The organism is Micromonospora pallida (assembly GCF_900090325.1).
GTDB lineage: Bacteria > Actinomycetota > Actinomycetes > Mycobacteriales > Micromonosporaceae > Micromonospora > Micromonospora pallida.
Genome location: NZ_FMHW01000002.1, coordinates 1,670,262 through 1,727,932, shown reverse-complemented (window position 1 = coordinate 1,727,932; position 57,671 = coordinate 1,670,262). Strand labels below are relative to the sequence as shown.

The 57,671-nt window shown below is 73.3% G+C and carries 37 protein-coding genes (2 of these 37 cut by a window edge); 20 read left to right on the top strand and 17 right to left on the bottom strand.

The window, feature by feature from the left end; all coding sequences use genetic code 11:
• On the bottom strand, positions 1-4,372 hold the 5' portion of the coding sequence (locus tag GA0074692_RS07565; RefSeq protein WP_091640815.1) for a type I polyketide synthase. Its footprint begins 2,210 nt before the window's first position; only the first 4,372 of its 6,582 coding nucleotides appear in the window; the start codon lies at positions 4,370-4,372; its stop codon lies off the left edge, out of view.
• A gap of 20 nt (positions 4,373-4,392) precedes the next feature.
• On the bottom strand, positions 4,393-12,558 hold the full coding sequence (locus GA0074692_RS07560; protein ID WP_091640811.1) for a type I polyketide synthase: 8,166 nt from the start codon (positions 12,556-12,558) through the stop codon (positions 4,393-4,395).
• A 1,198-nt stretch (positions 12,559-13,756) separates the two neighbouring features.
• On the opposite strand from GA0074692_RS07560, the gene GA0074692_RS07555 reads away from it, so the two are divergent.
• The 3 genes from GA0074692_RS07555 to GA0074692_RS07545 are packed head-to-tail and all read left to right on the top strand — an operon-like array spanning position 13,757 to position 16,633.
• On the top strand, positions 13,757-14,479 hold the full coding sequence (locus GA0074692_RS07555; RefSeq protein WP_091640809.1) for a tryptophan 2,3-dioxygenase family protein: 723 nt from the start codon (positions 13,757-13,759) through the stop codon (positions 14,477-14,479).
• Between the two features lies 1 nt (position 14,480).
• On the top strand, positions 14,481-15,608 hold the full coding sequence (locus tag GA0074692_RS07550; RefSeq protein WP_245730216.1) for an aminotransferase class V-fold PLP-dependent enzyme: 1,128 nt from the start codon (positions 14,481-14,483) through the stop codon (positions 15,606-15,608).
• Positions 15,605-16,633, top strand: coding sequence for a methyltransferase (locus tag GA0074692_RS07545; RefSeq protein WP_091640807.1), 1,029 nt, complete (start codon positions 15,605-15,607; stop codon positions 16,631-16,633). Before GA0074692_RS07550 ends, GA0074692_RS07545 begins: the two co-directional genes overlap by 4 nt.
• A 75-nt stretch (positions 16,634-16,708) precedes the next feature.
• On the opposite strand, the gene GA0074692_RS07540 is transcribed toward GA0074692_RS07545, so the two are convergent.
• Positions 16,709-17,251 (bottom strand): hypothetical protein, encoded by a 543-nt coding sequence (locus GA0074692_RS07540; RefSeq protein WP_091640804.1) that lies wholly within the window; start codon positions 17,249-17,251, stop codon positions 16,709-16,711.
• 70 nt (positions 17,252-17,321) lie between these two features.
• Here GA0074692_RS07540 and GA0074692_RS07535 point away from each other — a divergent pair, with 70 nt between their 5' ends.
• Positions 17,322-17,924, top strand: a complete 603-nt coding sequence (locus GA0074692_RS07535; RefSeq protein ID WP_091640800.1) for a TetR/AcrR family transcriptional regulator — start codon at positions 17,322-17,324, stop codon at positions 17,922-17,924.
• Between the two features lie 46 nt (positions 17,925-17,970).
• Here GA0074692_RS07535 and GA0074692_RS07530 read toward each other — a convergent pair whose 3' ends face one another.
• The gene (locus GA0074692_RS07530) at positions 17,971-19,413 is read right to left on the bottom strand and encodes a sugar porter family MFS transporter (protein ID WP_091640796.1); all 1,443 of its coding nucleotides are present in this window, start codon (positions 19,411-19,413) and stop codon (positions 17,971-17,973) included.
• 329 nt (positions 19,414-19,742) lie between these two features.
• On the opposite strand from GA0074692_RS07530, the gene GA0074692_RS33865 reads away from it, so the two are divergent.
• From GA0074692_RS33865 to GA0074692_RS07490, 9 genes are all read left to right on the top strand, one after another.
• On the top strand, positions 19,743-20,126 hold the full coding sequence (locus tag GA0074692_RS33865) for a hypothetical protein (protein ID WP_141725192.1): 384 nt from the start codon (positions 19,743-19,745) through the stop codon (positions 20,124-20,126).
• Between the two features lie 129 nt (positions 20,127-20,255).
• Positions 20,256-26,573, top strand: coding sequence for a non-ribosomal peptide synthetase (locus GA0074692_RS07525; RefSeq protein WP_091640793.1), 6,318 nt, complete (start codon positions 20,256-20,258; stop codon positions 26,571-26,573).
• 134 nt (positions 26,574-26,707) lie between these two features.
• Positions 26,708-30,220 carry a type I polyketide synthase gene (locus tag GA0074692_RS07520; RefSeq protein ID WP_091640790.1) on the top strand — a complete coding sequence of 1,171 codons (3,513 nt, stop codon included), beginning with the start codon at positions 26,708-26,710 and terminating at the stop codon, positions 30,218-30,220.
• Positions 30,103-31,110, top strand: coding sequence for a phosphopantetheine-binding protein (locus tag GA0074692_RS36680; RefSeq protein WP_342672861.1), 1,008 nt, complete (start codon positions 30,103-30,105; stop codon positions 31,108-31,110). The genes GA0074692_RS07520 and GA0074692_RS36680 overlap by 118 nt, the downstream gene beginning before the upstream one ends.
• Before the next feature lie 75 nt (positions 31,111-31,185).
• The gene (locus GA0074692_RS07510; protein WP_218106587.1) at positions 31,186-32,340 is read left to right on the top strand and encodes a MupA/Atu3671 family FMN-dependent luciferase-like monooxygenase; all 1,155 of its coding nucleotides are present in this window, start codon (positions 31,186-31,188) and stop codon (positions 32,338-32,340) included.
• Complete coding sequence (locus GA0074692_RS07505) at positions 32,333-33,802, top strand: condensation domain-containing protein (RefSeq protein ID WP_091640783.1); 1,470 nt, start codon at positions 32,333-32,335, stop codon at positions 33,800-33,802. Before GA0074692_RS07510 ends, GA0074692_RS07505 begins: the two co-directional genes overlap by 8 nt.
• Entirely contained in the window at positions 33,799-35,823 is a 2,025-nt protein-coding gene (locus tag GA0074692_RS07500; RefSeq protein ID WP_176738344.1) for a non-ribosomal peptide synthetase, read from the top strand. The genes GA0074692_RS07505 and GA0074692_RS07500 overlap by 4 nt, the downstream gene beginning before the upstream one ends.
• A gap of 112 nt (positions 35,824-35,935) precedes the next feature.
• On the top strand, positions 35,936-36,253 hold the full coding sequence (locus GA0074692_RS07495) for a hypothetical protein (RefSeq protein WP_218106586.1): 318 nt from the start codon (positions 35,936-35,938) through the stop codon (positions 36,251-36,253).
• Positions 36,247-36,537: a hypothetical protein gene (locus GA0074692_RS07490; protein ID WP_091640776.1), complete on the top strand. Its 291-nt coding sequence runs from the start codon at positions 36,247-36,249 to the stop codon at positions 36,535-36,537. Before GA0074692_RS07495 ends, GA0074692_RS07490 begins: the two co-directional genes overlap by 7 nt.
• Before the next feature lie 66 nt (positions 36,538-36,603).
• On the opposite strand, the gene GA0074692_RS07485 is transcribed toward GA0074692_RS07490, so the two are convergent.
• The 3 genes from GA0074692_RS07485 to GA0074692_RS07475 all read right to left on the bottom strand — a co-directional run bounded on the left by GA0074692_RS07485 (position 36,604) and on the right by GA0074692_RS07475 (position 39,131).
• Positions 36,604-37,467 (bottom strand): S1 family peptidase, encoded by an 864-nt coding sequence (locus GA0074692_RS07485; protein WP_091640773.1) that lies wholly within the window; start codon positions 37,465-37,467, stop codon positions 36,604-36,606.
• A 96-nt stretch (positions 37,468-37,563) separates the two neighbouring features.
• A complete protein-coding gene (locus tag GA0074692_RS07480; protein ID WP_425413379.1) occupies positions 37,564-38,385 on the bottom strand; it encodes a nucleotidyltransferase domain-containing protein in 822 nt (273 codons plus the stop codon).
• A gap of 5 nt (positions 38,386-38,390) precedes the next feature.
• Positions 38,391-39,131: a nucleotidyltransferase domain-containing protein gene (locus tag GA0074692_RS07475; protein WP_091652873.1), complete on the bottom strand. Its 741-nt coding sequence runs from the start codon at positions 39,129-39,131 to the stop codon at positions 38,391-38,393.
• Between the two features lie 225 nt (positions 39,132-39,356).
• Here GA0074692_RS07475 and GA0074692_RS07470 point away from each other — a divergent pair, with 225 nt between their 5' ends.
• Positions 39,357-40,139: an SDR family NAD(P)-dependent oxidoreductase gene (locus GA0074692_RS07470; RefSeq protein WP_091640766.1), complete on the top strand. Its 783-nt coding sequence runs from the start codon at positions 39,357-39,359 to the stop codon at positions 40,137-40,139.
• Between the two features lie 58 nt (positions 40,140-40,197).
• Here the strand turns inward: GA0074692_RS07470 and GA0074692_RS07465 are convergent, their stop codons facing one another.
• The 5 genes from GA0074692_RS07465 to GA0074692_RS07445 form a co-directional block, all read right to left on the bottom strand.
• Entirely contained in the window at positions 40,198-40,566 is a 369-nt protein-coding gene (locus GA0074692_RS07465) for a DUF4180 domain-containing protein (protein ID WP_091640763.1), read from the bottom strand.
• A complete protein-coding gene (locus GA0074692_RS07460) occupies positions 40,559-41,014 on the bottom strand; it encodes a helix-turn-helix domain-containing protein (RefSeq protein WP_245730215.1) in 456 nt (151 codons plus the stop codon). Before GA0074692_RS07460 ends, GA0074692_RS07465 begins: the two co-directional genes overlap by 8 nt.
• A gap of 97 nt (positions 41,015-41,111) precedes the next feature.
• Positions 41,112-42,368 (bottom strand): glycoside hydrolase family 16 protein, encoded by a 1,257-nt coding sequence (locus GA0074692_RS07455; RefSeq protein ID WP_091652869.1) that lies wholly within the window; start codon positions 42,366-42,368, stop codon positions 41,112-41,114.
• Between the two features lie 274 nt (positions 42,369-42,642).
• Positions 42,643-44,178 (bottom strand): bifunctional 3-(3-hydroxy-phenyl)propionate/3-hydroxycinnamic acid hydroxylase MhpA, encoded by a 1,536-nt coding sequence (gene mhpA / locus GA0074692_RS07450; RefSeq protein WP_091640757.1) that lies wholly within the window; start codon positions 44,176-44,178, stop codon positions 42,643-42,645.
• Positions 44,179-44,851: 673 nt separating this feature from the next.
• Positions 44,852-46,276: an RNA-guided endonuclease InsQ/TnpB family protein gene (locus tag GA0074692_RS07445; RefSeq protein WP_091640754.1), complete on the bottom strand. Its 1,425-nt coding sequence runs from the start codon at positions 46,274-46,276 to the stop codon at positions 44,852-44,854.
• 111 nt (positions 46,277-46,387) lie between these two features.
• On the opposite strand from GA0074692_RS07445, the gene GA0074692_RS07440 reads away from it, so the two are divergent.
• Together GA0074692_RS07440 and GA0074692_RS07435 are read left to right on the top strand one after the other, a co-directional pair.
• Positions 46,388-47,320 carry an STM4015 family protein gene (locus GA0074692_RS07440; RefSeq protein WP_091640750.1) on the top strand — a complete coding sequence of 311 codons (933 nt, stop codon included), beginning with the start codon at positions 46,388-46,390 and terminating at the stop codon, positions 47,318-47,320.
• A 6-nt stretch (positions 47,321-47,326) separates the two neighbouring features.
• Entirely contained in the window at positions 47,327-48,277 is a 951-nt protein-coding gene (locus GA0074692_RS07435; RefSeq protein ID WP_091640749.1) for an STM4015 family protein, read from the top strand.
• Between the two features lie 22 nt (positions 48,278-48,299).
• Here the strand turns inward: GA0074692_RS07435 and argH are convergent, their stop codons facing one another.
• The 5 genes from argH to GA0074692_RS07410 form a co-directional block, all read right to left on the bottom strand.
• Complete coding sequence (gene argH / locus GA0074692_RS07430) at positions 48,300-49,814, bottom strand: argininosuccinate lyase (RefSeq protein ID WP_091640748.1); 1,515 nt, start codon at positions 49,812-49,814, stop codon at positions 48,300-48,302.
• A complete protein-coding gene (locus GA0074692_RS07425; RefSeq protein ID WP_091640746.1) occupies positions 49,811-50,713 on the bottom strand; it encodes an arginase family protein in 903 nt (300 codons plus the stop codon). Before GA0074692_RS07425 ends, argH begins: the two co-directional genes overlap by 4 nt.
• 43 nt (positions 50,714-50,756) lie before the next feature.
• Positions 50,757-51,527 carry an amino acid ABC transporter ATP-binding protein gene (locus tag GA0074692_RS07420; protein WP_091640743.1) on the bottom strand — a complete coding sequence of 257 codons (771 nt, stop codon included), beginning with the start codon at positions 51,525-51,527 and terminating at the stop codon, positions 50,757-50,759.
• On the bottom strand, positions 51,524-52,441 hold the full coding sequence (locus GA0074692_RS07415) for an amino acid ABC transporter permease (protein WP_091640741.1): 918 nt from the start codon (positions 52,439-52,441) through the stop codon (positions 51,524-51,526). Before GA0074692_RS07415 ends, GA0074692_RS07420 begins: the two co-directional genes overlap by 4 nt.
• 122 nt (positions 52,442-52,563) lie before the next feature.
• Positions 52,564-54,126, bottom strand: coding sequence for a PucR family transcriptional regulator (locus GA0074692_RS07410; RefSeq protein ID WP_091640739.1), 1,563 nt, complete (start codon positions 54,124-54,126; stop codon positions 52,564-52,566).
• Between the two features lie 203 nt (positions 54,127-54,329).
• Between GA0074692_RS07410 and GA0074692_RS07405 the strand changes: the two genes are divergently transcribed.
• The 4 genes in view from GA0074692_RS07405 to GA0074692_RS07390 are tightly spaced (at most 1 nt apart) and all read left to right on the top strand, a layout consistent with a single transcriptional unit that may run on beyond the window.
• Entirely contained in the window at positions 54,330-55,226 is an 897-nt protein-coding gene (locus GA0074692_RS07405) for an ABC transporter substrate-binding protein (protein ID WP_176738343.1), read from the top strand.
• A gap of 1 nt (position 55,227) precedes the next feature.
• Positions 55,228-56,448, top strand: a complete 1,221-nt coding sequence (locus tag GA0074692_RS07400) for an amidohydrolase family protein (protein WP_091640734.1) — start codon at positions 55,228-55,230, stop codon at positions 56,446-56,448.
• Complete coding sequence (locus tag GA0074692_RS07395; RefSeq protein WP_091640732.1) at positions 56,448-57,470, top strand: zinc-binding dehydrogenase; 1,023 nt, start codon at positions 56,448-56,450, stop codon at positions 57,468-57,470. Before GA0074692_RS07400 ends, GA0074692_RS07395 begins: the two co-directional genes overlap by 1 nt.
• On the top strand, positions 57,467-57,671 hold the start of the coding sequence (locus GA0074692_RS07390) for an LLM class flavin-dependent oxidoreductase (protein WP_091640730.1). Its footprint extends 839 nt past the window's final position; the window shows 205 of its 1,044 coding nt (coding positions 1-205); it begins with the start codon at positions 57,467-57,469; its stop codon lies beyond the right edge, outside the window. Before GA0074692_RS07395 ends, GA0074692_RS07390 begins: the two co-directional genes overlap by 4 nt.

Below are 57,671 nucleotides of genomic sequence, written 5' to 3'. Positions count from 1 at the left end.
GCACCGGGCGGTCAGCTACGGCCGGCGACTCGGCGGGCACCAGCCGAGGCACGTGCACGACGCCGTCGCGGAGCGCGGCCTCGTCCTCGCCGTTGGCGGCGAGCAGCAGGTCGGCCAGTTCCGGGGCCACCGGCCGGGGGTCGGCCGGGTCGAGGTCGACGCACCCGCAGCGCAGGTCGGCCCGTTCCCGGTTGACCGCGCGGGCCAGCCCCCAGGCGGGGGCGTGGGTGACCGTGACCGGCTCGCCGGAGACGACCGCCCGGGCGCCCCGGGTGACCAGCCACAGCCGGGGCGCGGTGGAGTCGTCGACGGCCGGGGTGGACACCAGGTCGAGCACCCGGCGGACGGTCCGCTCGTGGGCGACCAGCACCTCCTCCAGGGCCGGCTCGCCGGCCGGAGCGTCGAGGCCACCGAGGTCGACCACGCCGCGCCAGGTCCGGCCGGGCTGCCGCAGCGGCCCGGTCGGGTCGGCGTCCGGGGGCAGCAGGTCGACCCGCTCACCCCGGGACCGCAGCAGGTCGGCGAGGGCGGTGCCGGTGCCGCCGTGGTCGGCCAGGAGCAGCCAGTCGCCGGGGCCGGAGGTCGGGGTGGTCGACTCGGCCGGCTCCCAGGCGATCTCGTACCGGTTTTCCGGGGCGGCGGCGCCGTGCAGGGCGTGCCGGTCGGCGCGGCGCAGCAGCAGGCCCTCGATCCGGGCAGCCAGGACCCCATCGGCGGTACGCAGTTCGATGTCGGCGACGGCCGCCTCGGCGCTGCGGCTGCGCAGCCGGGCGTGGCTCCACACCTGCCGGCCGGGCGCGGTGACCGTGGCGAAGCGGTCCAGGCCGATCGGCAGCCAGGCGTCGGCCGGGTCGTCGGGGAACGCGGCCAGGGCCACCTGGAGGGCGGCGTCGAGCAGCGCGGGATGCCAGCGGTAGTCATCGGAATCGTCAGCCAGGGCGACCCGGCCGACGGCCTGGTCGGTGCCGCGCCACAGCTCACGAACGCCGGTGAAGGCTGGGCCGTACGCGATGCCGGCCGACCGGAGGCGCTGGTAGAACGGCGCGACGTCGACCGGGGTGAGCCTGTCGGGCAGCGTCGCCGGGTCGCGGCGGTCGGCCGGGGGCGGGGTGTACTCCCCCACCCCGCCGGTCGCGTGCCGGGTCCACGGCTGGTCGTGGCCGCCGGTGGCCGGCTGGCTGAACACCTGCACCGTCCCGTTGCTGAGGTGGTAGCAGGGGTCCCCTGTTACCGCTTTTTGCGTAGCAGGGGACCCCTGCAACCACCCGGCGCCGGCGCCGGCCGCCGGGGTCAGCACGACCTGCACCGACCGGGGCGCGTCGTCCGACAGGACCAGCGGCTGGTGCAGCATCAGGTCGGTGACCTGGGCCGGGGCGGTGCCGCCGTGGGCGGCCAGGGCCAGCTCGAGGTACGCGGTCATCGGCAGCAGCGCCGCGCCGTGGATCCGGTGGTCGCCGAGGAAGCCCCCGGCGTCGAGAACGTTGTCGAAGGTCGGCACGGCGGTGTTGATGCGTCGGCCGAGCAGCGGGTGGCCGCCCGATGCCGGGGTCCGATGTGCCGGGCGGGGCGTGCCGCGCAGCCAGTGCCGCTGGCGCTGCCAGGGGTAGCCGGGCAGCGGCACGCACCGGCCGGGGATCGGGTGCGCGCGCGTCCAGTCGACGGTGTGGTTGGCGCGGTAGAGCCCGCCGAGCGCGGTCAGCAGGGTGGTCCGGCCGTCCGCGCCGGCCCGCATCGACGCCAGCACCACGCCGGGCCGACCGTGCCGCTCGGCCTGCTCGACGATCGGCCGCGCCAGGACCGGCTGCGGGCCGACCTCGAGCACAGTGCAGCCGGCACCTGCCCCGTCGAGTTGGGCCAGGGCCGCCGCGAACCGGACCGGCTGCCGGATGTTGCGGGCCCAGTACGCCGGGCCGTAGTCCCCGTCGGTGGCGGGGAGCCCGGTCACCGTGGACACGATCGGCACGACGGCCGGGCGGGGCGTGATGCCGTGCAGCGCCTGGATCAGCAGGGCCTGGAAGGGTGCCATCTGCGGGCTGTGGAAGGCGTACTCGACCCGCAGCGGCCGGCTGGACACGCCCCGTTCGGCGAGGACGGCCAGCACCTCGGCCAGCGCGTCGGCGTCACCGGCCAGCACCGTCGAGGTGGGGCTGTTGACCGCCGCGACGGTCAGCCGGTCACCGTACCGGGCCACGGCCTGCGCGGCCTCGTGTTCCGGCAGCGCCACGGTGGCCATCCGACCGAGTCCGTGCGCCGACTGCATCACCCGACCCCGGTGGTACGCCACGCGTACCGCGTCCTCGAGGCTGAGCACCCCGGCGACGTGGGCGGCGGCGACCTCGCCGACGCTGTGGCCGATCACCGTCTCGGGTTCGACGCCCCACGAGCGCCAGAGCGCGGCGAGGGCCACCTGCACCGCGAAGAGCGCGGGTTGCGCGACCTCGGTGCGGTCCAGCCGGGAGCGGTCCTCGTCGGCGACGATCTCGTCCAGCAGTGACCAGCCGGCGAGGGCGTGGAACAGTTCGTCGCAGCGGCGCAGCGTCTCGGCGAAGACCGGTTCGGCCGCCAGCAGGTCCCGGCCCATGCCGGCCCACTGCGCGCCCTGGCCGCAGAAGACGAAGACCGGTCCGGCCGGGATGTCCGGGACGGCCGCCTCGGCCGGGGCGGGGGCGTCGACGACGGCCGCCAGCCGGTCGGCCAGTTCGGTGTGGCTGCGGCCGGTGACCGCCGCCCGGAACGGGTGGTGGCTGCGCCGGACGGCCGCCGTCCAACACAGGTCACGCAGCGGCACGTCGGTGTCGGCCAGCATCGACCGGTACGCGCCGGCCAGCGCACGCAGCGCCTGCGGGCTGCGGGCGGACAGCGGCAGCAGCTCCACCCGGTCGGCCGCCCCGACTGCGGGCGCGGGGGTGTCCATGACCGCGCGGGTGTCCCCAGCGGGGGTGTCCATGACCGCGCGGGTGTCCCCAGCGGGGGTGTCGTCGGCGGGGGCCTCCGCCAGCACCAGGCAGCCGTTGGTGCCGGACCAGCCGAACGAGCTGACCGTGGCGTACCGGGGGTGCTCGCCGCGGGGCCAGGGGCGCAGCTCGGTCGGGATGACGAACCGGGTCCCGGCCAGCGAGGTGTTCGGGTTGAGGGTACGGAAGTGCAGGTGGGGCGGGACCGCCTCGTGCCGCAGCGACAGCACCACCTTGATCAGGCCGGCGATGCCGGCGGCGGCCTCCAGGTGGCCGATGTTGGTCTTGACCGAGCCGAGGGTGATCGGTCGGCTCTGCCCGGTCGCCGGGCCGAACACCTCGGTCAGCGCCTCGATCTCGATCGGGTCGCCGAGCGCGGTGCCCGTGCCGTGGGCCTCGACCGCGTCGACCTCCGCCGGCTCGACGCCCGCGTTGGTCAGTGCCTGCGCGACGATCTGCCGCTGGGACAGCCCACTCGGGGCGGTCAGGCCGTTGGTCCGGCCGTCCTGGTTGACCGCCGTACCACGGATCACCGCGAGGACCGGGTCGCCGTCGCGTCGCGCGTCGGAGAGCCGCTTGAGCACCACCGCGCCGCAGCCCTCGCCACGTACGAAGCCGTCGGCGGCGGCGTCGAAGGTCTTGCAGCGGCCGTCGGCGGCCATCATCCGCATCTTGGTGGTGGCCATCGCGAAGTGCGGGCCGAGCGCCAGGTTCACCCCGCCGGCCAGCGCGGTCCGGCACTCGCCGCTGCGCAGGCTCTGCACGGCCAGGTGCACCGCGACCAGGGAGGACGAGCACGCGGTGTCCAGGGCGACGCTCGGCCCGCGCAGGTCGAGCAGGTACGAGATCCGGCCGGCGAGGACGCTGTGCGAGGTGCCGGTGCCGGTGTAGGTGTCGATCCGTTCCGGGTCGGCGAACTGGAGCCAGGTGTAGTCGTTGCTGTGGCTGTGTACGCCGACGAAGACGCCGGTGGCGCTGCCGGCCAGCTGTTCGGTGGTCTGCCCGGCGCTCTCCAGGGCCTCCCAGGCGACCTCCAGCAGGAGCCGCTGCTGCGGGTCCATCTGGTCGGCCTCCCGGGGCGAGATGCCGAAGAAGGCCGCGTCGAACCGGTCCACCTGGTCCAGGAAGCCGCCCCACCGGCTGGCGACCCGACCGGGCGTGGTGGGGTCCGGGTCGTAGAGGGTGTCGGCGTCCCACCGGTCGGCGGGCACCTCCGAGACCGCGTCGACCCCGTCGCGCAGCAGGGCCCAGTACGCCTCGGGGCTGTTCGCGCCGCCGGGGAAGCGGCAGGCCAGGCCGACGATGGCGATCGGCTCGGTCCGGGCGCGCTCGCTGGCCTCGATTTTGGCGCGCAGGTCGCGCACCGCGGTCAACGCGCGGTGCAGCGTGGCCGCCGAGGGGTGTTCCGCTGAGGGCATTGTCGGTTCCTTGTCCGCCGTCAGGAATCGAGGTCGTTGAGTTCTTGCACGAGCAGCGCCGCCAGGTCGTCGACCGAGAGGTCGCCCAGGTCGTCGTCGACCGAGAGGTCGCCGAGGGGGTCGTCGACCGAGATGCCACCCCGCCCGCCGGCCGGTCCGGGGTCGGCGTCGTCGGGGCCGTCCGGTGCGGTGGGCGGGTCGAGCGGGATCGCCATCCGCTCGGCCAGGTAGGGCACCAGCACCGCGATCGTCGGGTAGTTCCAGATGACCGTGGACGACAGCGCGATGCCGAGGCCCGCCTCCAGGCGGTTGCGCAGCTCCAGCGACATCAGCGAGTCGAAGCCGAGGCTGCGCAGCGGAGTGCCGACGCCGATCCGGGCCGGGGCCAGGCGCAGCACCCGGGACGCCTCCTGGCGGACGTACGTCTCCATCGCCGCCCGGCGACGGCGTCCCGGCTCGGCGGCCAGGAAGTCGGCGCGGGCGCCGGCCGCCGCCGGCTGGCCGACCGCGTCGGCGCCGAGGTGGGCGAGCTGGTTGCTGCGGGCGGCGGCCGGGTAGGCGGCCACCCACTCGGCGGCGTCGAACGGCATCACGGCGACCTGGGCGGTGTCCCGCCCGAGCAGCCCGCCGAGGACGGTGACGCCCTGGTCCGGGCTGATCGCGCGCAGGCCACGCAGCGCCTCCTGGCCGCCCTGCTCCAGTCGGGCTGCCATGCCCACCGCCGACCAGGGGCCCCAGTTGACGCTCAGCGCCGGCAGGCCGGCGGCCCGACGGGTGTGGGCCAGCGCGTCGAGGAAGGCGTTGCCGGCGGCGTAGCCGCCCTGGCCGGGTGAGCCGAGCACGGAGGTCACCGAGGAGAACAGGACGAAGAAGTCCAGCGTCTCGGTGCGGGTCTGGTCGTGCAGGTGCCACGCGGCGTCGACCTTGGGACGGGCCACCCGCCGGTACCGTTCGGCGGTCTGCTGGAGCAGGATGCCGTCGTCCAGCACGCCGGCCGCGTGCACTACGCCGCGCAGCGGCGCCAGGTGCTCCCGGACGTGGCCGAGCACCCGGGCCACCTCGTCGGCGACGGTCAGGTCGGCGGCGAGGGCGACCACCTCCACCCCGGCCCGGGCCAGGTCGTCGAGGACCGGCCGGGCGGTGTCCGGCGCGCCGGTACGGCCGACCAGGACGAGCTGGCGGGCGCCGGAGTCGGCGAGCCAGCGGGCGACGCCGAGGCCGAGTCCGCCGAAGCCGCCGGTGATCAGGTAGCTGGCGTCGGGGCGGATCCGGGCGGCACCGGGGGCCGGGGTGACCGGGACGGTCTGCCGGTCGGTCACGGTCAGCACGATCTTGCCGATGTGGCCGGCCTGCTCCATCAGGTGGAACGCGTCGCGTACCTCGGCGACCGGGAACCGGTGGGTCGGCAGCGGGCGCAGCTCTCCGGCGTCGACCCGGGCGACGATCCGGCGCAGCAGCGTGCCGAGCAGCACGGTCCGCTCGGTGAACATCCGGTCCAGGTCGACCGCGAAGAAGGACAGGTTGCGGCGGAACTCGCCGAGTCCGATCGGCCGGTCCTGGTGGATGTCCCGCTTGCCGATCTCCACGAACCGCCCGTACGGGGCGAGCGCGGCGATGCCGTGCGTGATGAACTCGCCGGCCAGGGAGTTCAGCACGACGTCCACGCCCTGCCCGCCGGTGGCGGCGCGGGCCTGCTCGGCGAAGGCGGTGCTGCGCGAGTCCAGCACGTGCGGCACGCCCAGCGAGGTCAGGTAGGCGCGTTTCTCCGCGCTGCCGGCGGTGGCGAACACCTCCGCCCCGGCGGCCTGGGCGAGCTGCACGGCGGCTAGGCCGACCCCACCCGCGGCGGCGTGCACCAGCACCCGCTCGCCCGGTTCGATCCGGGCGAGGTGTTCCAGGGCATACGCGGCGGTGAGGAAGGCGATCGGGATGGTCGCGGCATCCGCGAAGTCGAGACCGGCGGGCTTCGGCGCCACCAGTCGCGCGTCGGCCCGTACGTGGCTGCCGATGCACCGGCGGCCGACGGCCACCACGGGGTCGCCGATCCGCAGGTCGGTGACGTCCGGCCCGACGGCGGCCACCACTCCGGCGCACTCGTCGCCCAGGGTGACCGCCGCGTCGTCCAGGCCGGGGTACGCGCCGAGGGTCTTCAGCACGTCCCGGAAGTTCAGGCCGCTGGCCCGTACCTCGATCAGCACCTCACCGGGGCCGGGCGGGGCCGGGGTGAACGGACGCAGGTGGAGCTGGTCGAGGGTGCCGGCCCGGTCGAGTTCGAGGCGGAACGGACGGTCGCCGGCCGGTTCCGCGACGGCGGTCGCCGCGCCGGGGGCCCCGGCGACCAGCCGGGAGACGAGCAGGTCGCCGCCGCGCAGGGCCAGGTCGGGCTCCTCTGCCGGGACGAGCAGCGCGGTGAGCAGGGCGGCGTCCTCGTCGGGCAGGTCGGTGCCGAGGTCGACGCGGGTGCAGCGCAGGTCGGGGTGCTCGTGCGCGATGGTCCGGCCGAGCCCCCACAGCGGGGCCTGCAACGGCGCGGAGACCCGGTCGCCGGGCACCGCCGGCTGGCTGTCCCGGGTGACCAGCCACAGCCGGGGCCGCTGCGCCGGCGGGAGGTCGTGCAGCGCCCGGACCAGGTTCAGCACGCTGTCGGCGACCAGCCGGTGGGCGTCCTCCAGGGCGGTCGGGTCGGGCTTCGGGTCCCCGGCGTCCAGCGCCCAGCGGTGGATCACGCCCCGGCAGGGCCGGTCCGCGCCGAAGGCGTCGGCGAGCAGGTCGCTGAACTGTTCGGGGCGGGTCGGGTCGAGTTCGTACCGGTCGGCGGCGAGCCGCCGGTAGGTCGGGCCCGGCCGGACGACGACGCAGGTGCCGCCCCGGGCCGCCAGCGCGGCGTCGAGGGTGGTGTCCCGGTCGGCGAGCAGCAGCCACCGGCCGGCCCAGTCGGCGTCCCCGGGCGGGGTGGCCAGGGGTTCCCAGCGGATCTCGTGGAGCAGGCCGGCGTCGGCGGCGTCGCGCGCCAGGCGGCGCAGGCGCAGGCCGTCGACGACCAGCAGGACGCGGCCGTCGTCGGCGCGGACCACGAGGTCGACCGTGCGCGCCTCCGGGTCGCTGGCGTCGGCGGGCCGCAGTCGGGCCCGGCAGGACAGCGTCGATCCGGGGCGTTCCCGCAGGTCGAGCCGCTCGATCCGGACCGGCACCCAGGTGTCGTCGGCCGCGCCAGGCAGGGCGGCGATCGCCACCTGGAGGCAGCTGTCCAGCAGCGCGGGGTGCACCCGGTACCCGCCGGCCGGTTCCTCGGCGAGGTGGATCCGCGCCGACGCCGCGCCGTCGGCCCGCCACATCTGCCGTACGCCCTGGAAGCGCGGGCCGTAGTCCAGGCCCCGGTTGCGCATGGCCGCGTAGTGCTCGTCCCCGGTCAGCTCGGGGCCGTCCGTTCCGGGGGTGTCGGCGAGGTCGGGGGCGACGGCGGATTCCCCGGCGCGGACGCTGCCCCGGGCGTGCACCTGCCAGTCGCCCGGCTGCCCGTTCTCGTCGGGTTGCCGGCTGGCGCACTGGAAGGCGAGCTGGCCGGACGGGTTCCCGGTGAGGGTCACCTGGACCGTGGTGGGCCGTTCCCCGGACGGGGCGAGCGGCGCGACGACGTCGAGCTGCTCGACCGTCCGGGCCGGCGTGCCGAGCAGTTCGCCGACGGCGGCCAGGGCCATCTCCACGTACGCCGTGGCGGGCACGACGACCTGGCCGCGCACCCGGTGGTCGGCGAGATACGGCAGCGCGTCGACGTCGATCTCGGTGGTCCAGAGGTGGGCACCCAGCGACGACTCGACGTGTTCGCCGAGGAGCGGGTGGCCGCCGGTGCGGCGGGCGCGGGCGGGCGCGGTGGCCGGCTCGTCGGCCCAGAACCGTTCCCGCTGCCAGGGGTAGTCGGGCAGGCGGACGACCGCGCCGGGGGTCGGGTGCAGCGCGGTCCAGTCGACCGGTACGCCCCGGCGGTACAGCTCACCGGCGGTGTCCAGCATGGCCAGCCGCTCCGGGTTGTCCCGCCGGGTGGAGGCGAGGACCACGCCGTCGCCGCCGCGCGCCCGGCAGCTCTGTTCGATGCCGGCCGCCAGCACGGGATGCGGGCTGATCTCGAGGAAGCAGGTCGACCCGTCACCCAACAACCGGTCCACCATCGGCGCGAACCGCACCGGCTCCCGCAAATTCTCCCACCAGTACCCCGCATCCAACTCCGTACCAGCAAGAACCTCCCCCCGCACCGTCGAATACAACGGCACCACCGCCCGACGCGGCGACACCGGCACCAACCGCGCTACCAACTCATCCCGCAACTCATCAACCTGCGGACTGTGCGACGCCACATCCACCTGCACCCGCCGCGCGAACACCCCCCGACCCGACAGCGACGCCACCACCGCGTCCACCGCCTCCGACGAACCCGCCACCACCGTCGTCACCGGCCCATTCAGAGCCGCCACCACCACCGCACCACCAAACGGAGCCACCACCGCCTCAACCTCACCGGCCGGCAACTCCACCACCGCCATCGCCCCACGACCCGAAATCCGCCGCAACAAACCACTGCGCTCACAGATCACCCGAGCCGCATCCGACAACGACAACGCCCCAGCGACATACGCCGCCGCGACCTCCCCCATCGAATGCCCCACCACCGCCGCAGGCTCCACACCCCACGACCGCCACAACGCCGCCAACCCCACCTCAACGGCAAACAACACAGGCTGCACCACATCGATCCCCTCAGGAACCGACTCCCCCTCCAACACCTCCACCAACGACCAGTCCACAAACTCCGAAAACGCCGCCCCACACTCCCGCAACACCCCACGGAACACCGGCTCACACCGAGCCAACTCCCGACCCATCCCCCACCACTGACCACCCTGACCCGGAAACACGAACACCACCCGGCGGGCCGGGCCGGCGGGTACCGGGTCCGACGGGCGGCCGTCGGCGAGGTGGGCCTCGAGTTGGGTGAGGAGGTCCGCGCGGGAGGTGGCGGCGACGGCGAGCCGGACGCCGTGGTGGGTCCGCCGTACGGCGGCGGTGTGGGCGAGGTCGCGCAGGTCGAGGTTGGGGTGGCGGCGGAGCAGGTCCACGGTGCGCCGGGTCAGGTCGGTCAGCGCCGCCGGCGTGTGCGCCGACAGCGGCAGCAGTACGGCGTCCCCGGTGTCCCGCCCGCCCGGCGCACCTCCGGCGCCGCCGGGCATGGCGGACGCGGGGGCCGGGTCGTTCGACGCGACCATCGGCACGTCGGACGCGGTGCCGGGCGCGGTCTGCGAGGTGGGCCGGGCCGGGTCGGCCGGCGTGTCCGATGCGGACGGCCACGCGACCGGCACCACGTCCTGCGGGTACAGGGCCGGCCAGTGGATCGGCTGTCCGAGCTGGTAGAGCCGGGCCGCCGTGTCGAGCAGCGCGGCGCGCTCGTCCTCGTCCCGGCGGGTCGAGGCGAGCGTCATGCCCCGACCGGGGTGTCGGGCCTGGCTCTGCTCGATGGCGGCGCCGAGGACCGGGTGGGGGCTGATCTCGAGGAAGCAGGTCGACCCGTCACCCAACAACCGGTCCACCATCGGCGCGAACCGCACCGGCTCCCGCAAATTCTCCCACCAGTACCCCGCATCCAACTCCGTACCAGCAAGAACCTCCCCCCGCACCGTCGAATACAACGGCACCACCGCCCGACGCGGCGACACCGGCACCAACCGCGCTACCAACTCATCCCGCAACTCATCAACCTGCGGACTGTGCGACGCCACATCCACCTGCACCCGCCGCGCGAACACCCCCCGACCCGACAGCGACGCCACCACCGCGTCCACCGCCTCCGACGAACCCGCCACCACCGTCGTCACCGGCCCATTCAGAGCCGCCACCACCACCGCACCACCAAACGGAGCCACCACCGCCTCAACCTCACCGGCCGGCAACTCCACCACCGCCATCGCCCCACGACCCGAAATCCGCCGCAACAAACCACTGCGCTCACAGATCACCCGAGCCGCATCCGACAACGACAACGCCCCAGCGACATACGCCGCCGCGACCTCCCCCATCGAATGCCCCACCACCGCCGCAGGCTCCACACCCCACGACCGCCACAACGCCGCCAACCCCACCTCAACGGCAAACAACACAGGCTGCACCACATCGATCCCCTCAGGAACCGACTCCCCCTCCAACACCTCCACCAACGACCAGTCCACAAACTCCGAAAACGCCGCCCCACACTCCCGCAACACCCCACGGAACACCGGCTCACACCGAGCCAACTCCCGACCCATCCCCCACCACTGACCACCCTGACCCGGAAACACGAACACCACCCGGGGCGGCGACGACGGCGCGGGAACGGGTTCGGACGTGGGGGCGAGCCACTGGTCGAGTCGGTCGACCAGCTCGTCCCGGGTACGGGCGGGCAGGGCGAGCCGGTACGGCTGGTCGGTGCGCTGGCGGGCGGCGGTGTAGCCGAGATCCGCCAGGGCGACCGGGCCGGTGGCGGCCTCCCGTACGGCGCGGGCGGCCACCCGCAGCGCGGCGGGATCCGGAGCGGACAGCGGGAGCAGGTGGACCGGTTGCGGGGTCGCCCCCTCCAGTACCACGTGGCAGTTCGTGCCGCCGAAGCCGAAGGCGCTGACGCCGGCGAGCGGCTTCTCCTCCGGGGACGGCCAGGACTCGACGGTGCCGGGGACGCGCAACCGGAGCCGCTCGAAGTCGATGTGCGGGTTCGGCTGGGTGAAGTGCAGGTTCGGCGGGACGGTCTGGTGCCGGATCGCGAGCGCGGTCTTGATCAGGCCGGCGATGCCGGCGGCGGCCTCCAGGTGGCCGATGTTGGTCTTGACCGACCCGATCACCAGGGGCCGGTCGGCGGGACGGTTCGCGCCGAGCACGGCGCCGATCGCGTTGGCCTCGATCGGGTCGCCGAGGAACGTTCCGGTGCCGTGCGTCTCCACGTAGTGGACCCGCTCGGGCGCCACGCCCGCCCGCTGGTAGGCGGCCTGGAGCATGGCCACCTGCGCCTGCGGGTTGGGGGCGGTGAGCCCGTTGCTGAAGCCGTCGTTGTTGACCGTCGAGCCGCGGATCACGCAGTGCACCGGGTCGCCGTCGGCGAGCGCCCGGGACAGCGGCTTGAGCACGACGATGCCGGCGCCCTCGCCCCGCACGTAGCCGTTGGCCCGCGCGTCAAAGGCCTTGGACCGGCCGTCCGGCGCCATCGCCCCGAACTTCGACATCGCCACGGTGCTGTCCGGGGCGATGGTCAGGTTGACGCCGCCGGCGAGCGCCACCGTCGACTCGCCGGAGCGCAGGCTCTGGCAGGCGAGGTGGACCGCGACCAGGGAGGACGAGCAGGCGGTGTTGACGGCCAGGCTCGGCCCCTGGAGTCCGAGCAGGTACGACACCCGGGCCGGGATCACGCTCAGGTCGTGGCCGGTCGCGGTGTGCGCGGTGACGTCCTCGGGATCACGGGCGGCGAGCCGGGCGTAGTCCTGCCACATCGCGCCGCAGAACACGCCGGTGGGGCTGTCCTTCAGGCTGCCGGGGGCGATGCCGGCGTCCTCCAGCGCCTCCCACGCCAGTTCGAGGAACAGCCGCTGCTGCGGGTCCATCTGGATGACCTCGCGCGGGGCCAGACCGAAGAACCCCGCGTCGAAGTGGTCCACCTGGTCGAGGAAACCGCCCCAACGGGTGCTCGTCCGGCCCGGCGCGTCCGGTGCGGAACTGTAGAAATGGTCGACGTCCCACCGATCGGTCGGCACCTCAGTAATGGCGTCGACACCCTCGGTCAGCAATTGCCAGTAGGCGTCAGTGTTCCGTGCTCCCGGGAAGCGGCACGCCATTCCGATGATCGCGATCGGTTCCGATTCGCGTACCGCCGGGCGGGCGTCCGGCACGGAGGGTGCCCGATCCCCCGCGCTGAGGAACCGCACCAGCGAATCGATGGTCGGGTGGTCCCAGACAAGGGTCGCCGGAAGTGGCCGCCCGAGAAACTGGGAGAGCCCGGCGATAAGTCCTGCGGCGCGCAGGGAAGTGAGACCGTACCGGTGGAATCGCTCGTGCGCGTCCAGACCAGCGGCGTCCAGACCGAGCTGGACGGCCAGGTGCTGCCGGAGCCATTCCTCCACCGTCGGCGCGGTGGGCGAATCGTGACGCGACGCTGCCTGATCGGGATGCTGCATGGACGTGTCCTCAGGGGAGAGTGCTCCGTCGACCGGGCCCGGCCGGGCCTCGTCGTCGAGGTGGCGCGGGTCGACCGGTCGGGGAGGTGCCGACGCGGTGGGTAGCAGGCTCGGAAGTCGGGTCAGCAGGTACGGGCGCCCCCGGTCGCCACCACGGCCCCGGGCACGGCCCGGGGACGCCAGCGCGCGCCCCGGTCCGACCCTGGTCGCACTGGCGACGGACGGAGAAAAGCTACCTTCGGCGATTCGGGGACGGCGGAATGTGTCGTCGGCGCGCCTATTCCGGGCCACGGTGCGCGGCCGGACGTCGACCGCTCAGAAACCTCACCCACAGCACACCCCAATATCCATTCCCGCCCCGGCCGACCTGTCCCAGCAGGTCGGGAATGGGCACGGGTCACCACCGGCCCAGGGGCCGGAACAGCCACCAACAATTCCGCCACAGCATCAGCCCGGCGGGGTCTTTCACGCAACTCCAGTGGATCGCACCGGGATGCTAGCAGCGGCGCTGCTTGCGGACGCAACCAACTTCGTTACGCCGGTTTTGGACAGTCTTTTGTCGATCAGGGGAGCCCGGCGGGCAGGCTCGGTCCACTGTGGCACAGCCAGCCGCCTCATAATTTCGGGGAAGATACATATCTCGATCGAATGGCGGAACCGACTCTAGGCGGGGCACCGCCCGCCGCAACATCCGGCACCCGCCCCACCGGCCACCGGCCGTCCGGATGACGTGGCACCAGCCACCAGGACCACTGTGGAGTACAGCCTTTACCAGCGGTTTACTCGCGCGAAACACCGCACGGGCGACCGGGCCCACCGACTGTCGGGGAGCCGACCGACCGGGCTTGACACGATGGGTCTGTCCACCTTCCGACATCCGTCCGTCCGGCTCGCTCCCGGCGACCGACCCGGCCGGAAAGTCCTCATCGGACAGTTGGCAACCAGTCCACCGAACGGCTCGATCGGGGCGGCGCTGCGGCGGGCCCCGTCGTGCGGCGCGCCGCACGACCGCCCTCGGCACACTCGCGAATTACCGGCTCATTTCCGGCACCGGCGTCGACCGGCACCTCTTCCCGACCTGCCGCCGATACCCGGGGGGCGTCCTTTTGATTGCCGGGCATCACTGGATAATGGGCCGCGCGATGACCCCGGACGCACTCCGACCGGGCGCGCGCCCACCCACGGAAGGGACGATTCTGTGAAGCGAGACCACGCGCCCGTGCTCCCCGGCGAGGGCGCCACGGACTACGCGCGTTACATGCGTACGGACGAACTACTCACGCTGCAACGGGAACCGGCGGCGATGGTCCACCGGGACGAACTGCTCTTCCAGGTGGTGCACCAGTCCGCCGAGCTGTGGTTCAAGCTGGCGGTGGCCGAGCTGACCGAGGCGGCCGAGCGGATCGACGACGGCGAGCTGTCGGAGGCCGAACTCCTGCTGGGCCGGGCCTCGCTCGCCGTCCGGCTCGTCACCGACCAGTTGGACATGTTCCGGTACCTGCCGCCGGCCACCTTCCAGGCCCTGGTGCCCGCGTTCGGCAACGGCTCCGGCGCGGAGTCCCCGGGCTGGAAGCAGGCGCAGGCTGCCAGCCGGCAGCTCGACCAGGCGTTCGCCCGGTACCTCACCGACCGGCAGATCGACCTGCGCAAGCTCTACGCGGGCAGCCCCGCCGACCCGGTCTACCGGATGGCCGAGGCGATGGTCGACTGGGACGAACGGGTGTCGCTCTGGCGAGTGCGGCACTACAAGATCGCCATCCGGATCGGCAGCCACGGCCCGACGGGCACCCAGGGCAGCCCGGCGAACTGGCTGGCCAAGCTGATCGACCACCGGTTCTTCCCGGACCTGTGGCAGGCGCGTACCGCGCTCGTCGGGGGGCCGAAGGAGCCGAGCGGGATCGCCCCGGACGCGGCGGGCTGACGTGGACGCGGCCTTCCGCGCGCAGTTCCCCGTCCTGGAAACCTGCGTCTACCTGAACAGCAACTCCACCGGGGCGGTGCCCCGGGGCGTCCAGGATGTCCTGGCCGGCTACTGGGAGACCCTGCGCACCTGGCGGGACGACGTCTGGGGCGGCTGGCACGAGGGGCTCGACCGGTACGCGGACGGGGTGGCCGCGTTCATCGGCGCGCCCGCCGGCAGCGTGGTCACCGACGCCAACCTGAGCACCCTGCTGGTCCGGGTGGCCTCCTGCTTCGACTACCGGGCGCCCCGCGACCGGGTGGTCACCACCGACCTCGAGTTCCCCACCGTGCCGTTCATCTGGAACGCGTTCCGCCGCCACGGCGCGCAGCCCGTCGTGGTCGGGACCGGCGGCCCCCGGATCGACCAGGACGCGCTGGAGGAGCAGATCGACGAGCGGACGCTGCTGGTGTGCGTGACGCACGCGAGCTTCACGTCCGGGGCCACCGTCGACCTCGCCCGGCTGGTGAAGCACGCGCACTCGGTCGGGGCCAAAGTGGTGGTGGACGCCTTCCAGAGCGTCGGGATCATGCCGCTGGACGTCACCGCACTCGGTGTCGACTTCCTGCTCGGCGGCGCGCACAAGTGGATGTGCGGGGCGGGGACGGCCTTCCTCTACGTCCGTCCCGACCTGCTGCCCGACCTCACCCCGACGGCGACCGGCTGGCAGGCGGGCGACCGGGCGCTGACCTTCCAGCCGTCGAACGGCTTCGCCGACGGCGCGCAGCGCTTCGCCGGCGGCACGCCGTACCCGCTGACCTCGCTCATCTCCCAGGTCGGCCTGGACCTGCTGGCCGGGGTCGGCATCGAGACGATCCGGTCGCACTCGCTGCGCTGCACGCAGCGGGTCATCGACCGGGCCGAGGCGGCCGGCATCCCGGTGGTCAGCCCGGTCGGCCCGGAGCGGGGCGGCGTGGTCTGCCTCGACATCCCGGACGGGGAGGCTTTCAAGTACCGCCTCGCCGCCCGGAACATGATCTGTAGCTGGCGTGGCTACCTGCGGATCGGCCCGCACGTCTTCAACACCCTCGACGAGATCGACGAGTTCATGGACGTACTCGAACAGGAATGGCAGGGATTACGAGGATGAGCACTCCGTCGTTGTCGCCGCGCGCGCTGATGAGTCTGCTGTTCAACGCCAGCAAGGCGATGGACGTGCTGGAGACCGCGCTGGCCATGGGGCTGCTCGACGCGCTGGAGCCCGGCCCGGTGGCCCTCGGTGAACTGGCGACCCGGTTCGACGTACGGCCGCTGCGGCTCTACAAGTTCCTCGACTGCCTGGAGAGCGTCGGCGTCGTCGAACGGGAGGAGAAGAGCGACGACATCACCGAGGCCAGCTACCGGGCGGCGCCCGGGTTGCGGGACGCCGTACGGGCGGTGGTCGGACCGGGCTCGCTCGAACGCGACCGGGACCAGTACCCGTGGCGGCGGCTGCACGGCCGGCTGGCCGACAGCCTGCGCGGCGAGGTCAGCATGACCGACGACGACTTCGCCTGGCCGCCGAAGACCGACGAGCAGACCGCGTCGTTCGAGCAGAGCATGTCGGTCGGGCTCGGCCCGGTGCTCGAGGTCTTCGGCCAGCACGCCGACCGGCTCTGGTCGGGGCGTCGCCGCTTCCTCGATGTCGGCGGCGGCGCCGGCACCCTCGCCGCGCGGGTGATCCGGGACGCCCCGGAGCTACGGGTCGACGTCTACAACCTGCCGGCGGTCGGGCCGCTGGTCGAGCAGACCCGGGCCGAGTGCGTCGACCCGGAGCGACTCGGCTTCGTCGGCGGCGACTTCTTCGCCGAGCCGCTGCCCACCGGGTACGACACGATCTCCTTCGTCCGGGTGCTGCACGACTGGCCCAACGACGTCGCCCGGATGCTGGTGGAGAAGGCGTACGCGGCCCTGCCGCCGGGCGGGATGCTGCTGATCTGCGAGGAGTTCCGCACGCCGGACCGGCTGGCGATGCAGTTCTTCTGGTCGTACTTCTTGATCGGGGTGGACAGCTGCGTCAGTCGGCTGCGGGAGGTGGAGTTCTACACCAGCCTGCTCACCGAGACCGGCTTCGAGAAGATCGAGGTCCTCCCCGGTGGCTGGGAACTGATCGCCGCCCACAAGCCGCAGCGCTGACACCCCACCGGCTCGGATCGTGGTGGGAAAGGGCCCTCCTGGGGGCCCTTTCCCACCACGATCGCCGTGTCGAGGTCAGCGGCGCGGCTCCCGCTTGGGGAAGACCGTGTAGTACAGCGGCCAGCAGACCAGCCAGATCACGACGACCAGGCTGAGCCGGCCGATCCAGGCCTCCAGCTCCCGGGTCCGGTCCGGGTCGTCGACCAGGACGATCCCGCCGACCAGCAGGGCGCAGGCGACGGCCCAGCCGAGCAGGGCCTTCCCCCACTCGCGCCACTCGTGCCGGGTGCGGGCCGAGCCGTAGCGGGGCGGCTTGACCGGCGGCGGGCCGCCGGCGAACCGATGGGCGAAGCGCTGGTCGGCCCAGCGCACCATGCTGTGGCCGAAGGCCACCGAGAAGCCGAGGTACGCGGCGGCGAGGCCGTGCGCGAGCGTGGCGGTGCCGCCGGAGCGCAGGTCGATCAGGGTGGCGACGAGGAGCACGACGTCGACCAGGGGCACCGCCAACAGCAGGGCGGCACCCAGCCGGGGACGCCGTAGCGGGTAGCGGGCGATCAGCCCGGCCGCCAGTACGACCCAGAAGGCGACCTCACACGCGATGATCAGTCCGACGAGCATGTACCACCTCTTTTTAGTACGCTGTGCGATAACCGTAGCAGCGGGTCGCACACACCAGCCGGAGGGGCCGTTGCCCAAGATCGTCGACCACGAGGCCCGGCGTGCAGAACTGGCCGAGGCGATGTGGCGCGTCGTCTACCGGGACGGGGCCGCCGCCGCGACCGTCCGCAGCATCGCGGCCGAGGCCGGCTGGTCACCCAGCGCGCTGCGGCACTACTTCACCACCCAGACCGAGCTGCTCTCCTTCGCCATGGAGCACGTCCTCAAGAAGGCGACCGAGCGCTTCCACGCCGGTGACTGGACCGGGCCACCCCGCGACGTCGTCCAACGGATGCTGGAGGAGTTCCTGCCGCTGGACCAGCAGCGCGTCCGGGAGATGGAGGTGTGGCTGCTGCTCGCCGCCCGCGCCCCGGCCGAGCCCGTGGCCCGGACCCGACTGGCCGAGGCCGACGACGGCGTACGGCGGGCCACCGAACTCGCCGTCACCACGCTCGCCAATGCCGGGCTGATGGCCGCCGACCGGGACGTGCCGAGCGAGACGGCCCGGCTGCACGCCCTGGTCGACGGGCTCGCCCTGCACGCCCTGCTGCACCCCGACCTGATGCCACCCGCCCGCTTGCGGGCCGTCCTCGCCGACCACCTCGACGACCTGCGCCGCCCGAGCCCGCTCTGATTCGCAGGCTGGTGGCGGACTACCGCATGCCGAACGGAGCACCTGCTCACATCGTCTCCAGCTCACGGCCCTTGGTCTCCGGCACGGCACGTGTCACGAAGACGAGGGCGAGGGCCGCGAAGGCGGCGTAGAGGCCGTACGCGATCGGGAGACTGACCTGGGCGATGCTCGGGAAACTGACGGTCACCAGCCAGTTCGCGACCCACTGGGCGGCTCCGGCGACGGCGATGGCGGTGCCGCGGATCCGGTTGTTGAACATCTCGCCGAGCATCACCCAGAGCACGGGCCCCCAACTCGTCGCGAAGGCCACCACGTAGAGGTTGGCCGCGAGGAGAGCGATCACGTCGAGGCCGGGCGGGAGGGTCAGGTTCTCGCCGGAGCCGGTGGCACGGCTGAAACACCAGGCCAGGGTGGCGAGAGTGAGCACCATGCCACCCGCACCGACGGCCAGTAGGGGCTTGCGGCCGACCCTGTCGATGAGCGAGATCGCGAGGAGCGTGGCGAGGATGTTCACCACGCTGGTGATCACGCTCGTCAGCAGCGCGTTCTCCTCCGTGAAACCGACGGCCCGCCACAGGGTGGTCGAGTAGTAGAAGATCACGTTGATGCCGACGAACTGCTGTAGCACCGCCAGGACGATGCCGACCCAGACGATCGGCAGCAGGCCCAGACGCCGCCCGCCTCGGCCCGTGCCGCGAAGATCCGACAACCGCACGGACTCGTTCCCTCCGGCGAGCGACCGTTCGATCTCGCGTAGCCGTACCCCGTCGCCGACGTACCGGTTCAGTACCTCATGTGCCTGGTCGAGGTGCCCCCGTCGCACGAGGTATCGGGGTGACTCCGGGATCCGCAGCGCGATCACCCCGTAGATCGTCGCGGGCACCGCGGCCGAGGCGAACATCCACCGCCACGCCGTCCCGCCCCACGGCACGTCGCCGCTGGCACCGCCGGCCGAGGACGCCAGGGCGTAGTCGACCAGCAGCGCGGCGAAGATGCCGGTGACGATGGCGAACTGTTGCAGGGAGCCGAGACGCCCACGCTGCTTCGCCGGTGCCACCTCGGCGATGTACGCCGGAGCGATCACGCTGGCCGCCCCGACCGCCAGTCCGCTGACGACCCGCCACGCGGTCAGGCTCGTCGGCCCCACCGCGAGCGCCGAGCCGACGCTGCTGAGCACGAAGATGATCGCGGCGATCAGCATCACCCGCACCCGACCGACCCGGTCGGCCAGCGGCCCGGCGAACCAGGCGCCGACCGCGCCGCCGAGCAGCGCCGAGGAGACCGCGGTCCCGAGCACCACCGCCCGCAGGTCAAACTCGGCCTGGATGGCGTCCACCGCGCCGTTGATCACGGCGGTGTCGTACCCGAACAGGAAGCCGCCGAGCGCCGCGGCACCGGCCACGGCCACGGCGGAACGACGCTCCTCCTGGCGGGCACCCGCGCGCGCCGCGCCGGTTCCGGCCTTCGGCGCGTCACCCTCGGCGTCCATGCCACTCATGCTGCCCGAGACACAGGTCCCGCTATGGCCCTACCAGCAGATTCTCGACCACAGCGTGCTCAACAGCCGACGCATCGACATCTGACCTATACCGGACGCGAGTACCTTGCCGGTCAGGAGCAAAGGACGGTTGGGAGGAGCCATGGTGCGGGAAATCAGGGTCGCAGGATCGCTGCTCGCGCTGGTCCTCCTGGCCGGGTGTGCCGATGCCGGTTCGCTCGGTCCAGCGGCGAGAGCACCGGCCACCGCCACCGAAGGTCCGTCCGCCTTCCCGAACCAGCAGGAACTGGACGAGATCGCGGCCAAGGTCAGGAAGTTGGGTGAAGGCGAGTTCGCCCCGGTGTACGCGGGCCTCGCCATCGACGTGCACGCCGACCGGGTCGACGTGTGGGTTACGGACTCGGCGGAGTTCCGGAAGGCGCTCGCAGCAGCCCTGGGGGTCGCGGGTACGGCTGCGTCCGGCCCGGCATGCCGCCGCCGAGCTGGGGCCGACCTTCCAGCAGATCCTGCGGGATCAGGACTACTGGCGGCAGCGTGGGCTGCCGGTCGTGCAATCGGGCGTACGGCACGACGGTTCCTGCATCGAGGTCGGCACCCCCGACCCACGACGCGCCGAGCGCGAGTTCTCCCAGCGCTACCCCGGAGCGCCGATGTGCTTCTCGGTCCAGGCCGACACCGGCAACCCCTGGCAGGAACGCCGCTGACGGCCGCCGCCACCCGCTGCCGCAGCGGCGGGAAGGATTCGGGAAGCGCCCGGTTACCGGCCACCTCGATGCTTGCTCCGATAGCCCAGCGAGTCTGATCGGTCACGGAGAGCGCGAGGTGCCCCAGGGATGTATCCCGTTGGACCCGAGGAGAGCACCGCGTTCCCCCTGTCGCCGGCGCAACGCCGGTTGTGGTTCCAGTACCGCCTGGAGGGGCCCTCGGCCACGTACACCATCCCGGTGGTCACCCGGATCCGGGACCGGGTCGACGTGGCCGCGCTGCTGGCCGCCGTACGGGACGTGGTGACCCGGCACGAGGTGCTGCGCACCGTCTACGTCGAGGTCGACGGGGAGCCGACGCAACGGGTCCTGCCCGCCGCCGACGTACGGCCGGACGTCGGGCACGCCGTCCTGGCCGCCGACACGGTCGAAGCGGCAGTTGTGGAGATCTGCACGCGGCCGTTCGACCTGGCCGCCGAACTGCCGATCCGGGTACGGCTGTTCACGCTCGCCGAGCGGGAGCACCTGTTGGTGGTGGCGCTGCACCACATCGCCGGGGACGGCACGTCGATGGGTCCGCTCGGCCGGGACCTGTCCACCGCGTACGCTGCCCGGAGCGCCGGCCGCGCGCCCGAGTGGGAACCGCTGCCGGTGCAGTACGCCGACTACACCCTCTGGCAGCAGGAGGTGCTCGGCGCCGACGACGACCCGGGCAGCGAACTGCACCGTCAGCTCGCCCACTGGCGTACCGCCCTCGCCGGCCTGCCCGAGGAACTGCCGCTGCCCACCGACCGTCCCCGACCGGCGCGGTCCTCGTACCGGGCGGGTCGGGTCGACCTGGCCGTGCCCGCCGACGTCCACGCCGCGTTGCGGACGGTGGCCCGGGAGCACGACGCGACGCTGTTCATGCTGGTGCAGGCGGCGATCGCCACCCTGCTGACCCGCCTCGGCTGCGGCACCGACGTCCCGCTGGGCACGGTCGTCGCCGGCCGTACCGACGAGGCCCTCGACGACCTGGTCGGGTTCTTCGTCAACACCCTCGTCCTGCGTACCGACACCGGCGGCGACCCCCGCTTCACCGAGCTGCTGGCCCGGGTACGGGACTTCGACCTGGCCGCCTTCGACCACCAGGACCTCCCCTTCGACCGGCTCGTCGAGGACCTCCAGCCCGCCCGGTCCCTCGCCCGGCACCCGCTCTTCCAGGTCGCCTTCGCCGTCGACGGCGGACTCGCGCTGGGCGTCACCGGCCTGAATGTGGTCGCCGAGAAACCGCCCGTCGAGACGGCGAAGTTCGACCTCTACCTGGGGTTCGTCCCGCAGCCCGGGTCCGGGGAGTTGGACCTGGGCCTGATCTACGCGGAGGACCTCTTCACCCGGGCCGGCGCGGAGGCGTTCGGGCGGCGGCTGGTCGCCCTGCTGGCGCAGGTCGCCGCCGACCCCACCCGCCGGCTGGGCGACCTGGCGGTCCTCTCCGCCGAGGAGCGGCACCGGGTCCTGGTCGGCTTCAACGGCACGGCGGCCACGGTGCCCGGCGAGACGTTGCCCGCGCTGTTCCGACGGCAGGTCCGGCAACACCCGGACGCGGTGGCGGTGGTCACCGCCACCGGTGAGGTCAGCTACCGGGAGCTGGACGCGCGGACGGACCGGCTGGCGCGGCACCTGGTCGGCCTCGGGGTCGGACCGGAGGTGCCCGTCGCGGTCAGCATGGCCCGGTCGGTGGACCTGGTCACCGTGCTGCTGGCGGTGAGCAAGGCGGGCGGCTGCTACGTGCCGGTCGATCCGGCGTACCCGGCCGCGCGGCGGGCGCACATCCTGCGGGACGCGGCCCCGCCGGTGGTCGTGGTGGACGACCCGGAGCTGGCAGTCCGCAACAGCGGCGGCCAAGGCCGCGTGACGGTCGTGGTGACCGGCGACGAGCTGTGGCGGGAGCTGGCGGCGGCCGGTGACGATCGCGAGCTGCCCGAGCCGGCCCTGGACAACAGCGCGTACGTGATCTACACGTCCGGCTCCACCGGCGTACCGAAGGGCGTCACCGTCACCCACCGGGGGATCAGCCGGCTCGCCCACCGCTACCAGCGTGACTTCGAGGTCCGGCCCGGCAGCCACGTGCTCCAGATCGCCTCGATCGGCTTCGACGGCTCGGTCTGGGAGATGCTGATGGCGCTGCTCGCCGGTGGCGCCGTCATCCCCTACGCCCCCGAGCGCCTCCTCACCCCCGGCGCGGACGCGCACCTGCTCGCCCGCACCACCCACGTCACCGTCACGCCCAGCCTGCTGGCCACCCTGCCCACCGACACGCTCCCGCCGGGCAGCACGGTCATCACCGCCAGCGAGGCGTGTCCCCAGTGGCTGGTCGACACCTGGAGCGCCGGTCACCGGCTGATCAACTCGTACGGCCCCACCGAGGTCACCGTCTGCGCCAGTGGCGGCCCGCTCCCCCACGGGCAGCCCGTCACCATCGGCACCCCGGTGGCCAACACCGCCTGCTACGTCCTCGACCCGGCCCTGCGGCCCGTCCCGGCGGGCGTGGCCGGCGAGCTGTACGTCGCGGGTGCGGGGCTGGCCCGGGGGTACCTCGGCCGACCCGACCTGACCGCGTCCCGGTTCACCGCCGACCCCTTCGGCGCGTCGGGCAGTCGGATGTACCGCACCGGTGACCTGGTCCGCTGGGACGCCACCGGGCACCTGCACTTCCTTGGGCGCACCGACGACCAGGTCAAGATCCGGGGCTTCCGGATCGAACCCGGCGAGATCGAGTCCGCCCTCACCGGACGGGACGACGTCCGGCACGCCGCCGTGATCGTCCGGGAGGACCAGCCCGGCGAGAAGCGGCTCGTCGCGTACGTCGTACCGGCGAACGGGAAGCTCGACCACAGCGTGCTCCGCGCCGACCTGGCGGCCCGGCTGCCGGACCACCTGGTGCCCGGCGCCTTCGTCACGATGACCGCCCTCCCGGTCACGCCCAACGGGAAACTCGACCGCGCGGCGCTGCCCGCGCCGGCCCGGACCGGCGGCCCGCGCGCCGTCGCCCGCACCGCCCGGCAGGAGGTGCTCTGCCAGCTCTTCGCCGCCGTGCTCGGCGTGCCCGAGGTCGGCACCGACGACAACTTCTTCGACCTCGGCGGGCACTCCCTGCTCGCCACCCGTCTGGTCAACCGCGTCCGCGCCGCCCTGGGCGTCGAGATCGGCGTCCGGTTGCTCTTCGAGAACCCCAGCGTGGCCGCCCTCGAACCCCACCTGGGCAGCGGATCCGGCCGCCCGGCGCTGACCGCCGGCACCCGCCCGGAGCCACTGCCCGCGTCCTTCGCCCAGCGGCGGCTCTGGGCGCTGCAACAGATCGAGGGGCCGTCGGCGACGTACAACGTGCCGGTCACCACCCGGCTGCGGGGTCGGGTCGACGTGGCCGCGCTGCGGGCCGCCGTGGACGACCTGGTCGCCCGGCACGAGGTCCTGCGCACCGTCTACCCCGAGGTGGACGGCGAGCCGACACAGCGGGTGCTGCCCGCCGCGCCGGGCCTGGTGGAGGTCGTCCACCAGCGCGTCCCCGCCGGGCAGGTCGAGGAGGCCGTCACCGCCGCCTCCGCCCGGGCGTTCGACCTGTCCCGTGAGGCCCCGCTGGCCGTCCGGCTGGTCACCGACACCGACCGCGACGACGATCACCTCCTCGTGGTCAACCTGCACCACATCGCCGGGGACGGCGTCTCGATGGGCCCGCTGGGCCGGGACCTCGCCGCCGCCTACGCCGCCCGGAGCGCCGGCCGCGCGCCCGAGTGGGAGCCGCTGCCGGTGCAGTACGCCGACTACACGCTCTGGCAGCGGGACGTGCTCGGCGCCGACGACGACCCGGACGGCGAACTCCGCCGGCAGCTCGACCACTGGGAGAAGTCCCTCGCGGGGCTGCCCGAGGAGTTGCCGCTCCCGACCGACCGTCCCCGGCCGCCACGGTCCAGTTACCGAGCCGGCCGGGTGGACGTGGTGGTGGACGCCGCCTGTCACCGGGACCTGCGCCAGTTGGCGCGGCGGCAGGACGCCACCCTGTTCATGGTGGTGCAGGCCGCGATCGCCACCCTCCTCACCCGACTCGGCTGCGGCACCGATGTCCCACTGGGCACCGTCGTCGCCGGCCGCACCGACGACGCCCTCGACGACCTGGTCGGGTGTTTCGTCAACACCCTCGTCCTGCGGACCGACACCAGCGGTGACCCCGCCTTCGGCGACCTGCTGAACCGCGTCCGCGACACCGATCTGGCCGCCTACGACCACCAGGACGTCCCCTTCGAGCGGCTGGTCCGGCACCTGCGACCGACCCGGTCACCGGCCCGGCACCCGCTGTTCCAGATCGCGCTGTCCCGGGCCGACCGGACTCCCACCGCCACCCCGCTGCCGGGTCTGGACTGCGCGCCGGAACCGACCCGGCTGAGCATCGTCAAGTTCGACCTGGAGTTCACCGTCTCGGACGAGCCGGTCGACGGGGACCTCGGCATCAGCCTCGGCTACGCCACCGACCTGTTCGACCAGCGGAGCGTGGAACTGCTCGGGCAACGCCTGGTCGCGATCCTCCGGCAGGCCGCCGAACAGCCCGCCACGCCGATCGGCCGGCTCGACATCCTGGTCGACGGGGAGCGTCCGCCGGTCGCCGTCCCGGCGGCGTCGACGGCGTGCAGCGTGGTGGCGGCCTTCGACGAGCAGGCCGACCGCACCCCCGACGCGGTCGCCCTCACCGACGGCCACACCACCCTCACCTACACCGACCTGCGGCACCGCGCCGAGGCACTCGCGGCCACCCTCCGGGCGGCCGGCGTGACCACCGAAACGCCCGTACCGATGCTCATGCAACGCTCGGTCGACCTCGTGGTGGGGATTCTCGCCGTCCTCAAGGCCGGCGGCGCCTACCTGCCCATCCACAGCGCCTACCCGGTGGCCCGGATGCGGACCGTCGTGGCCGCGTCCGGGTCGCCGGTGCTGCTCGTCGACGACGCCCACGCCGGACACGAGCTGGCCATCGGGGAGGCGGCGGTCGGCCGGCGGGTGCTCGGCTGCCGCCCGGCTCCCGAGGCGGACGACCGAAGGCTGCCGGACCACGCGGTGGACGACCAGGCTCCCGCGGACCGCGCGGTGCCGGACGGGCCGTTGCCGGACGTGCACCCCGACCAGCTCTGCTACGTGATGTACACGTCCGGCTCGACCGGCGAACCAAAAGGCATCCAGATCACCCACCAGGGCGTCGTCGACCTCGTCCGCGACCCCAGCTGGACGATGCACACCGACGACCGCACCCTGTTCCACTCCCCACACGCCTTCGACGCCTCCACCTGGGAACTCTGGGGACCCCTGCTCGCCGGCGGCCAGGTCGTCGTCGCCCCGCCGCGCGAACTGGACGCCGGGGCGCTCGGCCGGTTGCTCCGCGAGCACAAGATCACCCGGCTCAGCCTGACGGCAGGGTTGTTCCGGGTGGTGGCGGAGGACCTGGTGGACGCGTTCGCCGGACTGACCGAGGTGACCACCGGCGGGGACGTGATCTCCGCGCAGGCTGTCGACCACGTCGTACGGCGCTGCCCGGACACCATCGTCCGGACCACGTACGGGCCCACCGAGATGACCCTCTGCGTGACCCAGTACCCGTGGCGGCACGGGGACGGCGTTCCCCCCACCGTCCCGCTCGGGCACGCGCTCCGGCACACCCGCGTGCTCGTCCTCGACGACGCCCTCCGGCCCGTTCCGGCCGGCGTCCCCGGTGAGATCTACCTCGCCGGGGCCGGCACCGCGCGCGGCTACGTCAACCGCCCCGACCTCACCGCCACCCGCTTCGTCGCCGACCCGTACGGCCCGCCCGGCGCCCGGATGTACCGCACCGGCGACCTCGCCCGCCGGGACCACGACGGGCACCTGCACTTCCTCGGCCGCACCGACGACCAGGTCAAGGTCCGGGGCTTCCGGATCGAACCGGGCGAGATCGAGGCTGTCCTCACCGCCTGGGACGACGTCCGTCAGGCGGCCGTGGTGGTCCGCGAGGACGAGCCCGGCGACAAGCGTCTCGTCGCGTACCTGGTGCCGGCCGACGGGCGGGTCGACCGGGACGCGCTCCGCCGCGACCTCGGCGCGCGGCTGCCCGAATACATGGTGCCCGGCGCCTTCGTCACCCTCACCGCCCTTCCGGTGACCGCCAACGGCAAGCTCGACCGGGCCGCCCTGCCGGCCCCCGGGACCGCCGCCGTTCCCAGCCCCCGGCGGGACGTCCTCCGTGAACTTTTCGCCGTCGTGCTCGGCGTCCCCGAGGTCGACGTCGACGACGACTTCTTCGACCTCGGCGGACACGCGCGGCTCGCCGACCGGCTCGCGGGCCGGATCCGCACCATCCTCGGCGTCGACGTGACCGCGCAGCTGGTCGTCGACAACCCCACCGTCGCCGCACTGGACACGCGGTTGACCGCCGCCGGAACCCGCTGACCACCCCGACCGACCGCCGGCCCGCAACCGGCGTGGCACGACGTGACCCGACCGGCCGTACCCATCGACCAAGGAGCACCAGATGACGACGCGCACGACCGCACGCCCCGCCGACCGCCCCGCGAGCGTCTGAGATGGGCGCGGAGGAGGAGTCGGCGTTCCAGGACAGCGTGGCCATCATCGGCATGAGTGGCCGCCTGGCCGGGTTCGACTCGGTCGACGAGTTCTGGCGGGGCCTGGTGGCCGGCGTCGAGGGCTCGACCACGCACACCGACCGGGCGCTGACCGACGCGGGAGTGTCGGCCTCGGACCTCGCGGACCCGGCGTACGTGCGCAGCAGCTTCCCGCTGGCCGCGCCGGAACTCTTCGCGGCCGAGTTCTTCGACATCGGACCGGCCGAGGCGGAGGTGACCGATCCACAGCACCGGCTCTTCCTGGAGAGCTGCTGGTCGGCGATGGAACACGCCGGCCGGGCCCCCGGCGGGGAGCACGGCAGCGTCGGGGTCTTCGCGGCGGCGTCGTCGAGCCACCACCTGGCCGAGCGGGTGCTCCCGTCGGAACGGGCCGCCCGGATCGCCCACCCGTTGCAGGTGGCGGTCGGCAACGACGCCGGCATGCTGGCGCTGCGGGTGTCGTACAAGCTGAACCTGACCGGGCCGTGCCTCACCGTCTCGTCGGCCTGCTCGTCGTCGCTGGTGGCGGTGCACCTGGCCTGCCAGAGCCTGCTCACCCGGGAGTGCGACATGGCACTGGCCGGCGGTGCGGCGGTCCGGCAGCTCGAACCGACCGGCTACCGGCACGAGGAGGGCGGCATCCTGTCCCGGGACGGGCGGTGCCGGCCGTTCGACGCGGACGCCACCGGCACCGTCCCCGGCGACGGGGTCGGCGTGGTGGTGCTCAAGCGGCTCGCGGACGCCCTCGCCGACGGCGACCACGTGCACGCGGTCATCCGGGGGTCGGCGGTCAACAACGACGGCTCGGCGAAGGTCGGCATCACCGCGCCGTCCATCACCGGCCAGGTCGCGGTGATCCGGGACGCCCTCGCCGTGGCGGGGATCGCCCCGTCGACCGTCGACTACGTCGAGGCGCACGGCACCGGCACGGCGCTCGGCGACCCGATCGAGCTGCGCGCGCTGGCGGAGGCGCACGGTGGGCGAGCCGCCGGCTCCTGCCGGGTCGGGGCGGTCAAGTCGAGCATCGGTCACCTGGACGCCGCCGCCGGGGTGGCCGGTCTGATCAAGACGGCCCTGGCGATCGAGCACCGGTTCATCCCGGGCACGCTGCACTTCGACCAGCTCAACCCGGCGCTGGACCGGCCGGGGAACCCGTTCCGGATCACCGCCGACGGTACGCCGTGGCCGGTCACCGACCATCCGCCGCGCGCCGGGGTCAGCTCCTTCGGCATGGGCGGCACCAACGCCCACCTGCTGCTGGAGGCGGCACCGACTCGGCCGTCGGCCGACCCGAACCGGTCCACGCAGGTGTTCCCGCTGTCGGCGCGTACCCCGGAGGAGTTGGCCGCCGCCGCCGGGCGACTGGCCGACCACCTCGCCGGGACGCCCGCCGACCCGGCCGCGCTGGCCGACGCGGCCTGGACGCTCCAGGTGGGACGCGCCCGGTTCCCGTACCGGCGGGCGGTGGTCGCCGGCACCGCCGCCGAGGCGGTCGAGGCACTGGGCGCGGGCACGACCGACCCGGTCGTGGACGGTACGCCGCAGGTGGTGTTCCTCTTCCCGGGTCAGGGCACCCGGTTCGCCGGGGTCGGCGCGGGGCTGTACGCCGCCGAGCCGGTGTTCCGGGCGGCGCTGGACGAGTGCCTGGCGGCCTTCGCTCCGCATCTGGACTGGGACCTCCGGGCCCTGCTCCTCGGCGTCGACACGACTGCCGGGGATCCCGCCGAGGAGACCGGCCAGGCGCAGCCGGCGATGTTCTGCCTGGACTACGCCGTGGCCCGGCTGTTGGCGTCCTGGGGAGTCGAACCGGACGCGATGACCGGGCACAGCCTGGGCGAACTGGTGGCCGCCTGCCTGGCCGGGGTCTTCGACCTGGCGGACGCGGCCCTGGTGGTGGCGGCGCGGGCCCGGCTGATGCAGGCGTTGCCGCCCGGCCGGATGATCGCCGTTGCCCTCGCCGAGGACGAACTGCGGACCGTACTGGCCGGGCACGGCACGATCGCGGCGGTGAACGGACCCGCCTCCTGCGTGGTCGCCGGCGACGACGCGGAGATGGCCGTGGTCGAGCGACGCCTCGCCGAGGCCGGCGCGGTGACCCGGGCCCTGCCGGTCCGGCGGGCCTTCCACACCGCGCACACCGAACCGGCGCTGGACGCCTTCGCCGAGGTACTGCGGACGGTACGGCTCCGTCCGCCGACGCGGCGGTTCGTGTCCAACGTGACCGGAACGTGGATCACCGACGAGCAGGCCACCGACCCGGGGTACTGGGTGGCCCACGTCCGCAGCCAGGTGCGCTTCGCCGACGGCGTCGCGGTCGTCGCGACGCTGCCGAACCCGGTCTTCGTCGAGGTCGGTCCGGGTCGCGGGCTCGGAAACCTGGTCCGGGCCCGGCCGTACGCGGGGTCACCGCCCCCGGTGGTGGCGGTGCTGCCGCCGCCGCGCGACGACGAGGGGCCGTCGGAGCAGCGGCGCGCCCTCGCCGCGCTGGCCGACCTGTGGCGGCACGGGGTGGAGCCGGACTGGTTGGCGCTGCACGGCGGCGTCCCCCGGCGGCGGACCCCACTGCCGACCTACCCGTTCACCCGTACCGGGTTCCTGCTCCGGCGGACGCCCCGCACGGCGGCCCCGGCGGCGTCGATCGAGACACCGGTCTGGTTCCCGGCCCACCTGCCCCGGGACGCGGCCCGGATGCCGCAGCCGGGCCGGTGGCTGGTGCTCGGCGACGAGCAGGGGGTGGGCGCCGACGTCGCGGCGGCGCTACGCGCCGACGGTAACCGGGTCGACCTGGTCCGGCCCGGCGCCGGCGACGGTCCGGCCGACCCGTGGGCCCCGCTGCTGCGGGACGGCACGCCGGTGGACCGGGTCCTGTACGCCGCAGACCACTCGGACGACGGGGCGGCGGTGCTGGCCGGGCTGGCGCGGGCGCTGCACGAGACGTCCTCGGACCGGCCGGTCCGGGTGGACGTGCTCACCGAGGACCTGCGCGAGGTGGCCGGTTCCCCGGTCCGGGCCCCGCAGCGGGCCGCCCTCGACGGCACGGCAACCGTGCTGGCCCGGCGGTACCCGACGCTCCGGTTCCACTTCGTGGACCTCCAGTCGACCGGTGCCTCCGGCTCCGAGGCGGACCGGCACCGGCGGCGGGACCTGGTCCTCACCGAACTGGCGATTGAGCCGGCCGGCCCGGGCGTCGAGCAGGTCGCGTACCGGGGGCACGGCGCTTCCGCCGGTCCCTGGTGGCGGTCCCGTCGGGCGAGGTGGCGTCGGCGGGTGTCGTCCCGGACGCCGGGTACCTGGTCACCGGGACCGCCGAGCCGGCGCTGCGGATCGCCGGGGAGCTGGCCCGGGCCGGGGCCAGGGTGGTGCTGGCCGGCGAGGCGGAGGTGGTCGACCTGGTCGACCCGGACGCCACCCACCCGTTGGAGCGGCTGCTCGCCGCGTATCCCGACACCGTGCACTGGCTGCCCACCGACCTGACCGACCCGGACGCGTCGGGCCGGTTGGTGGTCGCCGCCCGGGACCGGCTCGGCCGGCTCCGGGGCGTGGTGCACACCGTCGACCTGCCGCCAGCCGCCAGTCCGGAACAGGCGGTCGGCGGACCGGAGCGGGCCGTCGGCAGGCCGGCGGAAGCTGTATCGACCACCGGCGGGCCGGCGGAGGCTCTGCGGGAGGTCGGGCGGCGGTTCGACCGGGTGCGTCTGCTCGCCAGGCTGCTGGACGGCGAGGACCTGGACGTCCTGCTGCTCGCCAGCGGCGCGCGGGGCGGCACCGACCCGCTGACCGAGGAGGCGCTGGCGGCGGTGCTCGGCGCGTACGCCGAGGAACGTACCGCCGAGGGAAGGCCGACCAGCGCGGTCCGGCTGCGGCCGGTGGACGGCAAGGACGCCGACGACCGGACGGCGCTCGCGTCGGCGGCGGTGTGGGCGGCCCTGGCCAGCGGCGCGCCACAGGTACGCGTAGCGGGCGTGGCCGAGGATGTGCCTGCGGAGTCGGCTCACCCCGACGGGAGTGCCCCGCCCGGTGTGCCGGAGCCGGTGGGCGGGCCGCCGCTCGAGGACGACGTCGAGCGGACCGTCGCAGAGGTCTGGCAGGAGGTGCTCGGCGTATCGGGCTTCGGTCCGGACGACGACTTCTACCAGCTCGGTGGCAACTCGCTGTTCGCCATGCAGATCATCGCCCGGCTCCGGCAGCACTTCGGTGACCTGCCGATGAGCGTCATCTTCGAGGCGCCCACGGTCACCGGTCTGGCGGCGGCGATCCGGGTGTGGCAGGGCGAGGGCATCGGGCTCGACGAGTTCGAGGCGCTGCTGGCGGAGATCGAGGCCACCCCGGCCGTCGGCACGATCGGAGGCGGTGACCATGGCTGAGCGTCCCTCGGTGGCGGACCTGAACCGGCGGCTCGCCGCCCTCTCCCCGAACGTCGGGCTGCCCTGGAGCAGGCGATGCGGGCCCGCGCCGTCAGCCTGCCGCCCGAGCTGGCCGCCCCGACGGCCCGCGCCGCAGCCCAGCCGGGCCGGCGGCGACGCCCCACCAGCCGGATGGCGTTCAGCCTGTTCTTCTTCTCCGGGGACGGCTCCACCCAGGACGGGGAGAAGTATCGGCTCCTGCTGGACTGCGCCCGGTTCGCCGACGAGCACGGCTTCGCCGCGGTCTGGGTGCCCGAGCGGCACTTCGTCGACTTCGGTGGCCTCTACCCGAACCCGTCGCTGCTCGCGGCGGCGCTGGCGGTGATCACCCGGCGGGTGCAGCTGCGGGCCGGCAGCGTCGTCCTGCCGCTGCACCACCCGGTGCGGGTCGCCGAGGAGTGGGCGGTGGTGGACAACCTCTCCGGCGGGCGGGCGGCCGTCTCGGCCGCCTCCGGCTGGCATCCGGACGACTTCGTCCTCGCCCCGGGCGGACCCGACGGGTTCCCCCGGCGCAAGGACGCCATGTTCGAGGCCATCGAGACCATCCAGCGGCTCTGGGCCGGGGAGACCATCGACGTGTCCCGCCCCGACGGCAGCGTCCGGGCGGTCCGTACGCTGCCCCGGCCGTTGCAGCCGAAACTCCCCGTCTGGGTCTCGGCGGCGGGATCGGTGGAGACGTTCGAGCGGGCCGGCGCGATCGGGGCGAACATCCTGACCGGCGTGATCGGGCACCGGCTGGTGGAGCTCGGTGAGAAGATCACCGCGTACCGGGCGGCCCGGGCGGCGGGCGGGCACGACCCGGACGCCGGCACGGTCACCACGATGGTGCACACCTTCCTCGGCCCCAGCGACGAGGAGGTCCGCGGGCTGGTCCGGAAGCCGTTGATCGACTACCTCGGCACGTTCCTGCGGCAGCACCAGGGCATCGAGGGCGGGTTCAGCGCGCTCGACGACGACGCCCGCGCGGCGATGCTCGACGCCACCTTCGAACGCTACTTCCAGTCGCTGGCGCTGCTCGGCACGCCCGACAAGTGCGAGGCCCTGGTGGAGGACCTGGTCGACGTCGGGGTCGACGAGGTCGCCTGCCTGGTCGACTTCGGCCTGTCGCCCGACACCGTACGCGACGGTCTGCGCCACCTCGCCGACCTGCGTAACCGTTACCAGAGTTCGGAGGAGTCCGCGCATGACTGACCTGTCGGCCCGACTGGAGCGGCTCACCCCCGCGCAGCGGGCGCTGCTGGACCGTCGCCTCGCCGACCGGCAGGCCATGGTGGGCGTGGGTGCCATTCCGCGCCGCGCCCGGCGGGACCGGGCCCGGCTCACCGACGCCCAGGATCGGGTCTGGCTGCACCGGCAGCGTCTGCCGCACGATCCGGCGCACAACGTGCCGTCGGCGTGGCGGCTGCGCGGCCGGCTGGACCTGGACGCCCTCACCCGCGCGGTGCACGCCGTGATGGCCCGGCACGAGGTGCTGCGGAGCACGTACGAACTGGACGGCGACCAACCGGTGCAGGTGGTCCACCCGCACCTGCCGTTCACCATCCCGACGATCGACCTGCGCGACCTGCCGGCCGACCAGCGGGAGGAGCGGATGTGGCAGGAGGCGCGCGCGGAGGGCAACCGGCCGTTCGACATGGGCGTCGGCCCGTTGCTGCGGATGCTGCTGATCCGGCTCACCGACGACGAGCAGGTGCTGGTCCGCATCTTCGACCACATGATCTGGGACCGGGCGTCGATGGGCATCTTCGGGCAGGAGGTGGCCGGCTTCTACCGCACCTACGTCGAGGGCGGGACGTACGAGCCGCCGCCGCTGCCGATCCAGTACGGCGACTACGCCGAGTGGCAGCCGCAGTGGATCGAGCGGGAGGTCCGGGTCCGGCACCTGCCGTACTGGCGGCGCCAGTTGGCGGACGTGCCACCGGCGCGGGAACTGCCGACCGACCACCCCGAGCGGCGGGGCGCCACCAACCGGTCCGGCCAGCGCTACTTCCGGCTGTCGCCGGAGCTGACCGAGGAGCTGCGCCGGTTCGCCCACGAGGAACGGACCACGCTGAACGTGGTGCTCCTCGCGGTCTGGAAGTTCCTGGTGCACCGGCTCACCGGCGCGGAGGATGTGGTGGTGGGCACCAACTCGTCCACCCGCCGGCGGGCGGAGACCGAGCCGCTGATGGGGCTCTTCCTGACCATGCTGCCGCTGCGGACCACCGTCCGGTCGGAGCTGACGTTCCGGGAGCTGGTGGCGGCCGCCCGCCGGACCATGACCGGCGCCCTCGATCACCACGACATCCCGATCGGCGTGATCCTCGACGAGCTGAACGTCGGCCGGGGCGTGGGACTCGGCGCCCTCTACCGGGTGGCCTTCATCATGGTCGACTTCCGGCACGAGGCTCCGCTGACGATGGCGGGCCTCGAGCTGGAGCCGCTGATGCTGGAGAAGCAGACGGTCACCATCGACCTGAGCATCGGCTACTTCGACGAGGCCGGCGAGGACAGCCTCTACGGCATGATCGAGTACAATGCCGACCTGTTCACCGCCGCGACGATCGAGCGGATGTGGCAGCAGTTGGACCTGCTGCTGCACGGGGCGGTCGCGACGCCCGACCGGCCGATGGCGGAGCTGCCGACGCCGCCGGACGACGAGGTCGACCGGTGACCGGCGGCGGCCGCGACCGTGGGGACGGAGCGGGTACGACGTCCGCGACCGGGCCTGGCCTGCTCGCCCGCGTCGCGGCCCACGCCGACCGTACGCCCCGGGCCGTGGCGGTCCGCGCCGCCGCCGGGTGTCTGGAGTACGGCGACCTGGTCGCCCGGGCCGGGGCGATCGCCGGGGTGCTGCGCGGGCGCGGCGTGGTCGCCGAGTCACCGGTGGGAATCTGCCTGCCCCGGTCGCCCGAGCTGGTGGCGGCGTTGCTCGGGGTGCTGTGGGCGGGCGGGACGGCGGTGCCGCTGGACCCGGCGGCGGCGCGGATGCGACTGCGTCTCCAGGCGTTGGACGCGGGGCTGGTCACGGTCCTGGTGACGGCGGCGACGGTGGAGTGCGCGGCGTTCGACGTGCCGGTGACCATGGTGGACGCGATGCCGGCGACGCCCGTCGCTCTCCCACCCCCCGACTGGCCTGCCGACCGGGCGGCGGTGGTCGTCCACTCGGCCGGGGTGGAGGAGGAGCCGAGGCCGGTGGTGGTGACCCACGGCAACCTCGCCGGCCTGGTGGACTGGCTGGTGGACGGCTGGCCGACCGGCACCTTCGCCGGCGTACGGGTCGACGCGCCGCTGGACGGTCACCTCGCCCTCTGCCAATTCCTCGCGCCGCTGGCCGTCGGCGGGACGGCGCTGGTGGACGGTGATGCGGTGCTGGTGGACGGTGACGCGGCGCTGATGGACGCTGCCGGGGCGACGGCCGTCGGGTCGACCTCGACGGCTGCCGCCCCGAGTGTCCGGATCGGGTTGCCCGCCCCGGTCGGGGAGGCCAGCCCGGTCGGGGACACCACCGCGCTGCTGGTCACCGGCGGTCCGGTCACCGGTCCCGTGCCGTCGGCCGTGACCTGTTGGTCGGCGTGGGGCGCGGCCGAGACCGGCGGGCCGGTGCTGGCCGGCACCCACCGTACGGACGACCCCTGGGCGCTCGGCGCGGCCCGCGCCGACACCACCCCGTACGTGCTGGACGACGCGCTGCGGCCGGTGGCTACGGGCGTGGTCGGCCGGCTGCACCTCGGCGGTGGCGCGGTGACCCGGGGCTACCACGGCCAGCCGTCCCTGACGGCGGAGCGCTACCTGCCCGACCCGTTCGCCGCCACCCCGGGTCAGCGGATGGTCGCCACCGACGACCTGGTCCGGCGCGACGCCGACGGTGTCCTGCGGTGGGTGGGTCGCCTCGACGACTGCTCCCGGCGGGACGGAGAACCGGCGCCGCCGGTCGAGGCGCAGGCCGCGCTGCGCCGGCATCCGGGGATCGCCGACGCCGCCGTGGTCGGCTCCCCCACCGGCGAGCTGGTCGCGGCGGTGGTTCCGGCATCCGGCGAACTGGTCGCGGCGGAGGTCCCGGCACCCGGCACCGCCGGGTTGCGGTCCGACCTGGCCGGGCTGCTGCCGGCACGGCTCCGGCCGGACCGGGTGCTCGTGCTGGACGCGCTGCCCCTGCTGCCGTCGGGCAAGGTCAACCGCCGCGCGCTGCTCGGCGCCGCCGCCCGAGCCGAACGAGTCGACCGGGCAGCGCAGACCGGGCGGGCTGCGCAGGACGAGCCGACCCGGCAGGCTGGGCGGGACGAGCAGGCCGGGCGGACGGACCGGGACCGGCCAGCCGCCGACGGACCCGGCCGGGCGGCGCAGGCGTCCGGCGCGGCCGAACGGGCGGTGGCGGAAGCCTGGACGACGGTGCTGCGCCGACGGGTGGAGGCCGACCGGAACTTCTTCGACGCGGGCGGGGACTCACTCCTGATGATCAGGTTGAGTGGACTGCTGCGGCGGGCGTTCGACCGGGAGGTCGACGTGGTCGACCTGTTCCGCCTGCCGACCATCCGTGACATGGCAGCGCATCTCTCGACGCCACTCGTGGCGCCCACACCGACGGACCCGCCAGCGCCCGACGGCCTGACGGCGGCCGAGCGGCAGGCGCAGGCCCGGCAGGAGGCCCGGCGGCAGATGGGCCGGGCACGTGGGGCCCGGCGGGGAGCGTGACCGGTCGGGCCGATCGCCGTGCCGTCGGCGACCGGCCAATCAGGGACGCCATTCAAGTTTATCGATTGCATTGGTAGCATGGGCGAACCGTCGTCGCTGATCGGAGGCCCTGATGACGACATCGAGACTGCGGCTCGCCGCCGCCCTGACGGCCGGCGCGCTGACCATCCCGCTCGGCGCCCCCGCCGCCCAGGCAGCTGTGGTGCCCCGGCACGCCATCGTCGTGTGCCAGAGCGCCAGCTTCTACGCCAACTACAACTCCTCCACCGGCCCGTCCGGGCTGAAGCGCGTCCTCTACTACGGGGACAAGATCGGCCACACCCCCGGCTCGCACCCGGTCTACAACGGCTGGGCCGCCTCCTTCGACTTCGGCCCCAACGACTGGGGCTACCTGCGGTACGAGTGCATCGGAGGGTACGACTCATGGTGAACCCCGTAGCCCGCCGGATCGGCGCGACCGTCGCGGCGGTGGTCGCCACGGTCGCCCTCACCCCCACGGCCGCCTCGGCGGCGTACGGCACCATCGGCGAGCGGGAGACGGTCTGCGCCAACGACCTGTTCGTCCGCACCGAACCGGTCGGCGCCTGGATGGGCACCCTCTACCGGGGACAGACCTTCCTCGTCGAGGGCCCCCGCAGCGGTGGCTACATCTACGGCTTCGCCTACGGCAACATCAACCGACGCGGCTGGGTCCAGGACGGCTGGTTCTGCTGACCCGCTAACCCTCCGGACCGCACCACGCCCCGCTTCCCCGATAGTGCGGGAAGCGGGGCGTCGCGGTCACGGGAGGGTCAGGCCGTACGCGGAGAGGATCTCCATGATCGGCTGGTAGTAGGTGGTGCCGCCGGTGGTGCAGTTGCCGCTGCCGCCGGAGAGGATCCCGAGGATCCGGCCGGTGGCGGGGTCGTAGAGCGGGCCGCCGCTGTCGCCCGGCTCGGCGCAGATGTTGGTACGGATCAGGCCGAACACCGAGCCCTCGGCGTAGTTCACCGTCGCGTTCAGGGCGGTGACGCTGCCGCACCGAACGCCGGTGGTCGAGCCGCTGCGGCAGACCCGCTGGCCGACGTAGGGATTGCCGGCGCTGTTGATGGGCAGCAGGCCGGGGTAGGTGTAGACCGCGCTCGGGTGGGCGATCGAGGTGTTGGTGTACTGGACGATGCCGTAGTCGTTGCCCGGGAAGCTGCTGCCGGCGCGAGTGCCGAGCGGGGTCCCGCCGGGGTTGGCGTACCAGGCGCTGCCGACGTTGGTGCAGTGCCCGGCGGTGACGAAGTACCAGGTGGTACCCCGGTGGACGTTCGCGCCGAGCGAGCAGCGTCCGCCGCCACTGGCGTAGATCGCCTCGCCGCCGGCGATGAGAGTGGTCAGCCGGCCCGGTTCGTGGCGCAGCACCGCGCCGGCCCGGGCCGCGGTCGCGCGCAGGGTGGCCAGCTCCGCGGCGCCGACGGTGTCGTCGACGGTGAGGGTCATCCGGCCGGTGGCCGGATCGAGCACCCAGGCCGTGCCGGCAGTGCGGACCTCGGCGAGGACCGCCGCCGCCCGGGCCGGGTCGACGGCGTCGGGAGCGGCAGGTCGGGCCTGGGCAGCCGTCGGCGCGACGAGGAGCAGCACCGCCGCGAGGAGGGCGAGGAACGGGGAACGACGCATACGGACCTCCACTGATCGAAATTTGTGGATGTCAATACAGCATCCTCCCCCGCCCCACCGACATTCAAGCGACGGCACGCATCTGACCGGCCAGGATCAGCCCGCTCGGCGTTCCCCGGTACGGGAGACGGGGGCTTCCGGGGGGTGGTGCCGGGGATCCGCCAGTCGGGCCGAGACCACGAGGTCGTCGAGTTCCCGCGACCCAGACGGCTGCTCGGGAAGCCGGGTGTCCTGCTGCGCCTGATCCAGCCGGGCCGCCAGCGCGTCGAGGTCCCGGCCGAGGACGTCCCGCCCGACCAGGTCACCGAGGGCGCCGTGTTCGGCGGTACGTTTCGCCGCGATCAGGTCGGCCAGGTACGCCGGGGCCGGCTCGGCGTCGAGCAGGGTCGGCAGGTGCGCCACCACCCGGCCGGCGCGCATCAGGTGGACGCCGGTCAGCAGCGCCCGGAAGGCGTACAGCAACGGTTTCAGCTCACCGGTACGGTCGAACAGCCGGCGCTGGGTGGCAGCGAAGCCGCGGTAGTGGTGCCCGTGGTGCCGGGTGAGCACCCCCAGTGCCAGCTCGACCAGCGCCGCGTGCACCGGCGAGGTGTGCACCACCAGTGGCGACAACAGCTGTTCCAGCACGTAGCCGTTGCGCCGCAACATGAGCTGGACGAACTTCCGCAGATCGTGGGTGACGAGATCCATCTCGACCCCGTCGCGGTGCCACATCGCGGTACGGGTCTGCGCCGGCTCGCCCAGCCCGACGAGCGCGGCCACCGACAGCAGGTGCACACCGCGCAGGTCCACGTCGGAGTCCCGGGAGGGGAAGCCGTACAGGTGCGCGCCGGAGACGGTGGCGAAGACCAGCGGGTCCGGCTGCTCCGCGACCACGGCCGCGAGGTCCACACCCGCCGGCAGGCCGGCACCCGCCAGGGCCGTCACGCGAGCCCCCGGACGGACCGACGGCGGACCGAGACCAGCCACCGCTCGACCCGGTCGGCGTCGGGATTTTCCGGCAACGGGCTGTGTGCCAGGTCGGCCACCAGCCGGGCGGTGAGCCGGTCCCGCCAGTCGATCACCTCGGCCCAGGGCAGCGCGCCCGCCTTCAGCGCCAGCAGGCGCTCCCGGTCGGCGCCCACGTCGAGCACCAGTTCGCCGGTCCGCACCAGGTGCGCGCCGGCGGCCAGCAGCCGGATCAGGTGCGTCACGTGCCGCCACCGGGGAGCGCCGTCGCGCTCGACGCCGCGCTGCGCCTTGGTGAACTGGGCGGTGGCGTACCGCAGGTAGGTGTCGACGACCCGGCGGGACAGGAACGCCGGGGTGAGGTCGCGCAACTCCGCGCCGAGCGGGGTGCAGGTCTCCACCAGAGGCGAGTGCAGCACCTCCAGGACGTTCGGGTTGGCGGCCAGCCCGAGGACGCAGACCCGCTCGACCTCCCAACGGAACTGCTCCGGCAACGGTCCCTCATGGTGGTCGGCCGGCTTGGTCAGTGGCCAGAACGCCGACGCCGGCAGCGCGTACACGCCCCGCCGGTCGGTGTCGGAGTGCGGACCGGCCAGACCGAAGGCACGGGAGCCCACGACCACCTGGAGGATGGTGTGCTCGTCCACCAGCCGGTCGGTCAGGACGTCGGCCGTCGGCTGGGGTGCGGGCGACCGGGTGGCGCCGTCGGGCAGCATGCCGGCCATCATCGCAGGACCGAACGGGCCGGGCATCCGGGTTCCAGGTCGTGCCGCCTCGTCACCGCTAGGGTGTCCACGAGGTCTCCGGTCTCAGGTTCGCTTGGTCGCTGAACCATCTACCGGAGACCTTGTCACATCTCGACCTCCGACAAGCGAAGATCGTCAAGCCAGCTCAAGCCCTGCCGCTCACTCCGACAGAGGCTCTGGCGATAAGGAGGCATGATGATCGATACGCGTCTTGCGGGCCAGAACGTCCTGGTGACCGGCGGAGGCGGAGGAATCGGTGCGGCGATCAGCCGCGCGTTCGCCGCCCAGGGCGCGCGCGTGGTGATCCACCACCTCGCCCGAGACCTCTCCGTGCCCACAGGCACCCAGTGGGACCACGTCACGCCGAACGACGATGCGGCCCGCAAGCTTGCCCAGGAGCTCGGGAACGACTCGTTCGCGATCAGTGCCGACCTCTCGGAACCCGGTGCGGCACACCAGCTCGTGGAAGCGGTTCTGGACCGGACTGGCTCAATCAACGTCCTGGTCAACAACGCGGCCCACTGCGAGTCGCCGGACACGGTCGACACCCTGACCCAGGGCTCGTTGGAACGGCACTACCGGGTGAACACCATCGCCCCGGCGCTCCTGACCGCCGAGGTGGCACGCCGACGACGCGGGGACGATCCGCTCTGCGTCGTCAATGTCACGACCGACGCCGCCCGCGCGTTTCCGGGCCAGATCGGCTACGGCACATCGAAGGCCGCGCTCGAGGCGCTCACCCGCGCCACAGCGCTTGACTTGGCGGCCGGCGGCATCCGGGTCAACGCGGTCGCTCCAGGCCCCGTCCAGACCGGCTGGATCGGGGCGGACCTCATCGACCAGGTGACGGCTATCGTGCCGATGGGAAGGATCGGTGAGCCCGACGACATCGCGGACGCTGTGGTGTACCTGGCGTCCTATCAGGCCCGTTGGATCACAGGGCAGGTGCTGCAAGTCGCCGGCGGGCACGCCCTGTGAAGACACCCCATCCCTGATCAGCGGACGGAGCGGTCAGCTTTGACGCGTAGCCGGGCCGTCAGGCTGCGGAGCGCAGCCGGGCGTCGAGCGCGTCGAGGTCGGGCAGGAACCAGACGTGGTCGGCCTGGTTCGACTCGTGGACCAGGGCACGCAGCGCGGCACTGGCGGCGAGGTGTCGGGAGATGTCGCCGAGCACCACCAGCCGCAGCCGGTAGTTGACGAACTTCTGCATGACCTCACCGGCGAAGCGGGTGCCCAGGGCGAAGAAGTCGTCGTCGAGCCGGCTCGCCGGAACGGCCACCACCTCGGCCCCGAGGAAGGCCGCGCCGATCAGGTCCAGCGCGTCCTGCGTGGTGACCAGCGGTGGTCCGTCCGGGTCGCACACCAGCACCTGCACGCCGGCCCGCTCCTGCACCAGGTCAGGCACCGTCGGCCTCCCCGGCGAACAGGCCGTTGTCGCCGTCGGTGGCGACCTCCACCAGGTGCAGCAGTTCGGCGGTGGCGGCGGCGCCCCCGAGTATCACGATCTTCATACGGTTCCGTTCCTCGTCGTGGACGGTCTGGACGCGCAGCGGATGAGCGGGGTCGCGGCCGCTCTTCGCGGCGGCCAGGACGAGCGTGCCGAGCCGGTCGGCGGCGGCGCGGTCGACGCCGTCGACCTGCACGATGCTCGACACCTCGACCACGGCCGTGACCGTGCCGGACGGCTGGCCGGAACGCCCGGTCAGCTCGGCGAGATCGGACCGGGCGATCCGGTACTGCTTGCCGATCCGGACCGCGCGCAGCGAGCCGGCGCGGATGTAGCCGCGCACCGTGCGTACGTGCAGGCCCAGCCGCTCGGCCACCTGCTCGACCGAATACATTTCCTCACTCATCACTCCCTAACCTACCCTATCGAGGGCATGATAGGGAATTACACCTACTGCGCTGGTGGCTCCGGCCGACCTCAGGCCGGCCGGAGCGAGGGGTGATTCAGTACCGAGTCCACTTCTGGTTGGGGGTGCCCGCGCAGTCCCAGAGCTGGAGCTTGCCGCCGTTGGTGGTCACGTGATCGCGGACGTCCACGCACCGGTTGGAGCTGAGGTTGACCAGGTCTCCGGCGCCGTTCAGGGTGAACCGCTGCACCGGGTTGCCGTTGCAGGTGACCAGGTTGACCTCGGTGCCGTTGGCGGTGCCGGCCCAGGCCGGGTCCATGCACTTGCCCATCGCCCGGACGGTGCCGTCGGACGCGAACGTCCACTGCTGCGCGGCGCTGGTGTTGCAGTCCCAGATCTGCAACTTGGCGCCGTCGACCGGGTTGGCGCCGGGGATATCGACACAGCGTCCACTCCCCACGCCCCGGATCCGGGTGGTGCCCGTCGGCGGGGAGGAGGTGTAGCCGTTGACCCGGACGTAGTCGACCAGCATCTGCTGCGGGAACTGGGTGCTGCCGTCCGGGTAGCCCGGCCAGTTGCCGCCGACCGCCACGTTGAGGATCATGAAGAACGGGTGGTCGAAGACCCAGCGGTTGCCGCCGAGCCGGCCCGGGTCGACCCGGTGGAACTCGACGCCGTCCAGGTACCAGATGATCGAGTTCGGCTCCCAGTCCACCCGGTAGGTGTGGAAGGCGTCGGCGAGCGGAGCGCCGATGGTCCGACTGCCGGTGATCCCGCCCCCGCCGGAGTAGCCCGGCCCGTGGATGGTGCCGTACACGGTGTTCGGCTCCCGGCCGATGTTCTCCATGATGTCGATCTCGCCGGAGTTCGGCCAGCCCACGCTGCCGATGTCGTTGCCGAGCATCCAGAACGCCGGCCAGATGCCCTGGCCTCGGGGGATCTTGATGCGGGCCTCGAAGCGGCCGTACGTCTGGGTGAACGTCGCGGCGGTCAGCAGGCGGGCCGAGGTGTACTCGCACCGACCGTAGTGGCACTGGTAGTTGTTCGGGTTCTCCCGCCGGGCGGTGATGACCAGGTTGCCCTGACCGTCGTGCACCGCGTTGCTGGTGCTGTTGGTGTAGTACTGCCGCTCGTTGTTGCCCCACCCGTGGCCGCCGATGTCGAACCGCCACTTCCCCTGGTCCACGGGGGTGCCGGCCGGGGCGTTGAACTCGTCCTGCCAGGTGATGCCGCCGATCGCGGCCTGCGCCGGCTCGTCGTCGGCGGGCAGGACGGGGGCCGCGGTGAACCCGAGGAGCGCGGCGAGGACGAGGGTGAGCGGACGGGCTCGCGGGGGGAGCCGGAATCGGGGCATGGGGGTCTCCTTCGCGTGGTGGAGCGGTCCGGGCGACGCGCGGCGGTGGCCGCCGCCGGACGCGGTGCCACGTCCGGCCAGACGGTGCGGGGGCTGGGCCCGCCGGACGCCGGTTCCGGCCATCGAGGACGAGAGAGCGCTCTCTCTAGCGAAGCATGTCGATGGTTGTTATTTTTGTCAACACTGTTGCCAATTGTTCTCCGGCCCGGCGCGCAGGGCGCAAGTACACCGAGGGAGCGTAGGGCGCGGAGAAGGACGTGGGCAGCCGTCCGGATCAGCGGGCGGCCGGCAGGTGGTCCACGCGGTGCAGGAGAGGAGCCCGATCCACCAGGGCGGACACGTCCTTCCCCGAGGCCATCACCGTGCGGTCGGGACGGACCAGAGCTGCCACGACCCCGGCCCGCCGTAGCCACCGACCGAGGGGCGAGGCCCGGTCCACCGGCACCGGCACCACGCCGCGCCGCCGCGCCGCCACCGCCACGTCCGGCGGCACCGGCCGGACGGTGACCACGGCGAACCAGGGCCCGACCGCCTCGTCGAGCCGGCGACCGTCGCCGAGGAGCGCGTTCGGGCAGAGCCGCCCGGGCAGGCCGCGGGGCGACCCGCGGCGCTGCCGCAGCGCGGACCGTCGCAGCGGCGGCGTCGCACTGTCGAGGACCTTCGCCCGGAAGCCGGGCAGGTAGGCCAGGCGCGGTGCGACCACCCGGCGGAGCAGGTTGCCGACCTCGCCCCCCTCGGTCATCGCCCGGCCGATCACGGTGGCGAGCCGGATGAGCGACGTGACGTGCGGCTTCCGCTCCGTCTCGTAGCTGTCCAGCACGCTCTCCGGCAGCCCGCCGGTGAGGACGGCGGCGAGCTTCCAGCTCAGGTTGACCGCGTCGCGCAGACCGGCGCCCATGCCCTGGCCGATGAACGGCGGGGTGAGGTGGGCGGCGTCGCCGAGGAGGAGGACGGGCCCGTCCCGCCACCGGTCGGCGACCTGGGCGCGGAAGGTGTACTCGGCGCAGCGGGTGACGGTCAGCGCCGGGAACGGCACGTCCCCGGTCCACGGCCGGACGAGGCGGTGCAGGGTCTCCGGCGCGGACATGTCCTCCGCCGTCTCGCCGGGCAGCAGGCGGAACTCCCACCGGTACCGCCGCTCTCCCACCCGCATGTACGTCGCGGCGCGGTGCGGGTCGCAGACCTGGTGTACGCCCTCCCAGGCGTCGATGTCGGCGTCGGTGTCCACGTCGACCACCAGCCAGCGCTGGGCGAAGCCCAGATCACGTACGGTGGACCCGATCAGCGACCGGACGGTGCTGTTGGCGCCGTCGCAGCCGAGCACGTACCGCGCGGAGAGCGTCTCCCGCTCCCCCGACGCCCGGTCGGCGAGGTGCACGCGGACCGGTCCTTCGTCCTCCCGGTCGAGGCCGGTCACCTCGACGTCGCCACGGAAGGTGACCAGCGGCTCTCCGGCCATCCGCCGGCGCAGCAGACGCTCCAGTTCCGGCTGGTCGAACATGTTCGCCTGGGGGTACCCGTGGACGCCGGGCGCCGTGCCCCGGCTGAACTCGGCGAGGACCCGGTGGTCGGGGGCGAGCAGCCGCAACCCCTCCGCCGGCCGGGAGACGGCGGCGAACTGCTCGTGTACCCCCACCTGGTGCAGGATCCGGTGGACCTCGTCGTCGAGGTGCACGGCCCGGGGCCGGGGGTAGACGTCCGACCACCGGTCGAGCAGCACGCAGCGGACGCCGTACCGGGCGAGCAGGAGCGCGGCGGTCACACCGGTCGGACCGGCACCGACGATGACGACGGGAACCGGACCGCTCATCGCCGCACCTCGCCGGCAGTGCGCCGCCGAGGCCGGGGACGGGGGCGGGCCCGTCGGCAGAGAACGGCCATCGGCTCTCCTCGGCTCGGGTTCCGACTCTGGCTGACCACAGTAGAGGTACCGCCTCCCCCGCACCGGAGAACCACTGGATTCTGTCCAGCAACTCGTGTTGCCGACTACAGCCAGGCATCTCACTATGAGTAGCCCAGGCCGGCGCGACCCGCGCCTCCGCGCGCCCCCTGCTCTGCACCCCTACGCACCAGACACTCTCGGTGAGCAGCAGCTCTCAACACCGAAGTCCGTCGACACACTCCAGCCCCTGCCCAGAAGCAATCGCGCGTATTAGCGTGCAGACCAAAGAGAAAACCGGGACGGCTCCACTCGACGAAGAGTCACCCACCGTGAGAACCCGCCCCCAGCCCGGCCCCAGACACGCATCGTGACCGTATGCAGTGTGCCCCTCGGCGTGACCGGTTCATGACCCAAGCCGCGTCGTGAACTCTCGAATCGCCCACCTCGGACATCCGTACCCTCTACACCTGGACCGTCGACCACGGCCGCGCGACTAGCCTGCCGGGTCCGTCGAACGACCCGCCGTGTTTCGGCCCGCCGGTGACCGGGGCCGCCCCGCCGGTGATCATGTTGTCGGTCGGGGCTGTTAGTGCTGTGCCCACTAACGTTCACCGGGCTTTCGGTGGTGTGTTGTGGATCCTCGCTGGTTGGGCGAGCGACTCCCCACCACTGGTTGGTGGGGCGGGCCACAGCGGGCCATCCTGGCCCTCGCGCCGCCGGGCGGGCGGCGGGGGTCACGCCGGGACCGACCAACACCCGGTAGGTGCCGGCCGGCTCGACGGTGCGTTACCACCCCAGGCAACACAACATGCGTACCGGTGGTGGTGGGTCCGCCGCCCGGGGTGCGGGTGGCGATGCTGGCCGCCGCGACCACGTCGCGGTGACCGGAGAACTGGCAGTGCGGGCAGGTCAGGGTCCGTCCACGCGGCTTCGGCACCCGCTTGCGGCAGGCGGGGCAGGTGGAGGAGGTGCCGCGCTCGTCCACCAGGTGCACGGTGATACCGGCGAGGGTGGCCTTGTCGGCGAGGATCTGTAGGAGGCGGCCGATCTGCCACTGCCGTAGCCGCAGGTTGTGCCGCCGCCCGGACGGCAGGTCGAGAACGCCGCGCGGGTCACCGACCTTGAGTACTCCGACCCGCTGGTTGACGGCCCAGGTGATGACGGTGCGGGCGGCTTCGTGTTGGGCCTGCCGCACCCGCCGCCGATGGCGGCCCTCCACCCGACGGACCCGCACCCGATACTTCCGCCACCGACGTGACCCGCGCTGGCCTGGTTTCGGTGCTCGGCGGGCGACGGCCCGGCGGCGGGCTTTGGAGTCGGCGAGGTGCATGCGGTGCTCGGCGCGGATCGCCCGCCCCGACACCAACAACGCCTCCCCACCAGGCCCGGCCACCGCGAACGGATGGATGATGCCCACGTCCACACCGGCCACCCTGGCCGGGTCCGGCCCTTCACCAGGCGGATAGACCGTAATCGGGACTTCGGCGGTGACGTCCAGGAACAGGCGACCGCCCTCACACAGTAGGGTGATCGAGCGGACCTGCTCGGCCGGATACGGCACCTCACGGGCCAGACGTACCCACAACGGCCGGGTGCCTCGCGCGGTAGGGATACGCACGCGGCGGCCGTCGAGGGTGAACGTGCCGTGGTACCAGCGCACCGGCACCAACCCCCGCCGACGACGCGGGAACCGCGCCGACACGTCACCAGCCTTACGGCGTTTCGCCGCCGCGAACCACGCGTCCGAGAACCGCCGCAACACGGACCGCGCACCCGTGGTGTCCAACTCGGCGAACGTGCCCGGGCCCGAAGCTGACAACTCCCGACACAACTCCTGGTAACTCGTCAACGGGGTGTCCCGCCGGCGCCGCCGCCACGCGTTGGCCTCCAGCACACACGCCCACACGTCACCGGCCGACCGCAGCAACCCGAAACACCGCCGCCACTGCCCCGACGTCACCCGCAACCCGACACGAGCAGTGCGATGCACCACCCGCAGCGCACCCGGATCCCGACGACGAGGCATAGGACCCAGCCAACACCACCGGTACGACAATTCTCAGAACCGACCGGTCAAGGTTCAATGACGAGGCATTAGCATCGCGCCGCTGACCCACCCGTACGACCGGAGGTTCTCGTGATCAGTTCGCACGCGTCGTCGTTCGCCGGCTTACCGGTGGTGCCGTTCACACCGGGGATGAGCCTGCCGGCGGACCCGTCGGCGGTGGCCTGGCGGCTGGAGGTCGAGGACTTCGAGGCCGAGCCGGAGGAGTTCGCCGCCCTCGTGGCGGCGTTCCGTGAGCAGGTGCCTCCGGCGGCGGTCCGGGCCGTCGTGATCGGCGAGTGGGGCACCGCGTACGAACAGGAACTGCCGGTCGAACTGCTGGTCGACGCGGCGGCCGAGTGGACCGGGCTGCGGGCGGTCTTCCTCGCCGACCTGGTCTCCGAGCAGTGCGAGATCTCCTGGCTGACCCTGACCGACATCACCCCGCTGCTGACCGCCTACCCCACGTTGGAGGTGCTGTGGGTGCGCGGCGGCAACGGACTGACGCTGACCCCCATGCGCCACGACGGGCTGCGGGAGCTGCGCTTCGAGTCCGGTGGGCTGCCCGGGGCGCTGGTCCGGGCGGTGGGCGAGTCCACGCTGCCGGCCCTGGAACGGCTGGACGTCTGGCTCGGCCGGTCCGACTACGGCGGGGACACCACGGTCGAGGACCTGGCCCCGCTGCTGGCCGGCGCCGGCCTGCCGGCCCTGCGGCACCTGGCGGTGTGCAACGGCGAGTCGCAGGACGCGGTCGTCGCGGCGGTGGCCGACGCGGCGGTGGTCCCCCGGCTGGCGGTGCTCGACCTGTCCATGGGAGTGCTGACCGACCAGGGCGTGGATGCGCTGCTGGCCGGGCAGCCGTTGACCCACCTGCGACGGCTCGACCTGCACCACCACTTCCTCTCCGAGGAGGCGCAGCGGCGGGTGGTCGACGCGCTGCCGGGGGTCGAGGTCGACCTGTCGGACGCGCAGAAGGCGAGCGTCTACGACGGCCGGGAGTACCGGTTCACCGCGGTCGGGGAGTGATCGACGATGACGTTCGGAAGCCACGCGAGTTCCTTCGCCGGCCGGCCGGTGGTCGACGTGCCCCTGGGCGAGCCGCTACCCACGGTGGACGGCCCGGTGTCCTGGCGGCTCGCCCGCTGGGACTTCGACCAGTCCGCCGCCGAGAACACGCCGTCCGAGCCGTTCCAGGGGGCGTTCGGGGAGTTCGTCGCGACGGCCGGGCCGTCGGTGGAGTCGCTGGTCGTCGGCTCCTGGGGGTACACCGCGTTCAACTCCGCCCCGATCCCGCAGCTCTGCGCGGCGGCGCCCCGGCTGCCGGCCCTGCGCGCGCTGTTCCTCGGGGACATCACCGTCGAGGAGTGCGAGGTCTCCTGGATGCGGGTGGGCGACGTCAGCCGACTGCTGGCCGCGTACCCGAATCTGGAGGTGCTGCGGGTGCGCGGCGGCGCGGACTTCACGTTCTCACCGGTACGGCACGACCGGCTGCGTAAGCTGGCGGTGGAGAGCGGCGGGCTGTCCCGGACGTTCGTCCAGGCGGTGTTCGACTCGGAACTGCCCGCGCTCACCGACCTGGAACTGTGGCTCGGCACGCCCGCCTACGGCGGCGACACCACTGTGTCGGACCTGGCCCCGCTGCTGGCCGGCGAGCGGTTCCCGGCGCTGCGTCGGCTCGGACTGTGCAACGCGGAGATCGCCGACGACCTGGCCGAGGCGTTGTCGACCGCGGCGGTGGTGTCCCGGCTGGAACGGCTGGATCTCTCGCTGGGCACGCTCGGCGAGCGAGGTGCCGCCGCGCTGCTGGCCGGGCAGTCCCTGACCCACCTGGCCGAACTCGACCTCCAGCACCACTTCCTCCCCGAGGAGGTGGCCGCGGCGCTGGTCGCCGCCCTGCCCGGGGTCCGGGTGGACGTGTCGGACCCGCGGCAGGAGGACGAGTACAAGGGCGAGCGCTACCGGTACACCGCCGTCTCGGAGTGACGCTTGCCGGCCGCGGCGCGGCTCACCCCGGGGAGTATCGGGCGAGGATGTCGTCGATGGCCGCCTCCAGGGTCGCCTCGGCACGGGCGACGTGCTGCCGCAGGTCGTCGACGTGCTGCCGGTCGGTGGCCAGCCGGTCGGCGAAGCGGGCCGCCTCCCGCCGGACCGCCGCCGGTGCCGGCCCACCGTAGAGGGTCCGCCGGACGACGAAGGCGTACGGGTCCATCGCCTCGGCGAACTGCTCGGGGGTGAGGCCGCTGTCGCGGCCGAGCACCTGCCGGGCCGCGTCGTCGAGCAGGGCCGGGGTGGCCGCCGGGGCGGCCACCCCGCGTTCGATACCGAGCCGGACGAAGACGCCGACGACCTGGTGGGCGTGCCGCCAGTCGAGCCCGGTGTGCCGGACCAGGGCGGTGGCGACGTCGGTCACCTGCGCCCAGTGCGCGCCCGCCTGAGCGGCCAGCCGCTCCCGGTCGACCCGCAGGTCGGCGAGGATCCCGGCACAGTCGCGGAGCTTGCCGGAGATCGCCCCGCACATCGACCAGAGCGCCTGCTGCGAGTAGCGACGTTCGAGGATCGGGAAGCCGGTCGGGCCCCGCTCGGCGGTGACCACCCCGACCAGGGCAGCCAGGGCCTGGGTGGCGACCGACTTGACGTCCTCCAGGGCGTCCGGGTTCTTCTTCTGCGGCATGATGCTGCTCGTGCCGCAGTACCGGTCGGGCAGTTCGATGTAGCCGAACTCGACGGTCGACCAGAGGTAGAGGTCGTCGGCGAGCCGGGCCAGGGTGGCACCGGTGGTGGCGAGCAGCGCCGCCGTCTCCATCTCCAGGTCGTGGCTGAGGATGGCGTCCATGGTGTGCGGCAGCGGGGCGTCGAAGCCGAGCAGGTCGGCGACCCGGTGCCGGTCGACGGGCAGGTCGCTGCCGGTGAGGATGGCCGCGCCGGCCGGCGAGAGATTGAGCCGCCCGTACAGGCCGAACAGCCGTTCGGTGTCCCGGGCGAAGGCCTGCTCGAACATGGTGGCCCAGTGCGCGAAGGTGGTCGGCTGGGCGTGCTGGCCGTGGGTGTAGCCGGGCATCACCGTATCGGTGTGCGCGGCGGCCAGGTCGAGCAGAACACCCCGGAGGTCGGTCAGGGCGGGCAACAGCGTGTGCAGGTGCCAGCGGATCGTCATCCGGCGGGCCACCTCGATCAGGTCGCCGGAGCTGCGGCCGAGGTGGATCCGGCCGCCGGTGTCGGGCCCGAGGGCGGCGATCAGGTACTGCTCGCCGGAGTGCATCCCGCCGCCCACCTCGATGCGGGTCTCGGCGACGCCCCGGGCCTCCATCTCCCGTAGCGCGGCGAGGATGGCCGGTCCGGTGGCCGGATCGAGCAGGCCCTGCTCGGTGAGCATCACCGCGTGGGCCTTGTCGAAGGCGTGGATCGCCGGCAGGGAGTCGCCGAGCAGTTCGGTGCGGTGGCTACGCAGGTGCGGGAGCTGTTCCTCGGTCAGCCGGACGCCGGTGGCCCGGAAGCCGTGGTAGCCGTGGTCGGTGGTCATCGACGGGCTCCTCCCGAGCCGAAGACGGCGAAGTGGAACAGCAGGTACGCGGTGAGCGTGGCGGTGGTCGACGTGGGATGGTCGGTGAGCGGGTTGACCTCGGTGATGGCGAACGCGTCGCAGTGCGGGGCGAGCAGGCGGACGGCCTCCAGCGCCTCGCCCGAGGTGAGGCCGCCCGGTTCGTGCGCGCCGGCCCCGGGGGCGAACGCCGGGTCGATCGCGTCGATGTCGAAGGAGAGGAAGAGGTGGTCGGCGCCGGAGACCCGGTCGAGGATCTGCTCCACGGCGGAGACCGGGCCGAGGGCCTGGAACTCCCGGGCGGTGATGTGCGGCAGACCGGTGTCCCGCTTGAAGGCCGCCGAGGACGGGAAGTTGAAGTGCCGGACGGCCACCTGGATGCAGTCGTCGGCGTTGATCCGGTCGAGTTCCAGGCTGCGGCGCATGCCGCTGGACTGGCTGACCCGACCCTGGTGCCGGTTGTGGTCGAGCAGGTCGAGGTGGGCGTCGAAGTGGATGACCCCGACCCGTCCGGGCAGGGCCTCGTGCACTCCCCGGGCACAGGGGAAGAGGACCGAGTCGTCACCGCCGATGACGATCGGGGACCGGCCGTCCCGCAGCGAGGTGGCCACGGCGGCGGAGCACGCGTCGAGGGTCGCCTGGATGTCGTGGCCGACGACGTCCACGTCGCCGCGGTCGCGCAGCAGGTCGTCGCCGACCTCGTGCACCGAGTCGCTGTCCAGGGAGTAGATGGCGCCGTTCTCGATGCGCTGGGTGATCCACCCCAGTGCCTCGCGGACCCGGGCGGGCGCGTAGCGCGAGCCCGGCCAGCCCAGGGTGGAGCCCCCGTCGAAGGGGACCCCCCACAGGTCGAACGTCCGCGGCTGGTGACGACGTGGCATGCCTGACCTCTCGGGGTGTACGAACGGTGGTGGATGGGTGGGTTCAGCCGAGGACGCGGGAGAGGAACTCCCGGGTCCGGGGGTGTTGGGGGGCGCCGAGCACGTCGGCCGGTGGGCCGCTCTCCACGACCACACCGTCGTCCATGAAGACGAGCGTGTCGCCGACCTCGCGGGCGAAGCCGGTCTCGTGGGTGACGACGACCATGGTCATGCCGTCGGCGGCGAGGGTCTTCATCACGTCGAGCACCTCGCCGACCAGTTCCGGGTCGAGGGCGGAGGTGGGCTCGTCGAAGAGCATCAGGTACGGCTGCATGGCCAGCGCCCGGGCGATGGCGACCCGCTGCTGCTGCCCGCCGCTGAGCTGCGCCGGGTAGGCGTCGTACTTGTCGCTGAGGCCGACCCGGTCGAGCAGGCGACGGGCGGCGGCGGTGGCGTCGGTGCGGTTGTGCCGCAGGGCGCGCAGTGGGCCCTCGATCACGTTGCCGAGCGCGGTCATGTGCGGGAAGAGGTTGAACCGCTGAAAGACCATGCCGATCCCGCGCCGCTGCCGGGCGATCTCCCGCTCGTTCAGCTCGTACAGCCGCCCCTGGCGTACCCGGTGGCCGACCAGTTCGTCGCGGACCCACAGCTCGCCGTCGTCGATCCGTTCGAGTTGGTTGACGCAGCGCAGGAAGGTGCTCTTGCCCGAGCCGGACGGCCCCATCACGCAGAGCACCTCCCCGGCGTGCACGGTCAGGGACACCCCACGCAGCACGTGGACCGGTCCGAACGACTTGTGGATGCCGAGGGCCTGGACGACGGGTGTGCCGGTCACGCGGGGTTCTCCTTCTCTCGGCGCGCGAGGGCGCGGGCAGCCCGGCGGGTGGTGTGCTGGAAGCCCCGGCCGAACCGTCGTTCGACGAAGTGTTGGATCACGCTGAGCACCGAGACGACCACCAGGTACCAGATCGCCGCGACGATGAGCAGTTCGATGACCCGGTTGTTGGCGTAGTAGATGAACTCGGCGCTCTCCAGGATCTCGCCGTAGGTGATCACCGCGGCGAGCGAGGACATCTTCAGCGTGCTGATGAACTCGTTGCCCAGCGGCGGCACGATCACCCGCATCGCCTGGGGCAGCACCACCCGATGGCGGATCTGCCCGGGGGTGAGGCTGAGTGCCTGGGCTGCCTCGATCTGGCCCCGGTCGACCGAGAGGATCCCGGCGCGGACGAGTTCGGCGGTGTACGCGCTCATGTTGATGCCCAGGCCGAGCAGGGCCGCCATGAACGGGGTCATCACGTCGATGGTGCGGGCCTGGAAGCTGCCGAAGCCGATGGTCGGGAAGACCAGGGCCAGGTTGTACCAGATCAGCAGTTGCAGCAGCACCGGCACACCCCGGAACAGCCAGATGTAGCCCAGGGCGACCGTACGGGTCACCGGGTTCGCCGACATCCGCATCACCGCGACCACGACGCCGAGGACGATGGCCAGCGCCATCGAGCAGAGCGTGATCACGACGGTGTTGCCCAGTCCGTGCAGGATCGCCCCGGCGGTCAGGTACCGGCCGACCACCGCCCACTCGATGCTGCCCTGGGCGAAGGCCCGGGCGAGCAGGGCGAGCACGACGAGCACCAGGGCCGCCGAGACCCAGCGGCCGTAGTGCCGTAGCGGCACCCGGGGCAGCCCGGCGAGTTGTCCCGGTCCCGGTGCCGGCTCGGTGGCGGTGCCACCCCGGTCCGTGCTGGTCATCGTGCCTCCCGTCGGCTGCTTTCGCCGAGTCTCACCGGCGGCGACGGGGTGGCGGTACCTGACAGGAGGTCGAGTGGGGCGGCCCTGGCCAGGACTTTCTGTCGTACGGACGCCGGGGTGGGCTACGTCCGGTCCGGTGCCGGGCGGGTGTCGTCGGGGTCGGCGGCGCCGTCGGCGAGCAGGGCGAGCCACAGTTCCATGCGTTCGTAGGCGGAGGCGAGGTCGCGGCCGGTGATCCGTTCGATGCGCTCGATCCGGGCCCGCAGGGTGTGCCGGTGGATGCCGAGTTCGGCGGCGGTCTCGTTCCAGTGCCCGTTGTGCGCGAGGAACGCGCGCAGGGTGGCCAGCAGGGTGCCGTCCCGGCCACCGTCGTGCTGCTGGAGTGGGCCGAGCACCCGACGGACGAAGCCGGCGAGGGCCTGGGGTGACTGGGCGTGGAACAGCATCTGGAGGGCCTCCAGGTCGTCGAAGCGGGTCACCGCCCGCCGTTCGGCCTGGCCGACCTCGGCGGCGTGGCTGGCCGCGCGGTGCGAGTGCGAGACGCGTTCGACCGGCACCACGTCGCCCAGGCCGAGCGCGACGGTGGGGCGGACCGAGGCCAGCCGGGCCAGGGCCCGGGCGGTGCGGTCCGAGCCGTCGGTGAGCACGGTGACCCGGGCCTGCCGGCCGGCGGCCTGGACGACCACCGCGCCGGGCAGGTTGGCCTCGCTCATCAGCTCGTTCACCCGGTCCCCCAGCGGGTCGCCCCGGCTGGCGTCGCAGAGGTACGTAGCGACCCGCAGGGCGGTGGGGTCGAGTTCCCAGCCGGTCACGTGCTGCTCGGCCACGGACGGCGCGATCGCGCCCCGGAGCAGTTGGAGCAGGGTGTCGGAGCGCAGCCGGCGCAGTTGCCGGCTGGCCGCCTGCGAACGTTCCATCTCCAGCGACAGCAGGGCAACCCCGCCGGCCAGCACCATCCGGCTGTAGTCGCTGGCCCGCCCCGGCACGCCGGCGACCAGGAAGCCCCGCATCCGGCCCCGGGCGCCGAGGGTGTGGATCGCGATGGACTCACGCGGGGTGACCACCGCGCTGCTCGCCCGGATGCCCCGCTCACGGGTGCGCATGAGGTCCGGGAGCAGGGCGGGCAGCCGTTCACCGGCCTCCGGCGGCCAGGCGCGGACGACGGTCGCCGCGGTGTCGGTGAGCACGGCCCAGCCGTCGACCGCCCGGGAGATCGCGGTGACGATGCCGCCCCGCCCGTGCTCCAGCGCGGCGGCGGTCAGCGTCTGCTGGGCGTCGAAGGCCCGGGCGATGGTGTCGTACCGCTCGGCGGCGAGCAGCTTGGACACGCCTTCGGAGATCGCCACGTAGGGCGCGTCGACCGGGATCTCCAGCAGGGGCAGCCCGCGTTCCTCGGCGGCGGCACGCAGCGGTTCGGGCACGTCGGGGTGGTCCAGGCCGACCCCGAAGCCGAGCCCGGCCAGCCCGGTGTCGGCGAGCCGGTGCAGGTACGGCCCGAACTCCTCCGGGTCGGTGATCCGCATACCGGTGGTGAGCAGGAGTTCCCCACCGCGCAGCCACGGGGTCGGGTCCACCGTCTCGCTGACGTGCACCCAGCGGACCTCGTTGCCCAGCCCGGCATCGCCGGCCACCATCCGCAGCCGCAGTTCCGGCAGCGCGAGCACCTGCGCGACGGTCACCGCCATCGGCCCCACCTCCCCTGTTGTTGATCATGTCTGGACGGCCTGTCTTCGACATGAAGTACAGTCCGACCTGCGGTGACGTGACAATAGGTCGCCTTCCGACAGCCGCGCGGTCGCTTGAAGACTGGGGCAACGTCAGCCGATCACCGGCGGCGGTCAGGCGGGGTGTGGGGTACGCCATCACCCGCGAACCCGGAGGAGACAGTGTGAAGAAGTCAGCCACATGGGTGAGCGTGGCGGTCGCCGCGGCTCTCCTCGCCGGTTGCGGCGGCGCCGACGAGCCGGCCGCCGGCGGGGCGTCGGACAACCCCCTCAACGCGTTGCTCCCCGAGGCGATCCGCGACGCCGGTCGGCTCAACGTCGGCAACAGCCCGGTCTACCCGCCGATGTCGTACCTGCCGGAGGGCACCGAGGACCGCGAGAAGCGGCAGGGCTTCGACGTCGACCTGGCCCGGGCCCTCGGCGAGAAGCTGGGCGTCACTGTCACGTTCGTCACCCAGGAGTACGAGCAGTACATCCCGTCGCTGGCCACCGGCCGGATCGACCTGATCCAGTCCGCCATGCAGGACCTGGAGTCCCGCCGGGAGACGGTCGACTTCGTCGACTACTACACCACCGGCCCGCAGTTGTTCACCCGCGCCGACAAAGCCGCCCAGTTCCCCACCGAGGCCGACGTCTGCGGCCAGAAGGTGGCGGTGGACAGCGGCGACACCGGCTACCGCAACGCCCTCGCCGAGTTCAACGCCAAGGTCTGTGCCCCGGCCGGCAAGCCGCCGACGCAGGAGCTGACCACCAACGGCACCGCCGACGCGCTGCTGCAGTTGCAGCAGGGCCGGGCCGACGTGAGCATCCGGGGCGCCGAGTCCATCCGGTACGTCACCAAGGAACAGGAACCGGGCAAGTACGCGCTGATCGGCAAGCCGATCGCGGAGATCCCGGTCGGTATCGGCGTGAAGAAGGGCAACACCGAACTGCGGGACGCGGTGGCGGCGGCGCTCAAGACGCTGATCGAGGACGGCACGTACGCCAAGATCGGCGAGAAGTGGGGCCTGGCGGACATCCTGCGTCCGTCGGTCACCGTCAACGGCCAGCCGGCGGCCTGACATGACAGTCACCGTCCTGCGCGGCGGCACCGTGTTCACCCCACGGCCGGCCGGCACCGCCGACGTGGTCGTCGGTGGACGCGACGTCCTCGCCGTGACGGCGACGGCTGACTCCCCCTCCGGCGGCCCGACGGTCGGGCCGCCGGACGCGGTGGTCCACGACTGCACCGGCCTGCTGGTGGTGCCCGGGCTGGTCGACGGGCACCTGCACATCGTCGGCGGGGGCGGCGGCGCCGGCTACCACTCCCGGATCCCCGAGCTGCCGGCCGACGTGATCGTCGAGGCCGGCACCACCACCTGCGTCGGGATGCCCGGCGTCGACCCGGTCAGCAAGGGCCCGGAGGCGCTGCTCGCCCGGGCGTACGCCCTGCCGGTCGCCGGTCCACGGGCCTGGGTGATGGCCGGCGGGTTCCACTGGCCGCCGCCCACCCTGACCGGGTCCCTGCTGCGGGACCTCTACCTGCTGCCGCACCTGGTCGGCGTCAAGGTGGCCCTGTACGAGCACAAGGCCACCTGCCCGGACCTCGCCGAGCTGACCCGGCTGCTGCGGGAGCTGGAGTGGGCGGCCGGGGCCACCGGCCGGGCCGCCCTGCTGCACGTACACCTCGGCACCGCCGCCGGAGACCCGGACCTGCTCCCCCGGGCGCTGGACGCCGCCGGCGCGGACCCGCGCCGGCTCCAGGTCACCCACGCCAACTACGGTCCCCGGACGCTCGACCTGGCCGCCCGGATCGGTGCCGCCGGTTCCTGGGTCGACGTCAACCCGCTGATCAACCCGGACCGCATCGTCGGTGCGGTGGCTCCGGTCGACGCGGTCGCGGAACTGCTCGACCGTGGGGTGCCGGCCGACCGGCTCACCCTCAGCAGCGACGGGAACGCCTCGGTGCCCCGGACGCTGCCCGACGGCACCCGGGAGGAGTTCGCCTACCGGGTGGAGCTGCTGCCGACCGTCCGCGCGCTGGTCGACACCGGCACGCTCGACCTGGCCGACGCCCTGGCCCTGGTGACCCGGAACCCCGCCACCGCACTCCACCTGGACGGTGCCGGCACGCTCCGCCCCGGCGTGCCGGCCGACGTCGTCGTGCTCGACCCGGAGCTGCGGGTACGTCAGGTGTTCCGGGACGGCACCGAACTGGTCCGGGACGGTCGGGCGGTCACCCCCGCCCCGTTCCGCCAGCCCGTCTCCGGTACGGACCGTTCACCGGAGACCGGGAGCCGCTGATGCGACACGTGCTCTTCCAGGACTCCGGACCGACCGCGCCCGCCGGGCCGCCCGTACCGGTCTGGGTCGACGCCGCCACCCCAACGCCCGGCCCCGGCCAGGTGCTGATCGAGGTGCACGCGGCCGGGCTCAACCGCGCCGACCTGCTGCAACGGGACGCCGACTACCGGCCGCCGGTCGGCGAGTCGGCGGTGCCCGGCCTGGAATGCGCCGGTCGGATCGTCGCGTTGGGCAGCGGGGTCACCGACCTGCGGGTCGGTGACCGGGTCTGCGCCCTGCTCGGCAGCGGCGGGTACGCCACCCACGTCGTCGCACCGCAGGCCCAGGTGCTTCCGGTGCCCGACGGATGGCGCATGACCGAGGCCGCCGCGCTGCCGGAGGCGCTGGCCACCGCCTGGTGGAACCTGCGGACCCTCGGCGGCCTGCGCCCCGGGGATCGGGTGCTGGTGCACGCGGCCAACTCCGGCGTGGGCACCATGGCCGTCCGCCTGGCCCGGGCACTCGGCGCGCGCGTCGCCGGCACCGTCCGCACCGCCGAACTGGCCGAGCGGGTACGGGCCCTCGGGGCCGACCCGGTGGTGGTGTCCACGGCGGCGGACGCGGAGCGGACCCTGCGCGAGCAGGCCCCGGAGGGCTTCGACATCGTGCTCGACCTGGTCGGCGCGGCCGTCGCCGGGCTCACCCTGGCCGGGTTGCGCAGCGGAGGCCGGTGGCTCTGTGTCGGGGTGCTCAGCGGCGACGACGTCACCCTCAGCCTGCGCACCGTGATCCGGCGGCGGCTCGTGCTGACCGGCGGCTCGCTGCGCAGTCTGCCCGCCGCCGAGAAGGCCGCCATCATCGCCGACCTGCGCCGGGCCCAGCCCTGGGCGGCACCGGACGCGGTCCGCCCGGTGCTCGCCGCCACCTACCCGGCGGCTGAGGTCACCGCTGCCTTGGCGCACCTGGAACGCGGCGGCCTGCTCGGCAAGATCGTGCTCGACCTCACCCGCCTCGATCCGTCCCCCACCCTGGAGCTGCCGTGAGCCCGACCGCACCCACCCCAGTCCGACCCACCGTGGAGCGTGTCGGACTGGCGCTCGGCTACGACCCGGCGGTGTCCGTCCGGGAGATGGCCGCCTCGGCCGCCGCCGCCGAACGGGCCGGTTTCGACACCGCGTTCTTCTCCGAGACGCTGTTCACCAACCGCGACTCGGCCAGCGCCCTCGCCGCGTTCGGGCTGGCCA

Coding starts and splice junctions, on each gene's coding strand:
- GA0074692_RS07520 (WP_091640790.1), top strand. CDS start 26,708: ATGGGCGCGGAGGAGGAGTCGGCGTTCCAGGACAGCGTGGCCATCATC.
- GA0074692_RS07545 (WP_091640807.1), top strand. CDS start 15,605: ATGAGCACTCCGTCGTTGTCGCCGCGCGCGCTGATGAGTCTGCTGTTC.
- mhpA (WP_091640757.1), bottom strand. CDS start 44,178: ATGAGCGGTCCGGTTCCCGTCGTCATCGTCGGTGCCGGTCCGACCGGT.
- GA0074692_RS07455 (WP_091652869.1), bottom strand. CDS start 42,368: ATGCCCCGATTCCGGCTCCCCCCGCGAGCCCGTCCGCTCACCCTCGTC.
- GA0074692_RS07435 (WP_091640749.1), top strand. CDS start 47,327: ATGACGTTCGGAAGCCACGCGAGTTCCTTCGCCGGCCGGCCGGTGGTC.
- GA0074692_RS07485 (WP_091640773.1), bottom strand. CDS start 37,467: ATGCGTCGTTCCCCGTTCCTCGCCCTCCTCGCGGCGGTGCTGCTCCTC.
- GA0074692_RS07560 (WP_091640811.1), bottom strand. CDS start 12,558: ATGCAGCATCCCGATCAGGCAGCGTCGCGTCACGATTCGCCCACCGCG.
- GA0074692_RS07525 (WP_091640793.1), top strand. CDS start 20,256: ATGTATCCCGTTGGACCCGAGGAGAGCACCGCGTTCCCCCTGTCGCCG.
- GA0074692_RS07415 (WP_091640741.1), bottom strand. CDS start 52,441: ATGACCAGCACGGACCGGGGTGGCACCGCCACCGAGCCGGCACCGGGA.
- GA0074692_RS07395 (WP_091640732.1), top strand. CDS start 56,448: ATGCGACACGTGCTCTTCCAGGACTCCGGACCGACCGCGCCCGCCGGG.
- argH (WP_091640748.1), bottom strand. CDS start 49,814: ATGACCACCGACCACGGCTACCACGGCTTCCGGGCCACCGGCGTCCGG.
- GA0074692_RS07475 (WP_091652873.1), bottom strand. CDS start 39,131: ATGCTGCCCGACGGCGCCACCCGGTCGCCCGCACCCCAGCCGACGGCC.
- GA0074692_RS07490 (WP_091640776.1), top strand. CDS start 36,247: ATGGTGAACCCCGTAGCCCGCCGGATCGGCGCGACCGTCGCGGCGGTG.
- GA0074692_RS07400 (WP_091640734.1), top strand. CDS start 55,228: ATGACAGTCACCGTCCTGCGCGGCGGCACCGTGTTCACCCCACGGCCG.
- GA0074692_RS07410 (WP_091640739.1), bottom strand. CDS start 54,126: ATGGCGGTGACCGTCGCGCAGGTGCTCGCGCTGCCGGAACTGCGGCTG.
- GA0074692_RS07460 (WP_245730215.1), bottom strand. CDS start 41,014: ATGAGTGAGGAAATGTATTCGGTCGAGCAGGTGGCCGAGCGGCTGGGC.
- GA0074692_RS07510 (WP_218106587.1), top strand. CDS start 31,186: ATGCGGGCCCGCGCCGTCAGCCTGCCGCCCGAGCTGGCCGCCCCGACG.
- GA0074692_RS07540 (WP_091640804.1), bottom strand. CDS start 17,251: ATGCTCGTCGGACTGATCATCGCGTGTGAGGTCGCCTTCTGGGTCGTA.
- GA0074692_RS07470 (WP_091640766.1), top strand. CDS start 39,357: ATGATCGATACGCGTCTTGCGGGCCAGAACGTCCTGGTGACCGGCGGA.
- GA0074692_RS07425 (WP_091640746.1), bottom strand. CDS start 50,713: ATGCCACGTCGTCACCAGCCGCGGACGTTCGACCTGTGGGGGGTCCCC.
- GA0074692_RS07505 (WP_091640783.1), top strand. CDS start 32,333: ATGACTGACCTGTCGGCCCGACTGGAGCGGCTCACCCCCGCGCAGCGG.
- GA0074692_RS07530 (WP_091640796.1), bottom strand. CDS start 19,413: ATGGACGCCGAGGGTGACGCGCCGAAGGCCGGAACCGGCGCGGCGCGC.
- GA0074692_RS07445 (WP_091640754.1), bottom strand. CDS start 46,276: ATGCCTCGTCGTCGGGATCCGGGTGCGCTGCGGGTGGTGCATCGCACT.
- GA0074692_RS07495 (WP_218106586.1), top strand. CDS start 35,936: ATGACGACATCGAGACTGCGGCTCGCCGCCGCCCTGACGGCCGGCGCG.